The following is a 57,671-nucleotide window of genomic DNA, read 5'->3' on the forward strand; positions in this document are numbered from 1 at the left end:
CGGCCGGACAGCGATTCCGCCGCTGCATGGTGCGCTGCTCAAGAACGAACAGGACATGCACCTGTTCGAACGCCTGGTGTTCATGGCGCGCCACAATCGCTGAGCGGTCCCCCATCGGCGGACCAGCCGCTGCCGACCCGGTACCCGCGGAACGAACCACCATGCTGATCGACTTCTTCCTGCACTTGAAGACACGCAAGCTGCCAGTCTCGACGCGCGAGTTCCTCGCCATGCTCGAGGGCTTGCACGCGCGGGTCTGCGGCCCCTCGCTCGAGGACTTCTACTTCTACGCCCGCACCTGTCTGGTCAAGGACGAGTCCCTGTACGACCGCTTCGACCAGGCTTTCGGCGAATACTTCAAGGGGGCCAGCCAGGCGCCGGGTCTGGAAGCGGAGCTGCCCGAGGAATGGCTGCGCGCCATGGCGAAGAAGCACCTCTCGCCCGAGGAACGCGAAAAGCTGGAAAAGCTCGGCTGGGACAAGCTGATGGAAACGTTCCGCAAGCGCCTCGAAGAGCAGAAGGGGCGCCACCAGGGCGGCAACAAGTGGATCGGCACCGGCGGCAGCTCGCCTTTCGGCAACAGCGGCACCCACCCCGAAGGCATTCGCGTCGGCGGCGAGTCTGCCGGCAACCGCACGGCGGTGAAGGTGTGGGACAAGCGCGAGTTCCGCAACCTCGACGATTCGGTGGAACTGGGTACGCGGAACATCAAGGTCGCACTGCGGCGACTACGCCGCTTCGCCCGCGAGGGTGCCACCGAGGAACTGGACCTGGACGGCACCATCGCCGCAACCGCGCGCAATGCCGGCTGGCTCGACCTGATGATGCGCCCAGAGCGTCACAATGCGGTGAAGGTGCTGCTGTTCCTGGATGTGGGCGGCTCGATGGACGACCACATCAAGGTGTGCGAAGAGCTGTTTTCCGCCTGCCGGCTGGAGTTCAAGCATCTCGAGTACTTCTATTTCCACAACTGCGTGTATGAGGGCGTGTGGCGCGACAACCATCGGCGCCATTCCGAACGCACCGCACTGCTCGACGTGATCCACAAGTACGGGTCGGACTACAAGCTGATCTTCGTTGGCGACGCGACCATGAGCCCGTATGAGATCCTGCATCCGCACGGCTCGGTCGAGCACATGAACAGCGAGGCCGGCGCCACCTGGCTGCGCCGCCTGCTCGACGCCTACCCGGCCGCGGCCTGGCTGAACCCCGAGCCCGAGCGTCTGTGGCCCTACCGCAAGTCCATCGAGCTCATCCAGCAGATCATGGGCGCGCGCATGTATCCGCTCACGCTGGATGGCATCGGGCGTGCAATGCAGAACCTGTCGAAGAAGCACTGACCACGCGCAATACAGGCAAAAAGAGAGCGACCCATCGGGTCGCTCCAACTGCTGTCCGCATCAGTGCAAGAACACCAAGGGAACACGTTCGCCCGGCCCGCCCACGGGGCCGGCCGAGTGTCATTCAGTAAAGGGCAGCGGCTGCATGCCGAAGCCGTCGTCGAGGTTCTTGATCTGGCGGAGAAGCTTGTCCAGTTCGCTCTGCAGGCTGACCAGCCCTTCCTCGTCCATCAGGCGCAAGGCTTCGGGTAGTACGCCCCGTGCGGGAGAAGGCGCTCTGGTGAGCAAGGCGTTGCCTTCCTCGGTCAGATAGAGCCGCACCACGCGCTGATCCGCGCTCGTGCGCTGCTTGCGCAGCAGACCCGCGGTTTCCAGCCGATCGACCATGTTCGAGGTCGTCGATTGGTGCAGCGCCATACGATTCGCCAACTCACCCACGCGCAAGCCATCGGACTCGCGGAGTTCCTGCAAAGCCCAAAGCTGTGCACCTGTAACGCCACTCTGCCGCTCTATCCACTGCGAGTGCCGCTGCGCCGTGCGGATCAGGATCCTGAAACGTTGCAGCACGGACAACGGGGTTGCCGGCAGCGCCGGCTTCTTCACTTTCTGTTGCGATTCCGCCATTTGAATCTCGTGGAAACTATATTTGTTCAAAGCTTCATTGTCAAAAAAACATCACAGCGTGCAGCGGCAGCTATGGTAGCGGTATCGTTCACCTTGCGCATGTGCAACATTGCAAAAAAACAAACGTTTCCGCGCCCGGCACACCCCGAACCCCGGAAGCGCTGAACCGCCGCCAGGCACCCGATGACGATCGAACCCACACCCGAAACAAGCAGTCGTACAACCCCGCGCAAGCCTGGCCGCTGGGCGCCCGCCCGCCTGCTGCGCGGCGGAAGACGCTACTTCCTTCCCTGGCTCTCACTGCGGCGCTGGCGGGTCCGCCTGTTGCTCGTCGGCGCAGCACTGTTCGCCGGGCTGATCGCGATCGCGTTCGCGATTGGGGCCGAACTCGCAATCGCCACGCACGCATCGATCATCGGCGAGCACCCGTGGCTCACGCTGCTGATCGCCCCCGGCGGCTTCGCCGCGCTCGCCTGGATCTCCTTCCGCCTGTTCCCCGGGACCGAGGGCAGCGGCATCCCGCAGGCAATCGCCGCATCGGCATCCGACGACGGACGGGTGCGGCGCAAGCTGCTTTCGCTGCGCATCGCGATCGCCAAGGTCTTCCTGACCTTGGGCGGCCTGCTCAGCGGCGCATCCATCGGCCGCGAGGGGCCTTCGGTGCAGATCGGCGCCTCGGTGATGCTTCTGCTGTCGAGCCGGAAGCGGCGGCGGCGCATCGCGTCGAGCCGCGACCTGATCGTCGCCGGCAGCGGCGCCGGCATCGCGGCTGCATTCAACACCCCGCTCGGCGGCATCATGTTCGCGATCGAGGAGATGTGCCGCTACCACGCTTTCCGCGCCAACAGCACCACTCTTACCGCAGTCATCTTCGCCGGTCTGATGTCGCTCGCAGTGCTCGGCAACTACACCTACTTCGGCCGCACACTGGCGGCCATCGGCTGGCCGGACGGCATCTGGCCCGTGCTGGCCTGCGGCGTTGCAGGCGGGCTGCTGGGCGGCATCTTCACGCGCGTGCTGATCGCAAGCGCGCGCGGGCTGCCCGGACGTCTGGGGCTCATCGCGCGCACCCGCCCGGTGGCCTTCGCCGGCATGTGCGGCCTGCTGACGGCCTTGATCGGCCTGGCAAGTGGCGGACTGACCTACGGTACCGGCTACGCCGAATCCAAGGCCGCCCTCGAAGGCAGCGCGGCCCTGCCGGTCGCCTTCACGCTGATGAAGATGGCGGTGATCTGGCTGGTCTTCGTTTCCCGCATTCCGGGCGGCATATTCGCGCCTGCACTCGCAGTGGGCGCCGGCCTGGGGTCAGACGTCGCGCTGCTGCTGCCCGGCGAGCCCGACCCGGCGATCCTGGTGCTGGGTATGGTGGCCTTCCTCGCTGCGATGACGCAGGCCCCGATTACATCCTTCGTGATCGTCATGGAGATGACCGCGAACCACCAGATGCTGCTGCCGCTGATGGCGACCGCAGTGGTCGCACACAGCGTTTCACGTTCGGTCGCGCCCGTGCCGCTGTATCACGCGCTCTCGCACGCATGGCTGCGCAAGGCGCACCGGCAGGTGGAAGCCGCCGCTGCAGGACAAGCCGCGCAGAGCAGCGCCGCGGCAGCCACCGGGCGGGATGGCGCAGCCGCAGCGGCCAAGTCGACGCCGGAGCCGGTTTCCATCGAGTCAGGCACGGCGCCCGAGCCGAGCACTGTGACAGAAACTGCACTGCCTGCCGAGGAGACGCCTGTCCCCGACGCGCCGAACGCGGTGGCAGCGACACCCGATGCCCCCCTTGCGCCCGATGCGCCAGCGCCCGGCGGCCGGCCCGACGCCACCACCTGAATGCACAAGGGTGGCCACCTTCCGGCGCGCCGCCCCTTTTTTTCCCCTCGCGCTGGAGAGGCCGACTCAGTTGCCGCTCATCGCCATCATCAGCTGGTTGATGCGCTTCACAAACGTCGCCGGGTCATCGAGCGTACCGCCCTCGGCCAGCAGCGCCTGATCGAACAGCACCGCCGCCCAGTCGTCGAAGTGCTTGTCCTCGTACTTCAGGCGCAGCACCGCCGGATGGTTGGGATTGACCTCGAGGATAGGCTTCGAATCCGGTGCGCTCTGGCCCGCGGCCTTGAGGATGCGCGCCAGATTCATGCCCAGGTCGTGCTCGTCGGCCACCAGGCAGGCAGGCGAATCGGTCAGGCGCAGGGTCACTTTCACATCCTTGACGCGTTCGCCCAGGCTCGCCTTCATCTTGTCGAGCAGTTCCTTGTACTCGTCGGCAGCCTTCTCAGCTTCCTTCTTCTCGGCCTCGTCCTCAAGCGCACCCAGGTCCAGGCCGCCCTTGGCGACAGAGACCAGCGGCTTGCCGTCGAACTCGGTGAGGTTGCCGGTCACCCACTCATCGACACGGTCGGACAGCAGCAGCACCTCGATGCCCTTCTTGCGGAAGACCTCGAGATGCGGGCTGTTCTTCGCTGCGTTGAAGGTCTCGGCGGTGACAAAGTAGATCTTGTCCTGGCCTTCCTTCATGCGGCCGATATAGTCGGCGAGTGAGACGACCTCATCCGGCGTGTCGAGTTGGGTCGAGGCGAAGCGCAGCAGGCCAGCGATCTTCTCCTTGTTGGCGAAGTCCTCGCCCACTCCTTCCTTGAGCACCTTGCCGAATGCCTTCCAGAACGCAGTGTATTTCTCCTTGTCCGCGGCCTCGTCGCTGTTGGCCAGGCTCTCGAGCAGGGTCAGCACCTTCTTCGTGCAGCCGGCGCGGATGGTGTCGATGTCCTTGGACTCCTGCAGGATCTCGCGCGACACGTTGAGCGGCAGGTCGGCCGAATCGACCACGCCGCGCACGAAGCGCAGGTAGGTCGGCATCAGTTTCTCGGCGTCGTCCATGATGAACACGCGCTTCACATACAGCTTGATGCCGTGCTTGGCGCTGCGGTCCCACAGGTCGAAGGGCGCGTTCTTCGGGATGTAGAGCAGGTTGGTGTATTCGTGGCGGCCTTCGACGCGCGAGTGGGTCCACGCCAGCGGGTCCTCGAAGTCGTGCGCAACGTGCTTGTAAAAGCCCGTGTACTCGTCGTCCTTGATGTCGTTCTTGGCGCGTGTCCACAGCGCGTTGGCCTGGTTGACCGTCTCGTCCTCGTCGGTCAACACCTGCGCCTTCTGCTCCTCGCTCCATTCCTCCTTCTTCATCACGATCGGCTGCACGATGTGATCGGAGTACTTGCGGATCAGGCTTTTCAGCTTCCACGATGACAGCAGGTCTTCCTGGCCTTCGCGCAGATGCAGGGTGATCTCGGTGCCGCGGCTGGCCTTGTCGACCTGCGCCACAGTGTAGGCGCCAGCTTCGTCGCCGGCCATCGAGCACTCCCACTTCACGCCCTCGCCGGCAGCCTGACCGGCGCGGCGGGTGAGCACGGTGACGCGATCGGCGACGAGGAAGGCGGAGTAGAAGCCGACGCCGAACTGGCCGATGAGGTTGGCATCCTTCTTCTGGTCGCCCGTGAGCTGGCCGAAGAACTCGCGCGTACCGGACTTGGCGATGGTGCCCAGGTGGGCGATGGCCTCGTCGCGGCTCATGCCGATGCCGTTGTCGGCGATGGTGATGGTCTTGGCGTCGGCGTCAAAGCCGATGCGGATCTTCAGCTCAGCGTCGTCTTCATAGAGCGCGCCGTTGTCGAGCGCCTCGAAGCGCAGCTTGTCGCAGGCGTCGGAGGCGTTGGACACGAGCTCGCGCAGGAAGATCTCGCGGTTGGAGTACAGCGAGTGAATCATCAGGTGAAGCAGTTGCTTCACCTCGGCCTGGAAGTTCAGGGTCTGGGACGATGCATTGTTCGGGTTCTGCACTTCGGACATGTGACTGCGGCTCCGTCTGTTTGATCAGGACGGAGCCGCAGATGGGGGCGTGTGCCCGCGCTTTCAAGTACCGGCCCGCGCATGCGAGCCAGTCCTCAACAGCGGAAGCGACCGACGAGCTGGTTGAGGTCGCCGGCAAGCTGCTCCATGCGTTCGGCGAGCTGCGCCATCTCGACCATCTCGGTGGAGGTGTTCTCCGCCATCGAGGTGATCTTCTCGACCTGCTGGGCGATCTCCGTCGCCGCGGAGCTCTGCTCCCGGGTGGCAAACGCCACGCCGCGGATCTTCTCCAGCGCCTCGCCGGCGCCCGAGCGGATCTGGTGCAGCGACTCGGTGGTCTCATCGACCAGCGCAACCCCGCCTTCCACCTGCGCCGAAACCTCGGCCATCGCTGCCACCGTGCCACGGGTCTCCGTCTGGATGCCTTCGATCACCTTCTCGATCTGCACCGTGGCAGAGGCCGTGCGCTCAGCCAGACCGCGCACCTCATCCGCGACCACCGCAAAGCCACGTCCCTGCTCACCGGCCCGTGCGGCCTCGATCGCAGCATTGAGCGCGAGCAGGTTGGTCTGCCCCGCGATCTCCTTGATCACGTTCGCGATCGAACCCACCTCATCGGCACGTGCAACCAGGTGCTGGATCTTTTCGGCCGCAGCGCCCACCTTGGCAGCGATCGAGCGCATCTCCGTCACGACGCGTTCCGCCCGCCCCGCGCCCTCCTGTGCAAGCTCGGACGTGGCCGCGGAGTTCTCCTCGGCATGGCGGGCACCATCGGAGATGTGCTCCACGCTCACCGTCATCTGCTCGACGGCCGCCGCGATGGAGGCGGTTGCATCGGTCTGCGCGGCCGATGCCCTGGAAACCACCCGCGAGGCCTGAGAGATATCCTGCGCAGTTCGGGTCAGCTGCCCTGAGCTCTGGCCGATCTCGCCGACCATGGAGCGCAGCTGACCGAGCATGTTCGATAGCGTGCCGAGCAGGCTTTCGCCCCCCGCCCGGTTCCGGACCTCGACATCCAGATGCCCATCCGCCGCGCGGCGCATGATCTCGTTCGCATAGACCGGCTCTCCACCGAGCGCGGAGACCACGCCGCGGACCACCCACCAGGAGATCAAGCCCAGAATCACGACCACGGCGAGCACGAATGCGCCGAGCCTCATCGCCGCATCGCGCATCGAGGCGTCGATGTCGTCCACATACACGCCGGTTCCCACGATCCAGTCCCACTCGGCGAACATCTTCACGTAGGACAACTTCGGCTGCGGCATGTCGGACCCCGGACGTGGCCACAGGTAATCGACGAAGCCCGCGCCATCGGCGTGTGCGACGCGCACGAACTCGCGGAACAGGTATTTGCCCTGTGGATCGCGATTCTCCGACAGATTCCTGCCCTCGAGCTCGGGGCGGATCGGGTGCATCACGATCACCGGCCCGCTGTCATTCACCCAGAAATACTCGTTACCCTGATAGCGCAACGCGCGCAGTGCGGCCTTGGCCGCTTCCTGTGCGCTCGCGCGGCTCATCGCCCCGTTGCGCTCCAGGGCGTGGAAGTGCGCGATCAGGCCATGCGCCACCTCCACCTGGTTCTTGATGTTGCGCTCGTAGCCCTCGGCCATCTGCCGGTACTCATCGCGCACGGCCACCGCGGTGAGCAGCGCCAGGCCGGCCATCGCGACCACGACCATGAGCGAAATACGCTGCACGATCGACATTGATTTAAGGCTCATGATTCTTGTCCCTGTCTTGTAACGACGCCGACCCAAACCCCAGACCGCGGCGACCTCCCCTGTGCCCGGTATCGGTGAAAATCGTCCTGACTTGAGCCATTTACTTCACGGCCGTCGCGAAAACCTCCATAAAAGGCGCAGGTGGTCATCCCGCTCGCATTTCAGACGTAGGCGATGTCCACGATCTCGAGTTCACGCGGCCCGGCCGGACTCTGAAAGCGCACGACCTCCCCCGCCCTGGACTTCAGCACCGCACGCGCGAGCGGAGAGATCCAGCTGATACGCCCCTGCGAGGCGTCGGCCTCATCGACCCCCACGATCTGCAGGGTCTGTTCCTCTCCGGTTTCGAGGTCGCAGAAGCGCACCGTGGCACCGAAGAACACCTGCTCCAGGCCTTGCTGGCGCTCGGGATCGACCACCTCGGCGTTTTCGATGCGTTTGATCAGGAAGCGGATGCGGCGGTCGATCTCGCGCAGCCGCTTCTTGCCGTAGATGTAATCCCCGTTCTCCGAGCGGTCCCCGTTGCCCGCGGCCCAGGCCACGGTCTCGACCAGCTTGGGGCGCTCGAAACGCACGAGCTGATCGAGTTCGGCACGCAGCGCGTCATAGCCGCGGCGAGTCATGTAGTTCTTGCTGCCGGCGGGCAGGCGCAAGCCCGGTGCGAGCGCCTCTTCGTCCTCGTCCCCGTCGGGCTCCTTCACAAAGGCCTTGTTCATCTTCAGCCCGCTTCGATCACCAAAGTGCGGATGGTACGGACTGGATCGCACTAGCGCCAACCCACCTGCCGCCCGCCGCCCCGCAGCAACCATCCCCGACGCATTGTCAGCCCAGGCCGGGCCGCATACCATTGGGAAAAAATACGGTGCGGGTGCGCCCTTCAGCATGCCGCGCGAAACATCGGGGGAGCGCATTCATGACAAACCAGCAATTCGACGAGGTCACCAGCCTTCGCACGCGACTCGAGGAGCTTCGCCTCGAGCACCGCGACCTCGACGACGCAATCGCCCGCTTCGCGCAGCAGCCGCCCGAAGACGAGCTCATGCTGCGGCGCTTCAAGAAACGCAAGCTCGCACTGAAAGACCGCATCGCTGCGATCGAGCACATGCTCGACCCCGACGAATACGCTTGATGCATGCTTCCCCCTGCCGGGTTCCGATGGCACGATCGTCGCGCATTGAGACAGGTGCTTGGACGCCAGGGCAAGCCCCCATCAAACATCGTCCGTGACGATTCGCACACAAACTCAGCGCTCAAAATGGGTACCATTCTCAACGCGTAAGCTGCTCCCGGGCTGTCGGTGCCGGCGAGCAGTTCCATGTCTCCGAGACCAGGGCAATGGCCATTCCGCCCGCAGTCCAGCAAATCAGCTCACCCGATCCGTACCGCGGGCAAGCAGGTTTCGTCCACACGGTGCTGCTGGTGCTCATCGCCTGTGTGGCCACCCTTACCGGCAGTGCGCACGCAAGCCAGACGGTGCGCGTGGGTCTCTACCAGAACAGTCCCAAGATTGGCATCACCGCCGAGGGGCGCGGCGAAGGGATCTTCATCGACATCCTCGAGGCCATCGCAGCGCGTGAAGGCTGGCAGATCGAGTACCTACCCGGATCATGGGGAGAAGGCCTGGCCCGGCTCGAAGCGGGTGAGATCGACCTGATGCCGGACGTCGCGCGCGACGCCGAGCGCGAGATGCGATTCCTGTTTCATGATGAGCCGGTGCTGTCGAGCTGGAATCAGATCTATACCCTGCCGGGCGCAGGCGTACGCGCGCTGCCGGACCTTGCGCAGAAACGCATCGCCGTGCTGGAAGGGTCGGTGCAACAGGATCAACTGCAGCAGTTGCTGGCCACGTTCAGCCTGAGCGCAACGCTGCGTGCCTATCCCAGCTATGCAGAGGCCTTCGCCGCGGTCGCCGCGGGGGAATCGGATGCGGCGGTAACGAACCGCTTCTTCGGCATTCGTCATGCCGCGCAGTTCGGTCTGGTCGACACGGCAATCATCTTCAGTCCCTCCCGCCTGTTCTACGCGATGAAGAGGGGCGCTGACCCCTCCCTGCTGGCCACAATCGACCGTCATCTGCTTGCGATGAAAGCCGACCCCAACTCGGTATTCTTCCAGTCCCACGCCCGCTGGACCGTGCAGGCGGAGAGCCCGAAGACTGCCCTTCCGGCCTGGGTTGTCAAAGTAGCCATGCTGGTGATCGGGCTGCTCATCGCAAGCGCCCTGTGGGTGTGGATGCTGCGGCGGCAAGTCCGCGTGAAGACGCGCGAGATCACGCAACGCAACGAGGAGATCACGCGCCTTGCCCACGGGCTCGAGCAGCGCGTCGCCGAGCGCACCGCCGAGCTCGCCGACACCAACCGCGAACTGCTCACCGCCAAGCACGCCGCCGAGTCCGCCGACCGCCTGAAATCGGCCTTCCTCGCCACCATGAGCCACGAGCTGCGCACACCGCTCAACTCCATCATCGGCTTCACCGGCATCCTGCTGCAGGGGCTCGCCGGCCCCCTGAGCAACGAACAGGCCCACCAGCTCGGAATGGTCCGGGACAGCGCCCGCCACCTGCTGGCGCTGATCAACGACGTCCTCGACATCTCGAAGATCGAGGCGGGCGAATTGCGTATCGCCCACGCGCCCTTCGATCTTGCCGCTTCGGCCGAGAAGGTGGCCGGCATCGTTCGTCCTCTTGCGGAACGCAAGGGCCTCACGCTCGAACTCGACAAGCCGCCCGTCCCCTGCGTCATGACCGGAGACGCGCGACGCGTCGAACAGATCCTGCTCAATCTGCTGACCAACGCGATCAAGTTCACCGAGCACGGTCGCGCCACCCTCCAGCTCGAGTATCCGGCGCCTTCGGCCGGGGACGAGCACATCGTGGCCGGCGCTGGTCCCACCGTAGCGAAACTGACCGTACGCGACACGGGGATGGGAATCCGCGCCGAGGATATGCCACTGCTCTTCCAGCCCTTCCGTCAGATCGACAGCGCGCTCTCGCGCCAGCACGAGGGCACGGGCCTGGGGCTGGCAATCTGCAAGCGGCTGGCAACGCTCATGGGCGGAGACATCACCGTCGAAAGCGAATGGGGCCACGGCAGCCGATTCACCCTCACGTTACCGCTCGACACGGCCGCGGTATCACACGGGAGAGAGTCATGAACCGGAGCATCCTGCTGATCGAGGACAACCCTCACAACCGCTACCTCGCCTGCTTCCTCCTCCGCGCTCGCGGATGGGAGGTGATCGAGGCCGAGGACGGCCCCGACGGCCTGCGTGTCGCTGCCGACGTCGCGCCGGCCGTGATCCTGCTCGACATCCAGTTGCCCGGGATGGATGGCTACGAAGTCGCGCGCAGGCTGCGCGCAAACCCCAGCCTCGCAGAAGTTCCGATCATCGCGGTGACTTCCTACGCCATGCCCGGCGACCGCGAGCAATGCCTCGCCGCAGGCTGCACGGGCTACATCGAGAAACCCATCGACCCCGAACACTTCGCCGAAGAGGTGGAGCGTTACCACGTGGAGACCGACGCATGAGGAAGATCCTGATCGTCGACGACCGCACCGACAACCGGTACCTGTTGCGCGCACTGCTTCAGGGGCACGGCTTCACAGTGGAAGAGGCCGACAACGGCATTGCAGCGCTGGCCTCGGCCCGGACACACCGACCCGATCTGGTCATCAGTGATCTGCTGATGCCGGCCATGGACGGCTATACTCTGCTCCGCGAGTGGAAAGCGGACCCCAGCCTCGCACCAATCCCCTTCGTCGTCTACACCGCAACCTACACCGAACCGCGCGATGAGCGGCTCGCACTCGACCTGGGCGCCGACGCCTTCATCGTCAAGCCTGCAGAACCCGACGTCTTCATGCACGCGGTGGAGAACGTCCTCGCTGCCACGGCAGCCGACAAACAGCCTGCAGCCAAGCCGCGTACCGATGAAAGCGTCGTGCTCAAGGAATACAACCAGGTTCTGATCGGCAAGCTCGAACAGCGCAGCGCACAGCTCGAGGCCCGGGTGGCCGAGCTGCAGCAGGCCGAGTGCCGTCTCGAACGCCTGAACCGCCTGTATGCGGCGCTCAGCGCGACCAACCACACCATCGTCCACGCTGCCGATGCTGCCGACCTGCTGCAGGCGACCTGCCGGATCGCCGTCGAACGGGGCGGACTGGCGGCAGCATGGATCGGCCTCCTCTCCCCCGGCAGCGAAGAACTCCGCGTGGCCGCGAACCATGGCGCACCCCTGCCCTGGCTCGAGCACCTCGCGCCACTGACCACGCAGCCGCCCCCGCGCACTCCTGCGGAGATCGCAACCGCCTCCGGACGCACCTATCTCTGCAACCGCCTTCAGGCTGACGCTGCACTGGTGCACCTGCATGAAGCGTTTGCGCAGGCAGGGGTCGAGGCCGCGGTCGCCGTCCCGTTGCAGCTGGACGGGTCGGTGAACGGCTGCTTCACCCTGTTCGCCCGAGAAGCCGGGTTCTTCGACGACGCCATGACCGAACTCGTCACCGAGATGGCATCGGACATTGCCTTCGCGCTGGAGAACTTCGAACGCGATGCACGCCGCCAACGCGCAGAAGAAACCGCCCATCTGCTTGGCAGGGCAGTCGAGGCCTCGGCCAACGGCATCATGATCACTGACCCGCGCCAGCCGGACAACCCGCTCATTCATGTGAACCGCGCCTTCGAGCGCATCACCGGGTACAGTGCATCCGAAGCGCTCGGGCGTAACCCCCGCTTCCTCGCGGCCAGCGACACCGGACAACGCGGCCTTACAGAGCTCCGCATGGCGATCAAGTCGGGGCGCGAGGTCGAGGTCGTGCTGCGCAACTACCGCAAGGACGGCAGCCTGTTCTGGAACGAGCTCAGCGTTGCCCCGGTGTACGATGCGGCCGGCCGGGCGACGCACTGCGTTGGCGTCATCAACGACATCACCGAGCGCATTGCCTACGAGGAAGCGCTCGAGCGCCAGAACAACGAAGACCCCGTGACCGGCCTCGCCAGCCGCAACCTGCTGCGCGACCGCAGCAACCAGGCGATCGCCTTCGCGCGCCAGGACGGGCGGGCGCTGGCCCTGCTGCTGATCGACCTCGACAATTTCAAGCGCATCAACGACGGTCTCGGTCATGACGCAGGCGACCAGATGCTGAAGGAGATCGCCCGCCGCATCCGTGGCTGCGTGGACGCCCACGACACCGTCGCCCGCCTGGGCGGCGACGAATTCGTCGTCATGCTCGCCGACCTCGCCAGCCCCCAGACGGCAGCCCTGGTGGCAGCACGGATCCTGCGTGCGGTGCGCACGCCGATCGTCGCGCACGGCCGCGAGGTCGAGATCTCGGCCAGCATCGGTGCCAGCGTCTTCCCGCAGGATGATGACGACTTCGACGCGCTGCTTCGCGACGCCGATGCGGCGATGTATCGCGCCAAGGACGCCGGACGCAACACCTTCCGCTTCTACACCTCGGACATGAACGCGGAAGCGGTCACCAAACTCGAGATGGAGGCTCGACTCCGGCGCGCGATCGCGCAGAACGAGCTCGTGCTGCATTTCCAGCCGCTGTACGAGGCGCAATCGGGCAGCTTGTTCGCGGCCGAAGCGCTGGTTCGCATGCGTGCTGCGGACGGTGGGTTGATCCCCCCCGGAAACTTCATCCCGCTCGCGGAGGAGACCGGACTCATCCTCGCAGTCGGCCGCTGGGTCATGCTCGCCGCCTGCCGTGAGGCGCGCCGCTGGATCGACATGGGACGGGAGATGCAGGTCGCGGTCAACCTCTCTGCCCGCCAGTTCAACGACACCGGACTCACCGAGCACATCCACGACTGTCTCGCCGAAACAGGCCTCCCCGGACGCCTGCTGAAGCTGGAGATCACAGAGAGCATGGTCATGTGCAATGCCGCCCAAGCCGCACAGATCCTCTCGGGCCTCAAGGCGCTCGGGGTGGGCATCTCGGTGGACGACTTCGGCACCGGCCACTCCTCGCTGGCCTACCTGCGCCGCTTCCCGCTCGATCAGCTGAAGATCGACCGCAGCTTCGTGCACGACGCCGCGCAGGACGGGGACAGTGCCGCGATCGTCCGTGGCATCATCGCCCTGGCACGCAGCCTGCGGTTGCAGACCGTCGCGGAGGGCGTCGAAACGGCAGAACAGGCCCGATTCCTGAAGGACGCTGGATGCGACCTCCTGCAGGGCTATTACTTCAACCGCCCGCTCGAATCCGAAGCGCTGGCCCGCCTGCTCGCCACCTGAATTCCCCCGGAGACTCCAAGCATGCACACCCTCACCGTGCGCGACCACCCGGTCGCCTACGACGCGTTCGGGCCGAACGCAGCCCACCCGCTCCTCCTCCTCCACGGCGCGGGCCACGATCGCGGCATCTGGCAGGACGTCGCCGAGCGCCTGGCCCAGGCGGGCAGACGCGTGATCACCCCCGACCTGCCTGCCCACGGCGACTCCGGGGGCGATGCGTGCCCGAGCATCGACGCCATGGCAGACTGGGTGCTCGCCTTTGCCGATGCTCTCGGACTGAATGTTTTCGACCTGGGCGGGCACAGCATGGGCTCGCTGGTCGCACTCGCAGCGGCCGACGCCGCCCCGGGCCGGGTCGGCCACCTGATTTTGATCGGTAGCCTGGCGCCAATGCCGGTCGCGCCCTTCGTGCTCGATGCGGCACGCAATGACCCGCCGCAAGCCCACGCGCTGATCAACAAGTTCTCCTTCGCCCCCGCCGAACGGATCGGCGACGCCCGGCGCCAAGCGCTGGAAACCGCAAACCTGGCGCGCCTGCAGCGCAACGGTGCGGCCGTGCTCGCCTCCGACCTCGGGGCGTGCGACGCCTGGCAGGACGGCCTTGCTGCGGCGCGACGGCGCGTCGGCCGCAGCCTGCTGGTGTGCGGAGAAGTCGATCGCATGACGCCGGCGAAGGCAGTCGCGCCCCTCCTCGAGGCCCTGCAAGCGACCGGCGACGCGCACCTGGTGGTGCTGCCGGGATGCGGGCACGGCATGCTCGAAGAGGATCCCGCCGCCGTGGTTCAGGCCCTGCTGGCGGGCTGATCGTCCAGCGTCAGCATCACCGGCTGGTGGTCCGAAGCCGCCGTCCCGGCCACCACCGCGAGCGCACGCACGCGAGCAGCGAGGTCCGTGGTGACGAAGAAGAAGTCGCAACAGTAGGCACGATCGGGCCATTCCGCGCCATGCAGGCCCACCGTGGGCGCATGGAGCGTCCGGCCATGGACGAGCGGCCAGGCATCCAGCCAGCTTGCACGCGTGCCGCCCCATTCCGGGCTCGCCAGCGGCGCCTGAAGTGCCCGATGCTCCACCGAACCCGGCTCGCAGTTGAAGTCCCCGCACAGCACGGCGGCCGCCGGCCGGGGCGGTGCCGCGAACGAGGGATTCGATTCCTTCACCGCGGGCGGGCGCGCGGCCAGGTCAGCGGCTTCGGCCTGCAGGGCGCGCAAGGCTTCGACCTGCGCACGCCGTTGCGTGGTCGAGTAATACTCGAGGTGCGTGGTCAGCACGCGTAGTGGCCCCCAGGGCGCCTGCACCACCGCCTCCACGCAAACCCGCTGCATGGCCGGGTACTCCGGATCAGCCGGTGAGGGCAGCAGATGCCGGAAGATCTGTCCCACGGGCAGGCGTGACAGCAGCAGATTGCCGAAGCGTGCACGCCCCCCCTCGCCATCCGGCAGATCGATCCCCGCCCCGTACACCGGCTCGTACTCGGGAAAGGCCGCGGCAAGCAGCGCCGGCGCATCCTCGCGCGCACCGCCCGCCAGCCCCGGAAAATTGCTCGCCACCTCCTGCAGGCAGATCACGTCGAAGGCGCCCGCCGCGCGGATCGCCGCTGCGGTGCGCGCGAGGTCCACCCGCCCATCGGCCCCCCTGCCCCACTGTATGTTCCAGCTCAACAGCCTCATCGCCACCGCTCACTCCCCCACGCTTTCATGCCGCGTTAAAGATACCCTTCAACAGGCCGATAAGAATATCGACGTACATTCATGCTCGCCCCCCCCTCCCGACGCAGACCCTTCCACGGCACCCCGAATGTTCAATAGCAAACTGAAGAAGACCGTCGACGAGCAGGCTGCTCGGATCGTGCACCAGCAGGCGCTCATCGACGCAATCGACCGCTCGACTGCGCGCATCGAGTTCTCGCCCGGTGGAATCGTGACCGCAGTCAACGACCCCTTCCTCGCCGCGATGAAGTATCGCCGCGAGCAGGTCATCGGCCAGCACCACCGCCTGTTCTGCAGCCAGGCCGTGGCGTCCGCACCGGAGTATGCCGAGCACTGGCGAAGGCTGCGCAACGGCGAGCCGGTGTCCGGCCGCTTCCTGCGCCAGGACGCCGCAGGCAACCCGGTCTGGCTGGAAGCCACCTACAACCCTGTGCTCGGGCCGCAGCGCGAGGTCGTGAGCGTCGTCAAGCTCGCCACCGACGTCACCACCCGGGTGCAGGAAGGCGCCGAACGACGCGCCATCCTCGACGCCATCGAGCGCTCGATGGCCATGATCGAGTTCGACCTGGAAGGCAACATCCTCGGCGCCAACGAGAACTTCCTGCGCGTGATGGGCTACGCGCGCAAGGAGGTCGTCGGCCGCCATCACCGCATCTTCTGCACCGCCGAGCACGTGGACTCGCCCGACTACGCCCGCTTCTGGGAACGTTTGCGCCAGGGGCACTACGCCGCCGGCCGCTTCCAGCGCATCGCCCACGGCGGCCGGAACGTATGGCTCGAGGCGAACTACAACCCGGTGGTCGGCGCCGACGGCAAACCCTGCAAGGTCATCAAGCTCGCTTCCGACATCACCGCCCGCATCGAAGCGCTGGAGGAGGAAGTGAACAAGGCCACCGAGGCGCTGCGAATCGCTCGCGAGAGTGCCCACCTCGCCGACAGCGGCGCAAACGTCATCACCCGCGCCACCGCACAGATGAGCACCATCGCCACCAGCGCCGAGGGGGCAGCGCGGACCATCGGCGAGCTCGGAGAGGAGACCGCCCAGATCACCTCCATCGTCAACACCATCCGCGAGATCGCCGACCAGACCAACCTGCTCGCGCTGAACGCCGCAATCGAGGCTGCCCGCGCCGGCGAGCACGGGCGGGGCTTCGCCGTGGTCGCCGACGAAGTGCGCAAGCTCGCCGAGCGCACCTCGAGCGCGACCACCGAGATCACCGGCATGATCACCATGGTGCAGGATGGAACCCGGCAGGCGATCAGCCGTGTCAACGAGATGCACGCGAGCGCCACCTCGAGCGCCGGCCTGGCCGGCGAGGCCGGCGACGTCATCGCCGGCATCCGCAAGGGCGCGATGGAGGTGGTGAGCGCGGTCGAGGGGTTCTCCGAGCTGTTGCAGCGCTAAGCCCAGGCCCGGAGGCCCGCGCCCAAAACACCAAGACGGGCGCACACCTCCCGGCGCAGCAGCATCCGAGCCCTTGCGCCCGAGCTTGACGCGCACGCCATAAAGGGCGAATTTTGTGCGGATGCCGCCACTGATCCGTTTCTTCCTCGCCGCGCTGGCGCTTGCTGCAAGCGCACTTTCCAGCGCCACCTCCCCGGGCAAACCGGTGCGCGTCGGCGTCCTGGCCTTCCTGGGGGCGGACGCGGCAGTGGAAGAATGGACGCCGGTCCTGCGCCGGCTGCAAGCGACCTTGCCGGGCTTCACGCCCGAGTTGCACCAGCTCGACCACGCGGGACTGCGCGAAGCCGCGCAGCGGGGCGAGCTCGACTTCGTCATCACGAACCCGGGCCACTACGTCGAACTAGAGGCCTCGCTCGGGGCAAGCCGCATCCTCACCCTGGACGTCGGCGGCGAGCGCCCGCCGCAGCGCGCGCTCGGCTCGGCGGTGATCGTGCCCCAAGCCAGCACGCTGCAAGGCCTGGAGGATCTGCGCGGGCGCCGGCTCGCAATCGTCGGACGCGGCGGCTTCGGTGGATATCAGCTGGTATGGGGCGAGCTCGATGCGCTCGGCATCGAACCCGAAGTGGATCTGGCCGCACTGCATGAAGTCGGCTTCCCGATGGGCGGCGTGGTCGACGCGATCGACGCCGGCCTGGCGGATGCAGGCGTACTGCGAAGCTGCCTGCTGGAGCAGCACCCCGACTGGGCAGCGCGCTTCCGCGTGCTCTCACCGCGCGACGAAGCGGGCTTCCCGTGTGCGACCTCGACGCCGCTCTACCCAGACTGGCCGCTCGCCGCGCTGCGCCATACCCCGCCCGAGCTGTCGCGCACGGTCGCCATTGCGCTGCTGGGCATGCGCGCCGAGCGAGACGGCCTCGCCTGGTCGGTACCGGCCGATTACCAGTCGGTACACGCGCTCTTTCGCCGCCTCGAGATCGGCCCCTACGCCTACCTTCGCGCGCCCACGCTGATGGTGCTGGCCGAACGCTACTGGCCCTGGGTGGGCGGTTTCGCGCTGCTGATCCTGGGCTGGATTCTGTACACGGTGCGGGTCGAATATCTCGTCCAGACACGTACCGCCGCACTGCGCGATGCACTCGCTGCACGCGAGGCGATGGAAGCGCGCATGCGCGGCGCACAGGAGCAGGCCGAACACCTGTCGCGCCTCTCGGTGTTGGGCGAGCTCTCGGGCACGCTCGCGCACGAACTCAACCAGCCGCTGGCCGCGATCGCCAACTACGCCAACAGCCTGGTGCGCCGCGCCGACAACCAGCGCCTGACCGAAGCCGCGGTGCGCGAGGCCGCGGGCGAGATCGCCGGCCAGGCCGAGCGCGCCGCCGGCATCCTCGGCCGCATCCGCACCTTCGCACGCAAGCGCACCGCAAGCCGCGAGGAGGTGGCCCCGCGCGAGCTGGTCGACGAGGCCGTCACCCTTTTCCGTGGCATGCTCGCGCACGCGCCGCCGGTCGCGGTCGACGACGCCCTGCCACCCGGCCTGCACATCGAGGTGGATCGCCTGCAGATCCAGCAGGTGCTGCTCAACCTGCTCAAGAACGCCTGGGACGCCAGCCGCGGGCTGCCGGCCGAGCGCCAGCGCATCGACATCCGGCTCGAGACGGCTGCGGGCAGCCTGCACATCCGGGTGCGCGACTACGGCAGCGGGCTGGACGAGACTGCGCGCGCGCAGCTGTTCGAATCCTTCTTCACCACCAAGGCCGACGGTCTGGGACTGGGCCTGTCGATCTGCCGCAGCATCGCCGAGGCGCACGGCGGGCGGCTCGCGGTGGCGACCAGCGACACCGCGACAGACACCGCGCCCGACGCCCCCCCGCACGACCCTGCCAACGCATCCGCGGACACGGCCCTGGGCGCCGTCGGCGCGACCTTCATCCTCAGCCTTCCGCTCTCCCCGTCCGCGCATGGAGCGGCGTCCATCGAGGCCCCCAGCGCATAAGATCCGACCATGACCGTACCCGAAGACCTCCTGATCCACGTCATCGACGACGACGACGCTTTTCGCCGCTCGCTGGTGTTCCTGCTCGAGTCCATGGGCTGGACCGTAGCCAGCCATGCGTCGGCAGAGGACTTTCTCGCCGCAACACCCGAACCCGGCGCCACCGCCTGCCTGGTGCTCGACATCCGCATGCCGATGATGAGCGGGCTGGAACTGCAGCAGCAGCTGCGCCAGCGCGGCTGGCAGGCACCGATCGTGTTCATCACCGGCCATGGCGACGTCGAGCTGGCGGTGCAGGCGATGAAGAACGGCGCCTGCGACTTCCTGGAGAAACCGTTCAAGGATCAGGCGCTGATCGACGCCGTCGGGCGCGCGGTCAAGCTCGGCTGCGAGGCGCGCGAGCAGATGGCACGCGCAGAGGAGGCGAAGTCCCTGCTCGAACGCCTTTCACCGCGTGAAATGGAAGTGGCGCGATTGGTCGCGCTGGGCTTGCCCAACAAGCTGGTCGGACGTGAACTCGACATCAGCGAAAAGACAGTGCATGTGCACCGTCATCACGTCATGGAGAAGACCGGGGTCGGCAGCGCCGCCGAGCTCGCGCGCCTGATGCTGCGCGCGAACCCGGCGGCGCTGGACTGAAGGCGCTCACACCCGCTCGAGCCGCGCCGGCAGGCCCTGGCGCACTGCGGTCCCGGACACCGAATCGACCCAGATGACCTTGTCGCCACGGGTCGGGTCGGTGAGTCCGAGGTCGTTGAGGTTGATGCCGGCGCGCAAGTCCGGGCGATCGGGCTGCATCTGATCGCCGAGGCGGTGCGCACGCGCGCCCAGCTCGCGGTGGCCGTAGCCGTGCTCGATCGCCATCACGCCCTGCATCACGCCCTCATGCACGATCACGGTGCACTCGGCCGCGCCGCCCGGGGTGCGGATGCGCGCAGTGTCGCCGGTGGCAAGACCGAGCTTTCCGGCGTCGGCCGGATGCACGATCACCGGGTTGTCCGGATGCAGGCCGGTGATGCGGGTGGCGATGCTGTAGGAGTTCTGCAGCGCAGACTTGTAGCTCACCACCTGCAGCGGCCAGTCGGCTTCGGTGTGGATCTCGCGCATCGGCGTGCCGTCGAAGAAGGACGGCGGCATCCAGGTCGCGCAGCCGCTGCTGCGCTGGCCGGTCATGGTGTTGCGCGCGGTGCCGATGAGCTCGTTCCACACCCACAGCGGCTTGTTGAAGCGGTTGGTCTGCCACTCGGGGTGCGCGGCATCCTGCGCCTCGCCAGCGCCCTGGTAGCGCCCGCCGCGGGTGAAGATCATCGCCGCCTTGCGCCACTCCTCGGGCTTCAGCGTAGCCTCCATCAGCGGACGGATGCGCTCGACCCCGGTGAGTGCCATGTCCTCGTCGGTGGCGTCACCCACCGGCGCCTTGCCAGCGAAGGCGATGTTGGCCGCGCCACGCAGATACCAGTCTTCGGCGCGATCGAGCGGGTAGCGCTTGCCGTCCATGTCGGCGATCGCGTCGGCGCCGAAGCCGGGCAGGCCCATGGCCTTGGCGAGCGCGATGTAGAAGGTCTCCATGCCGATGCGCTGGCCATCGGCGGTGGTCGCGGCCTTGGGCTCGACCACCGGCCAGCGCGCGGTCGTGGCCTTGGTAGGGATGCCCGCCCACGGCGCCGGGAAGCCCCAGCTCTCGTACATGATCGAGTCGGGCACGATGTAGTCGGCGAAGGCGTTGCTCTCGTTGATCAGCGGGTCGACCGCGATGATGAGCGGCAGCTTCTTCGGATCCTTGAGGCCGTCCTCGATCAGCGGGCGGATGCCGGGGATGCCGTAGAGCGGGTTGCAGCTCCACAGCACCAGCGCCTTGAGCGTGTAGGGGTAGCCGCGCAGCGCGCCGGTGAACCACTCGGTGCCGAGGCCCGGCGCGTTGGGGAACCAGGCGTCGGTGGCCGGATAGGGCTTGCCCTCGGCCTGGCGGCGCTTGAACTCGCTCGAGCGCTCGTAGGGCACGTTGCGCCCGATCGGCGTGCCAGCGGGCTTGACCTGGCCGGGGAAGCCGGCGAGGTCGTAGCGCGGGCCGGCGCCGTTGTCCTTGAAACCACCGCCATTGACGATGAAGCCCCCCTTCCAGTTGAGGTTGCCGATCAGCGCGTTGAGCGTGACCACCGCATAGGCGTTATTGAAGCCGTTGCCGGCCATCATGCCGCCATGCGCCACCGCGCTCGCCTTGCGGCCGTGGCGGGTGAACTCCTCGGCCAGCCCGGCGATGACTGCTTCCGGAATACCGCAGGCAGCGGAATACTCCGCCAGCGCGAAGCGGCGCGCAGATTCGCGCAGCAGCTCGAAGGGCGTCTTCACCGTCACCGGCTTGCCGCCGAGCTCGATCACCCGCGTGGCTTCGAGCACGGCCGGCACCATTGCGGTCTCAGCCGCGACCAGTTCGCCGCTGGCGGTGGCGATCACATACGGGTCGGTGTCCTTGTACCTGTCCTCGGCGGCGACTTCCATGCCGATGTCCGAGCCGCGCACGAAGCGGCCCTGGCGCGGATGCCCTTCCTCGGCGATCACCAGCCAGCCGGCGTTGGTGAAGGACGGCTCGCCGGCGGTTTGCGCGGCCTTGAGGTTGGGCCACGCGAGGTAGGCGGCATTGACCTTATCGTTGTCGAACATCCAGCGCATCATGCCCATCACCAGCGCGCCGTCGGAACCCGGGCGGATCGGCACCCAGCGCCCATGATCAGCGGCGGCAAGGTTGTTCGAATTGTTCAGCACCGGATCGACCACCACGTAGTCCAGCCGCCCCGCGGCGCGGCCCTTGGCGAGCTTGGAACCGAAGATCTTGAACGGGTTGCCGGCGTTGCCCGGCGCGGTACCGATGAAAAGCACGAACTCGGCGTTCGACAGATCGGGCTTGGCGTGCGGCATCTTCTTGAGATCGCCGAACAGCGCGCCCGAGCCGGAGCGGTAGGCGCCGCCACAGTACGAGCCGTGGCCGACGTGATTGAGCGTGCCGAAGGACTGGTTCCAGAAGCGGCGGCTGAAGTTTTCGCGGCCGTCATTGACGCTGGTGAGCACGCCCACCTGATTCACCCGCTTGCCGAGCTCGGGCGCCTCGGGGTCGATCGGGGTCTCGAGGTCGCGCAGCGCGGCCAGGCCCTCGACGTGGCCCTCGCCGAACAGGTCGCCGCCCTCGACCACCTCCTTCACCAATTGCTCGAAGGAGATCGGCTGCCACTGGCCTGCGTTGCGCGGACCGACGCGCTTCAGCGGCGTCAGCACACGGAAGGGCGAGTTCATCTGGTCCATCGCCGCATTGCCGCGCCCGCAGGCGGTCGAGCGCCCGGCCAGGCCCTGGTCCTGGAAGCGCGACAGGGCGATCAGGCTCTCCTTCACCGACACCTTCATCGGCAGGTGGGGCTCGGTCGACAGCGGGCTGTAGGGGTTGCCGACCACGCGGATGACCTGGCCGCTGGTCTTGTCCACCCGCACGCGCACGCCACACTGCGTGGTGCAGCCGAGGCAGGCGGTGTAGCTGACCTGCTGATTGGGGTTGGGGGTGAATTCGCCGGTCACCGGATCGACGCTGTATTCCGGTTCGGCCGAGCGGCCGTGGATGTGGCGGCCTTCGGCGATCTTCTTGTCCTCGGGGCCGGTGAAGTTGGACACCATGCGGCCCAGGGTCTGCGAGAAGCCGGCGGCAAAGGCGGCCAGGCCACCGGCGGCGATGATTTCACGACGTTCGATTTTCATGATGCTTCTCCTTGGTCGCGGGCGCTCAGGCGCCGGCCTTGTCGGGGGAACCGGCCGCGAGGCGATCGAGCGGCAGCAAGGTGGTGATGAGGACGAAGAGGAAGACCCACAGCCCGGCGGTGCCGACGATGCCCATCAGGCCCTCGGGGCCGAGCGGGAGCGAATAGCTGTAGTAGCCGGCGCCGGTCTTGGGCACTTCCTGGCCGCCGATGAAGATGGACCAGCGCATCATCCACGCCGAATGCAGGGCGAGCAGGCCGATCAGCAGTCCCGAGCCCGGCCACTTCCACGCCAGCACCAGGGTGAGCACGGTGGCAGCCACTGCCCACGCCGCGGAGAGCTGCCAGTTGGCCGAGGGGCCGACTTCGGCCAGGGCCTGGGCATGGACCGGCGAGATCCCGCTCAGGCCCAGCGCCAGCCACAGCGCCCCCACCGCCAGCGCCGCCACCTGGCTCGCGGCCAGCACGCCGGCCATGCGACGGTTCGCGGTCGCGTCACGCGGGCCGAAACGGTTGAACAGCAGGGCCAGGCCCACGGCACCGGCAAAGGCGGTGACGGCGAACTGCAGCGGCAGCAGCGGCGTATTCCACAGCGGACGGGCCTGCACCACCGCGACCTCGGCGCCGGTATAGAGCGCGACCAGCACGGCGCCGAGGCCGGCGAGCAGGGCCGCGGCCTTCAACGCGCCACGGCTTTCGTGGCCGCCGTAGGCGAGCACGCCCGCCAGCCCGGCCAGCTTGCCGCCGCTCGCGGCGTGGCGCGCCAGCTCCGGGCGCAAGGCCAGCCAGGCGTACACCATCAGGCCACCAAGATACACCGGGATGAAAAACGCCCCCCAGGACATCCACGAGGTCGGGGTGAAGTACGCATAGAAGTGCCAGAAGCGGCCCGGCTGGTGCAGGTCGGCGAGCAGCGCCACCGGCGCGGCCAGGCCGCACACCAGCGCGCCGAGCAGCGCCAGGCGCGAGATGCCCGCCCAGCCCGGACGGCGGAAGACGATGCCCGGCAGCGACAGCAGAAAAGCGCCATAGGACAGGCCGATGAGGAAGAAGTACTGCACCGCCCACGGCAGCCACGCGACTTCGCGCGCAACGTTGATGGTTTCGACGATGTTCGGGTTCATGTTCGATCTCCTCGCGTGCAGGTCAGCCGTGGGCCGTGGAATGCAGGTTGCGGGGCTTCCACAGCGTGCCCTGGCCCTCGACCTTGCCGGTGAAGCGCTCGTCCAGGCCGATGTAGAACACCCGCGGCGCGGTCTCGAGCTCGGGCTTGAGGACCTTGAGCTGCGGCTGCGCTTCCTTGAGCCGGCGGGCGAGCTCGCCCTCGGCGTCGTTGACGTCGCCGAAGATGCGCGCGCCGCCGACGCAGGTTTCGACACAGGCGGGCAGCAGGCCGGCATCCACGCGGTGGGCGCAGAAGGTGCACTTGTCGGCCTTGTTGGTCTCGTGGTTGATGAAGCGCGCGTCGTAGGGGCAGGCCTGCACGCAGTAGGCGCAGCCCACGCAGCGGTCGCCATCGACCGCGACGATGCCGTCCTCGCGCTTGTAGGTGGCGCTCACCGGGCACACCGGGATGCACGGCGGGTTGTCGCAGTGGTTGCACAGGCGCGGCAGCACGTAGGTGCCGGCGGGCTGGGCGCTGTCGGTGAGCTTGACGCTGTAGGTCGACACCACGGTGCGGAAGCTGCCCTCGGGCACCGCGTTTTCCTGGATGCAGGACACCGTGCAGGCCTGGCAGCCGATGCACTTGCGCACGTCGATCAACATCGCCCACTGCTGCTTGCCGGTGGCGGCGATCGCTGGCGCCGGCGCCATCGCCGCGGCGGCCGTGACGACGGGCACGCCGCGCAGGAAGTTGCGGCGCGAGACCGAGACCGGTGCCGGGCCGGCACAGGCAGCGGGATTGGGGGACGGGAAAGCCTTGTTCATTGAAGTACTCCACGAGCCATTGGCGTGGGTGCCACTCTAGGCTTTCGATACCCCTACAGAAATTGGGGAGATGAGGCAGGGGGCTAGATGGTTTTACCTATTGTGCCGACCGCCGCCCGCAATGCCGGCGTAGCCGCGGGAGGGGCATAATCGGCCAGGTTTTCCCTCGAGAGCGCGCAACGATGCCTACCCACCCCGGGCACGGTCCCGACCAAGAGTCCGAAGAGCACCCCGCCCACCATCAGCATGGCGGCGTTCATGACGGTCACAGCCATGGACCGCAAGGCCACCACCACCACGACCACTCGGCAAGCCGCTTCCTGCCACTGGCACTCGCACTCACGCTGGGCTTTGCAGCGGTCGAGGCCGTCGCGGGATGGTGGTCGGGCTCGCTCGCGCTGTTGGGCGACGCGGGGCACATGCTCACCGACGCGATGTCGCTCGGGCTGGCCGCGCTCGCCGCGCGCGTCGCCCTGCGCGCGCCGAGCGTGCGCCATTCCTACGGCCTGCGCCGGGTGGAGGCGCTCGCTGCGCTGGTCAACGCGTTCTTCATGCTCGCTGTGGTTGGCGGCCTGGTATGGCATGCGGTCGAGCGCCTGCTGACACCGCGCGCGGTGGCGGGCGAGGCAGTGATCCTGGTGGCGATCGGCGGGCTGGTGCTGAACCTCGTCGTGGCCTGGCTGCTCACCCGCGGCGAAGGCGACTTGAACACCCGCGGCGCGCTGCTCCATGTCGTAGGCGATCTGCTCGGCTCCGTCGCCGCGCTCGCTTCGGGCATCGTGATCCTCTACACCGGCTGGACCCCGATCGACCCGCTACTGACCATGCTGATCTGCGGTCTGATCCTGTTTTCCACGCTGTCCCTGCTGCGCCAGGTGCTCAACACGCTGCTCGAAGGCGTTCCCGAGCGGCTGTCGCTGCCCGAGGTCGGGCAGGCGATGGCAGCCGTGCCGCGGGTGCGCTCGGTGCACGACCTGCACATCTGGAGCCTGGACTCGCACCGCACCGCGCTCTCCGCGCACGTCGTGCTCGACGCCGCCGTACATTGGCCCGAGGCACTTGCGGCCCTGCAGACCTTGCTGCGCGAGCGCTTCAGCATCGAACACGTCACGCTCCAACCCGAACTACCCCCTGCATACCCCTTGCTTTTCGTGCCGCGCGCTGCCTCCGAAACCCGCATGAATACTGGGTTTTCGAGCAAATAGCCCCTCTTCAAGAGCTACTAGATCTAGTGCGTGCAAAACATTGAAAACACAAGTAAAACGTATAACTCATTGTTTATGAACGTTTTTATTTTTTTGCACTACTCACGCTTACGCGCTATTCTTTCGTCCGTTTCCACGCCTACCAAGGACGAAGAAGAAGACCATGAGCGAGACCACCAGCACCTCCACACCGCAAGGCGCCAAGCCCACCGCAGCCAACCTGCCGATGCAGGAGATCTCGGGCGAGGTCCTCGTCGAGAAATACGCCAAGGGTGACGAACAGACCGTCGCCGAAGTGCGCCGCCGCGTCGCGCGCGCGCTCGCCACGATCGAGTCCGAGGACAAGCGCGTCCACTGGGAGGCAAAGTTCCTCGAAGCGCAGGAAAAGGGTTTCGTGCCCGCCGGCCGCATCAACAGCGCCGCGGGCACCACGCTGGCCGCCACGCTGATCAACTGCTTCGTGCAGCCGGTGGGCGACTCGGTGACCGAGGCCGTCGATGGCCGCCCCGGCATCTACACCGCGCTGGCCCAGGCCGCCGAGACCATGCGCCGCGGTGGCGGCGTCGGCTACGATTTCTCGTCGATCCGCCCGAAGGGCGCGCTGGTGAAGGGCACGGCGTCGAACGCCTCCGGCCCGGTGTCCTACATGCGCGTGTTCGACCGCTCGTGCGAGACGGTGGAATCCGCCGGTGCCCGCCGCGGCGCGCAGATGGGCGTGCTGCGCTGCGACCATCCGGACATCGAGGAATTCATCCACGCCAAGGACGAAGGCGACCTCACCAACTTCAACATCTCGGTTGGCGTGACCGACCCCTTCATGCAGGCGGTCGAGGCCGATGGCTTCGTCGAGCTCGCGCACAAGGCCGAGCCCACCGAAGAACTGAAGCAGGCCGGCGCCTACCAGCGCGACGACGGCATGTGGGTGTACCGCAAGGTGCGCGCGCGCGATCTGTGGGACCAGATCATGCGCTCGACCTACGACCACGCCGAGCCGGGCATCCTGTTCCTCGACCGCATGAACGCGGACAACAACCTGTACTACTGCGAGACCATCGAGGCCACCAACCCCTGCGCCGAACAGCCGCTACCGCCCTACGGTTGCTGCTGCCTGGGCTCGATCAACCTGACGCCCTTCGTCAAGAACCCGTTCAGCGACAAGGCCGAGTTCGACTACGCCGGCTTCGGCAAGGTGGTCGACGTCTCCATCCGCATGCTCGACAACGTGCTCGAAGCCACCCACTGGCCGCTCGCGCAGCAGCACGCCGAGGCGCAGTCCAAGCGCCGCGTGGGTCTGGGCTTCACCGGGCTGGGTGACGCGCTGATCATGCTTGGCCTGCGCTATGACACGACCGAGGCCCGCGAGGAAGCACGCAAGATCTCCGAGTTCATGCGCAACCGCGCCTACCTGGCCTCGTCCGATCTGGCCAAGGAGCGCGGCGCCTTCCCGCTGTTCAACGCCGACCTGTACCTGTCGGGCGGCAACTTCGCCTCGCGCCTGCCCGCCGACGTGAAGGACAAGATCCGCAAGCAGGGCATCCGCAACTCGCACCTGCTGTCGATCGCGCCCACCGGCACCATCAGCCTGGCCTTCGCCGACAACGCCTCGAACGGCATCGAGCCGCCGTTCTCCTACACCTACACCCGCCGCAAGCGCATGGCCGACGGCACCTTCAAGGAGTATGCGGTCGAGGACTACGCCTGGCGCCTGTACAAGCACCTCGGCGGCAACGTCGACAAGCTGCCGGAATCCTTCGTCACCGCGCTGGAGATCTCCGCGCAGGCGCACAAGGACATGGTCGCCGCGGTCGCGCCCTACATCGATACGTCCATCTCCAAGACGGTGAACGTGCCCGAGGACTACCCCTACGCCGAGTTCGAGGACCTCTACCTCACCGCGTGGAAGGCCGGCTTGAAGGGTCTCGCCACCTATCGCCCCAACAACGTGCTCGGTTCGGTGCTGTCGGTCACCCCGACCGCCGAGCAGAAGCAGCCGCACGACGTCGAGATCGCCGACGCCAACAAGCGCCTGTCGATCAAGAACCTGCCCGCCCCGGTGCTCTCCAGCCTGCGCTGGCCCGGCCGTCCCGACCTGCCCGACGGCAACCTGGCCTGGACCTACATGCTCAACACCCCGACCGGCGGCTTCGCGCTGTTCGTCGGCCAGGTGGGCAACAACGGCGGCAGCTTCCCGTTCGAAGTGTGGGTGAACGGTGCCGACCAGCCGCGCGGCCTGGGTGCGGTGGCCAAGACCCTGTCGATGGACATGCGCGCCAACGACCGCGGCTGGCTCAAGCTCAAGCTCGACACGCTGGCCCGCACCGTCGGCGAGCGTTCGTTCGAGATGCCCTTCCCGCCGCACGGCGAGAAGAAGCTGGTGCCCGGCGTGGTGTCGGCCTTCGCCCAGGCGGTGAACTACCGCTGCGAAAAGCTCGGCGTATTCGACAAGGAAGACGAGAGCAACGGCGTGCTCGACACCCTGTTCAGCCTCGAGGAGCCCAAGACCGGCACCGACGGCACCCTGTCGTGGACGGTGGACATCTACAACCCGGCCACGGGTGAAGACTTCGTCCTCGGCCTGAAGGAGATCACCCTGCCGGACGGCGTCACCCGCCCGTACTCGGTGTGGCTGTCGGGCAACTACCCGCGCGCCCTGGACGGCCTGACCCGCATCCTGTCGCTCGACATGCGTGTCATGGACCCGGCCTGGATCGGCATGAAGCTGCGCAAACTGCTCGACTACCCCGAGCCGCTGGGCGACTTCATGGCCTTCGTGCCCGGTACCCGCCGCCAGCAGAACTGGCCCAGCACGGTCGCCTACCTGGCACAGCTCATCATCCACCGCTACGCCATGCTCGGCGTGCTCGACGAGCGCGGCTACCCGACGCGCGAGATGGGCATCCTCGAGTCGCCGCGCGACGAAAGCGAGCCCAAGCTGATGCAGGGCGCGCTGTGCAGCGAGTGCGGCAACCACACGGTGATCCGCAAGGACGGCTGCGACTTCTGCACCGCCTGCGGCGCGGTCGGCACCTGCGGTTGAGCACGCGTGCGGCAGAGGCGGACACCGGGGCTTCATAGCCTATAATCGCGGCTGTCCGAACGAGATCGTGCAGGTGCGGGCCACTCAAGCGGCCCGCACCTGTCTGAGCCCCCATGCCCACCTGCCCACGCTGCGACGGCACCGATTGTCGCGAATCTCCCTGGCAATCCGAAGACGAGAAGCGCGCCCACAAGGGCGAGCGCGCCTGGCGCTGCATGTCCTGCGTGCACCGCTTCCACGCGCCGGCACGCCGCAGCCTGCTGGTGGAGAATGCGCTCGTCGCCACCATTGGCGGCTCGACGCTGCTGCTCGTGATCGCGGTCGTGGTGATCATGATCGTCTGGAAGAGCTGACCGGACCGCCGGCATGAGCACCTCCGTCTGCTGCCCGTCCTGCACCGCGGCTGCGTGCCGCAAATCCCGCTGGCGCTCGCACGAGGAGCGCGCCGCCCATCCGGGCATGCACCCATTCCGCTGCCCGGCCTGCGGTGACCGCTTCCTCGCGCCCGTGCACCCGCAGGGGAGCGGACGACGCTGGCCGATGTGGGCTGCTGTGGGCGCTGCCGCCGCGGTCGCAGCCATCCTCGCGGCCACCGTGATCATCGCATTCGACGAGGACGCCCCGCCCGCGGTCGACACAGCAACGACCTCGACCTCCACCCGCGCCGCGGCCGAGGACGGCGACGTCGAGGCGCAGTTCCGCCTCGGCCGCGCCCTGCTCGCCGAGGCCGGCAGTGACGCCAGAAAGGGCGAGGAAGCCGGCAACTGGCTCAAGCGTGCGGCAGGTGCCGGTCACACCGGCGCGATGGTGCTGCTCGGCAAGCGCTACCGCAGCGGCATCGGCACGCCGCAGAACTTCGAGCTCGCCGCGCGTTGGCTCGGCGAGGCGGCGCGCGCAGGCGATCCCGAGGGCATGGTCGAGTTCGGCCGCCTGTACCGCAGCGGCATCGGCGTGGAACCCGATGCGGTCGAAGCCTATGTCTGGTTCAATCGCGCCGCTGCCGCCATGAACATGGAGGGCGTGCACGAACGCGACAGCGTCGCCCTGAAGCTGAACCCGGAAGACCTGCGCCGCGCCCAGGCGCTGTCGATCGACGAAGCCGAACTCGCCCCCGCCATGGCCGAGCCCGGCACTGCAGCGCCCGCAGAACCCGTCGCACCGGCGGCAGGCGACTGAGCGCGCTCACAACATCCCCCCGCCACCAACCCGTGCCCAACCAGCCCACCCCATCTCCCCTGCCGCACCTCCCTTCCGATGCACCGCGACTGCAGTTGCGCGGCATCGGCAAGGTCTATCCGGGGGTGGTGGCCAACGAGGGGGTCGACCTCGCGGTGCAACCAGGTGAGATCCGCGCGGTGCTGGGTGAGAACGGTGCGGGCAAGTCGACACTGATGAAGATCATCTACGGCGTCACCCGCCCGAGCGCAGGCCACCTGTTCTGGGAGGGGACGGAGGTGCATGTCGAGAACCCGGCGCATGCGCGCAGCCTGGGTATCGGCATGGTATTCCAGCATTTCTCGCTGTTCGAGACCCTGACCGTGGTCGAGAATGTGGCGCTGGCCCTGCCCGGCAACCCGGCGCTGGACGAACTGGCGCAGCGCATCACGGAGGTTTCCGAGCGCTATGGCCTGCCGGTGGATCCGCGCCGTCGTGTGCACGCACTCTCGGTGGGCGAGCGCCAGCGCGTCGAAATCATCCGCTGCCTGTTGCAGAACCCACGCCTGCTGATCATGGACGAGCCCACCTCGGTGCTCACCCCACAGGCGGTGCGCAAGCTTTTTGCAACCTTGCGCCAGCTCTCGGCCGAGGGTTGCTCCATCCTCTACATCAGCCACAAGCTCGACGAGATTCAGGAACTCTGCCACACGGCCACCGTGCTGCGCGGCGGCAAGGTCACCGGCGAGTGCATCCCGGCGCAGGAAACGCCGCAGTCGATGGCGCGCATGATGATCGGCAAGGATCTCCCGCACTGCGTGCATGGCGCGGCACGCACCGACGGCGAACTGCGCCTGCGCCTGGCCGGCCTGTCACATGCCAGCGAGGACCCGTTCGGCACCGACCTCGAGGACATCCACCTCGACGTGCGCGCCGGCGAGATCGTCGGCATCGCCGGCGTGTCGGGCAACGGCCAGCAGGAGCTGCTGCGCGCGATCTCGGGCGAGGAGGTGCTGGCGGAGAAGTTTCCCGTGCAGATCTGCGGCGTCGAAGCCGGCCGTCTGAAGCCCGCCGAGCGGCGCAGGCTGGGCCTGTGCTTCGTGCCGGAGGAGCGCCTGGGCCGCGGCGCCGTGCCCGGCATGTCGCTCGCCGACAATGCACTGCTCACCGCCGCACGAGGGCAAGGCATGCTGGCCGGCGGCTTCGTGCGCTTCGCGCGCGCGCGCGACTTCGCCCGGCAATGCATCGCGGCCTTCAACGTGAAGTGCGGCGGCCCCGACGCGGCGGCCAAGTCACTGTCGGGCGGAAACCTGCAGAAGTTCATCGTCGGGCGCGAGATCCTGCAGGCGCCCAGGCTGCTCGTGTGCGCCCAGCCTACCTGGGGCGTGGACGTGGGAGCCGCCACCTTCATCCGCCAGTCGCTGATAGACCTGCGCGACCGCGGCTGTGCGGTGCTGGTCATCTCCGAGGAGCTCGACGAGTTGTTCGAGATCTGCGACCGCATCGCCGTCATCGCCCAGGGCCGGCTGTCACCCACCCGCCCCGCAGCCACCACCACGCTCGAAGACATCGGCGTGTGGATGAGCGGCATGTGGCCCGCCGCCGACCTCGAACACCAACCCCCCGCCGGCATGCCGACGGAGCCCGCCGATGCTTGAACTCGAAGCCCGCGCCGAACCTTCACGCCTGATGTCCTGGGCCTCACCGCTGCTCGCGGTGGCACTGACCCTCGCCGGCGGCATGGTGATCTTCACCGCGCTCGGCAAGGACCCGGCCGAAGGCTTCCGCATCTTTTTCCTCAATCCCGTGAAGGATCTGTACGGCGTCTCCGAGCTGCTGCTCAAGGCCACGCCGCTGATGCTGTGCGCGATCGGCCTGGCGATCGGCTTTCGCGCCAATGTCTGGAACATCGGTGCCGAAGGCCAGTTCATGCTCGGCGCGGTGGCCGCGACCGGGGTGGCACTGTCTTTCGATGGCACCGAAAGCGCCCTGCTGCTGCCGGCGATGGTACTGGCGGGCGCGCTCGGCGGCGCGGCCTGGGCCGCGATTCCGGCGCTGCTGCGCACACGCTTCAACGCCAACGAGATCCTGGTGTCGCTGATGCTGGTGTATGTGGCACAACTCTTCGTATCCTGGCTGGTGTTCGGGCCGTGGAAGGACCCCGACGGTTTCAACTTCCCGCAGACCCGCATGTTCGGCGACGCGGCGCTGATGCCGATGATGCTCGAGGGCACCCGCCTGCACTTCGGCTTCGTGCTCGCGCTGGCGGTGCTGGTGGCCGGCTACGCCTTCATGAACCGCAGCTTCGCCGGTTTTCGCATGCGCGTGGCCGGCGAGGCGCCCGATGCGGCGCGCTACGCGGGCTTCTCGGCACAGCGCATGGTGTGGATCGGCCTGCTGCTGGGCGGGGCGGCAGCGGGGCTCGCGGGCATGGGCGAGGTTGCCGGGCCGATGGGCCAGCTTACCGACAAGGTGGGCAGCGGCTACGGCTTCGCAGCGATCATCGTCGCCTTCGTCGGCCGGCTCAACGCCTTCGGCATCCTGCTCGCCAGCCTGCTGATGGCCCTGCTCTACATCGGCGGCGAGCAGGCGCAGCAGTACCTCAACCTGCCGAGCGCGATCTCGATGGTGTTCCAGGGCATGCTGCTGTTCTTCCTGCTGGGCTCGGACGTTTTCATCCACTACCGCCTGCGGCTACGCCGCCGCGCGCCCCAGAGCGACTGAGGAGGCAACGGAAATGGATGCGAGCCTGTTCACATCGATCCTGTTCGCCACCGTGGTGGCGGGAACCCCGCTGATCATCGTCGCGCTGGGCCTGCTCGTGAATGAGAAGGCCGGTGTGCTGAACCTGGGCGCCGAGGGCATGATGGCCATGGGCGCGGTCGCCGCCTTCGCCGTCACCCACCACAGCACCAGCCCCTGGCTGGGCGTGCTGGCCGGCATGGGCGCAGGCATTGCGATGGCGCTGCTGTTCGGCGTGCTGACGCTGACCTTGATGGCCAACCAGGTCGCCTCGGGCCTCGCGCTGGCAATCTTCGGCGTGGGCCTCGCGGCTTTCGTCGGCAAACCCTATGAAGCGGTCGCGCTGCAGGCGGTGCCGCCGATCCGCATTCCCTTCATCGCCGACATCCCGCTCATCGGCGAGGCGCTCTACAACCAGCAGGCGCTGGTGTATTTCTCCTGGGCCCTGTTCTGGACGCTGCTGTGGTTCCTGCACCGCAGCCGCGCCGGGCTGGTGCTGCGCGCGGTGGGCGAATCACCCGCCTCGGCGCACGCGATCGGCTATCCGGTGATCCGCATCCGCTATCTGGCGGTACTGTTCGGCGGCGCCATGGCCGGTATCGGCGGCGCCTTCCTGTCGGTGTTCTACACGCCGATGTGGGCCGAGGGCATGGTCGCCGGGCGCGGCTGGATCGCGCTGGCGCTGGTGGTGTTCGCCACCTGGCGGCCGCTGCGAGTGGTGATCGGTGCCTACCTGTTCGGCGGCGTCATGATCACGCAGCTCTTCATCCAGGGCTCCGGGCTGCAGATCGACTTTCCGTCGCAGCTGCTGTCCTCCCTGCCCTACTGGGCGACCATCGTCGTGCTGGTGGCGATCTCGCGCAACGCCGGCACGATCCGGCTCAACTCTCCGGTGTCGCTGGGCAAGCCCTACCGCCCGGAAAGCTGACGCTGCCGAAAGCGTGAAATTTTCGGGTTGCCCCCTTCTCCGGGTGGCGTAGCATCGCGCCCGAACCTGACCGAAGAGGCTCGGCGCCTCCCCCATAATGCTCCTCGACCTGATCCGGACTACTGCCCTCCTTCTCGCCCTGTGCATGCTGCTCGGCGTCAACCAGCGTTTCTCGGCGTCGGGCAGTCTACAGGCCCAGCTCGGCGCGGGACTGATCTTCGGGCTGATCTGCGTCGCCGGCATGATGATGCCGGTGACCCTCGCACCGGGCGTGATCGTCGACCCGCGCTCGGTGGTGCTCAGCCTCGCCAGCCTGTTCGGCGGACCGTTGACCGGCGCGCTCGCGGGCCTCATCGCCGCGGGTTATCGCATCGCGCTCGGCGGGGGCGGCGCGGCGATCGGTGTTACGGTGATCGTGATCGCCGTGGCCAGCGGGCTGTTCTACCGCGGTACGCTGCGCAGCCTGGGGGCCAGCAAGGCGCCGCTCGGCCTGTTCGCGTTCGGGGTCGTCCTGCACTTCATCACCCTGCTGATGATCTCCCAGGTTCCCGGACAGAGCATGGCGAGCGTGTTCGAAGCGCTGGGCCTGCCCTATCTGCTCGTGATGGGCGCCGGCACCGCCCTGGTGGGCATGCTGCTGCTCGACATCGAACGGCGCCGCGCCACGCAGCTCGCACTGCAGAAGAGCGAGGCCCGCCTGCGCGCAATCACTGCGGCGCTGCCCGATCTGCTGTTCCTGATCGACGAGGACGGGCGCTTTCTCGAGGTCATCACGAGCAGGCACGAACTGCTCCACACGCCGGCGGCGAGCGTGATCGGAAGACGCTTCGATGAGGTGCTGCCCGAGGCGGAAGGCGCTGCGGGTCTCGCGGCGATCACACGCGCACTGGATACCGGAGAGCGCCAGACCCTGGAGTACACCCTGTCCACCGCAGCCGGCGCACGCGATTTTCGCGCCTCCATCCAGGCGCTCGACCACGCCCTGGACGGACAGCGTGCGGTGGTCGCGCTGGTGCAGGACGTCACCCAGGCGCGCGCCAGCGAAGCGGAGATTCGCAATCTCGCCTTCTACGATCCCCTCACCAGCCTGCCCAACCGCCGGCTGCTGACGGAAAGGCTGGAGCACGCGCTCGGCGATGGCAGTCGCGGCGGCGCACATGGCGCGCTGATGTTCATCGACCTGGACGACTTCAAGAACATCAACGACGTTTACGGCCACCAGGCAGGGGATCTGCTCCTGCGCGAAACCGCTACGCGGCTGCGTGCCATCGTGCGCGAAACGGATACCGTGGCGCGCTTCGGCGGCGACGAGTTCGTGATCCTGCTCGAGCACCTTCCACAAGGCAAAAGGGAGGCCGTCGCCGCAGCGGATCAGGTCGCTGCGAAGATCCTCACCCGGCTCGGCGCCCCATACCGCATCGGCGGCCGACAGCAGACCACCACCGCGAGCATCGGCCTGGTGATGTTCGGCGACCGCCCCTACACGGCGGAAGAGCTGATGCAGCGCGCCGACCTGTCGATGTACGAATCCAAGCGCAGCGGCAAGAACACCGTGCGCAGCTTCGATCCAGCCATGCAGAGCAGCCTCAGCGAGCGCATGCGCGCTCAGGCTGCTCTGCGTGCCTCCCTGGAGAACCGCGAGTTCTTCCTGCACTACCAGCCTCAGTTCGACCGCGAAGGCCGCATCACCGGCGCGGAGGCCCTGTTGCGCTGGACGCATCCGCGAGAGGGTGCCGTGCCGCCGTTCCAGTTCATCAAGCTTGCCGAGCAGATGGGGATGATGCCCGAGCTCGGCCGGCAGGCCATGGAGATGGCCTGCCGCACCCTCGCAGGATGGGCTGCGGACCCCCGGCTCCAGTCCTGCTCACTGGCGGTCAACGTCAGCCCCGCCCAGCTCTATCAGTCCGGCTTCGTGGACGAGGTAAGCGCCCTGCTTGTCCAGACCGGCGCCCCGGCCGAACGGCTCAAGCTCGAGATCACCGAATCGCTGCTGCTTAGCGACATCGAGCAGGCAATCACCGCCATGAAGCAGTTGCGCGCAATGGGCATCCGCTTCTCCATCGACGACTTCGGCACGGGGTATTCGTCGCTGAGCTACCTGCAGCAGCTGCCGCTCGACGAGTTGAAGATCGACCGCGTATTCGTGCGCGACCTGCCGGACAATGCAAGCAGCCTGGCGATCGTGCGCACCATCATGGCGCTTGCGGACGCGCTGAGCCTGCGCGTGATCGCAGAGGGCGTCGAGACCCATGCGCAACACACCTGCCTGCTGGACAACGGTTGCGATGGATTCCAGGGCTATCTGTTTGCCCGCCCCGAAGAAGGCCACGCCTTCACCGCACGACTCGGGAAATTTGCCTGATCCACTGCCAATCGGCGTGGTTTGGCACTAGCCTTGCGATGCCATGGATAGGAACCGGGGAACGCGGTGCCCGACCGCCCCGTAAGAGGACTTGAATGGAAGCACGTTCACACCAGGCGGCCACACGCCCGAACAGCCCCGATACGCTGCCGGCGACGCCCCCGACGCGTTATCGCAGCATCTTCGCGAATAGCCACGCGGTGATGCTGATCCTCGACCCGGGCAGCGGACGCATCATTGACGCGAACCCCGCCGCGGAGGCCTTTTATGGCTGGCCGCACGACGTGCTCACCCGCATGCACATCACCGACATCAACACCCTCTCTCCCGCCGAAGTGGCCCGTGAGCTCAAGGCGGCACAGGCCTTGCAGCGCAATCATTTCGAGTTCCGCCACAGGAGAGCCGACGGCTCCATCCGTGACGTCGAGGTGCACAGTGGTCCCGCCGAGGACGGGGACCGCGCCCTGATCTTCTCGATCGTGCATGACATCACCGAACGCAAGCAGGCCGAAGCCGCGTCTCGTCGCTGGGAGCGTTTTTTCCGCATGTCGAACCTCGGCATCGCAATGCATGGTGTTGCCGACAACACCATCATCGACGCCAACGAGACCTACGCGAGGCAGCACGGTTACACCGTCGACGAAGTGCGCGGCATGGAGATCACCCGACTCTATGCGCCCGAGGCGCATCAGCAGCTTGCTGAATGCCTGGCCGAGGCGGACCGCACGGGAAGCATCAGCTTCGAAGCAGAGCATTTGCGCAAGGACGGCAGCCGGATGCCGATGGTGATCGGCGTCACGACAGCATATGAAGACGAGGGTGGCCCTGTGGCACGCTTCGCGTTTGCGCTCGACATCAGCGCGCGCAAGGCGGCCGAGGAGAAATTGCGCAAGCTGTCTCGTGCAGTGGAGGAGAGCCCGGAGAGCATCGTCATCACCAACACCGCCGCCGAGATCGAATACGTCAATGAGGCGTTCGTCCGCAACACTGGCTACTCGCGTACGGAGGCGATCGGGCAGAACCCCCGTGTGCTGCAGTCCGGACGCACGACCCCCGAGACCTACCGCCAGCTCTGGGACACCCTCACCGAGGGCAAGCCCTGGCGAGGCGAGCTCTTCAACCGTCGCAAGGACGGCAGCGAGTACCTCGAACTCGTCACGATCACCCCGATCCACGACGAGAGCGGGGCGACGACGCACTACGTGGCGGTCAAACAGGACATCACCGAGCAGCGGCGCATGGAGCTTGAGCTGCAGCGCTATCATGAACGCCTCGAAGGCCTGGTGGCGACCCGCACCATCGAACTTCAGCAAGCACTCGATGCGGCCAACGTTGCCAGCCGCGCCAAGAGCGAGTTCCTCACCACGATGAGCCACGAGATCCGCACGCCGATGAACGGCGTGATCGGCCTCCTCGACGTGCTCGAACGCTCGCCGCTCACGACCGAGCAGACACATCTGGTCAGGATCATGCGCGAGTCGGCCTCGACCCTGCTGCAGTTGATCGACGACATCCTCGACTTTTCCAAGATCGAATCAGGCAACCTCGAGCTCGACATCGGTCCAGTCTCACTGCAAGAACTCCTCGATCGCGTCGTCGACATCATGCAGCCGGTCGCCGAGCGCAAGCGCGTCAGGCTCACCGCGCACATCGGCGACGACACGCCCGCGATCGTGCATTCCGACGGACTCCGTCTGCGGCAAATCCTGCTCAATCTGCTCAGCAATGCGGTGAAGTTCTCCGCGGGACGGGCACAGCCCGGCGAGGTTGCGCTGGACATCGATCAGACCACCGACGGCATGCTCCGCTTTTCGGTCAAGGACAACGGCATCGGCATTTCTCCCCAGGCCCTCGAGAAGATCTTCCAGCCTTTCTCGCAGGCGGAATCCTCCACCACACGCCGCTTCGGCGGCACGGGGCTTGGGCTATCGATTTCGACCCGGCTGATCGAGCTGCTCGAGGGCCGCATCGAAGTACAGAGCCTTCCAGGCCAGGGGGCCACCTTCATCGTCACGCTTCCGGTGAACGCGATCAACGGAAAGACCGCGCACACGGTAGCGGTCACGCCGCCCGCCAGCGCCCCCCCTTCATTGTCCGCCCCACCCAGCCACGCGCGCCCGCGCGTCGCACGTGGAAGAATCCTCGTCGCGGAGGACAACGACATCAACCGCCGCGTCATCGAGCGCCAGCTCGCCCTGCTCGGCCTGCAATGCGATCTGGCCGAGGACGGCTACCAGGCCCTGGCGCGCTGGCGCAGTGGAGCCTACGCCATGCTGCTGAGCGATCTGCACATGCCGGGGATGGACGGCTACGAGCTGACGGCACGCATCCGTGGCGAGGAAAGCACCGCACCGCGCATGCCGATCATCGCCATCACCGCCAACGCGCGCCGGGGCGAGGCGCAGCGCTGCATCGACGCGGGCATGGACGACTTCATCGTCAAACCGGTCGAAGTCGCGGTGCTGCGGCAGGTGCTCGGGCGCTGGATGCAGCTGGAAGACCACGCCACAGCGGGCGCGCAATCGGTGGCCAATGCGACGCCCGCATCCCCCCCCGTCTTCGACCCCCAGGTGCTTCCCGGCCTGATCGGCGACGACCCGGCGCTGGTCGCAGAGTTTCTCGGCGACTACCGTCGATCGCTGCACGAAACCCTGGTTCAGATCCGGGCGGCATGCAAGGACGGCCAGTGGCGCAGAGCGGGTGAGCTCGCGCACCGGCTGAAGTCCTCGTCGCGGTCGGTAGGCGCCATGCAACTCGGCGAACACTGCGCCGCCCTGGAGCTGGCCGGCCGAAACGAGGACGGCCCTGGCATCCCTGCGCTCGTCCAGGACGTCGAGGCGTCGGGAGACGCCGTCCTCGCCGCACTGGCCTCGTTGGATGACACACGCGCCCCCGCAGAGACTGCCGGTGCCGGCGCCCGCCGGCACCCCTGAAACGTCGGACCTCCATCGACAGAGAATGCTTCGATGCCCGCAGAAACGCTCAAGATACTGATCGTCACCGACATCACCGCCGACGCGATGCAACTCGTACGCCTGCTCGAGGATCATTTCGAGCATCTCGAGACGTCCTCGATCGAAAGTCGCTTCATCACCGACTTCGAGCGTGTCCGGCCCGACGTGCTGGTGCTTGCATTCCCCAGCCTGGAGCGGGCCGAACGCTACTCGCTGGGGCTCTACCGCCACTGCGAGATCGCGCACACCCTGCCCCACCGCAGCATCGTGCTGTGCGACAAGGATCATGTGCATCGCGCTTTCGAGTTGTGCAGGAAAGAATACTTCGACGACTACGTCATGTACTGGCCGATGGTGTACGACACGCCACGCCTTGCCATGTCGATCCTGATCGCCGGGCGCTCGCTCAGTGTCCAGCGCGCAGCGCCCGCGGCACGCGAGGTCGCTGCGCATGCGCGTTCGGTCGGGCAACTCGAGGCCGTGCTCGACGACAGCCTCGCCGTCGGACGCCAGCACGCCGAGGCGCTGGGCGATGCATTGAGATACGCAGACGCTGGCACCCAGACCCTGCTCACACCGAATGCACACATGCCGGCAACATCGGCCAAGCCCCCACACGCTCCGAACACCCCTGCATCGGGTACGCCCTTACCCGCATCGGGTTCACCCTTGCCCGCCGCGACCTTGACGGCCCCCCCCCCAGCCCCTTGCCGGCCTCGACCTTCGACCTTCCCCTCGGCGAGCCCGAGTTGCTGGACCTCGACCTCGACGGCGTCCCCAGCGGCCTGAGTCAGCCCCCCCCAGGCAGCACGCGAAAGCGGGACGACGTGATTCGGGAAGTTCAGGTGCGCATCGATGACGCCCAGAAGAAGGTCGTTCCGCTGACGGAATGGATCGGCAGCCTGAAGAAGGATGTCCAGCCTCAGCTCGACGCGGCGCGACAGCTCGGCGAACTGGCCAAACAGACGCCGCCGCTGGTCCTGGTCGTGGACGACGATCAGTTCCAGTGCAAGTTGCTGGAGCGCATGCTCGGCAACGCCGACTATGGCGCAGTGGTCGCGCACTCAGGCGCCGAAGCGCTCGCACTGCTCAGGCGCCAGCAGCCCGACATGATCCTGATGGATGTCGCCCTCCCCGACCTCAACGGCGTCGAGATCACCCGCCGCCTGAAATCCTCTCCAAGGACGGCGGCGACACCGATCGTGATGATCACCGGACACAGCGAACGGCAGGTTCTCCAGGCAAGTCTCAAGGCCGGTGCGGTCGACTTCCTCGTCAAGCCCTTCGACCGTGAAGTGCTGCTGAACAAGATCGCGCGCCACCTCGTGCGCTGATGGCCTCGTTGCGCACCACCTGGACAGTCGTGCGAAACGTCACACCCAAAGATCAAACTCATCAAATTCAACTTTAAAACCATCATCAATCGAAGTTGCTTGAATATAATCCGGCGCTTCAGCTCATGGAGTTCACCTCTTGCGGAGCACCAACATGATCACCCCGGTAGAGATCTTCCCGTGGGACGCCAACTTCGAAACCGGCATCGAGCGCATCGACACGCAGCATCAGCAGCTTGTCGGACTGCTGAACCGTCTCGTAAGTCACCTGGCGTTTCAGTCCGACGCCCCCACGCTCGACACTGTCTTCGGACAGTTGCGCGACTACGTCGAACTGCACTTCACCACCGAGGAGGCCATCTGGCAAAACCACCTCGGTGAAGACCGCAGCGTGGCCGAGCATCACCGCGCGCACGGGAATTTCGTGGACGAGGTTTTGCGCCTCAAGGCCGAAGAAAGCAGCAAACCCCTCGAGACGGTCATCGAGAACATCGTCAACTTCCTCACCCGCTGGCTCGCACTGCACATCCTCGAATCCGACCGCCGCATGGCGCTCGTGGTGCAGGGCGTGGAACGCGGCCTGCCGATCGACGCAGCCCGACATGACTTCGTCGGCTGCCAGTCGGGCTGCGTCGATCGGCAGGAGCCGCTACCCGCCCCGCAGGCACAGCGTCTCACGCACATCGAAGACGCGAGCAACCATCTGCTGTCCGTGATCAACGGCATTCTCGACCTGTCGCGGATCGAGGCCGGCAAGTTCATGCTTGACGAAGGCCCCGTCAGCCCGAAGGAGGTCGTGCGCCGCGCAGTCGGCATGCTTGCGCAACAAGCCGAGAACCGGGGCCTGTATCTGCGCACCGCAGATGCGTTGCCCGACATGCCACTCCTGGGTGACGCCACCCGGCTACGCCAGGCCCTGATCAACTATCTGATGAACGCGGTGAAATTCACCGCCCAGGGCGGCATCACGGTGCGCTGCACGCTCGCGGAGGACAGCGGCGACACGGCGCTCATACGCTTCGAAGTGGAAGACACGGGCCCGGGCATTCCTGCGGACCAGCTCGCACGCCTGTTCGAACCTTACGAACAGGGCGGCATCCTGGGGGCATGCCGCGAAGGGGGGACCGGCTTGGGGCTTACGATCACCTCGCGCCTCGCGGAGATGATGGGGGGCGAGGCCGGCGCACGGAGCGAGCTTGGCCATGGCAGTTGCTTCTGGTTCACCGCAAGGCTGCGCAAGTCCACAGCGGCAAGCACCGCACTGCCGGCGATCGACGCCGAAACGGCGCGTCGAACCCTCGCAGACGAACATCACGGCGCGCGCGTGCTGCTTGCCGCAGACGACGAGATCAACCGCGCGATCATCCGCGTCCTCGTATCGCGCGCCCAACTGGACGTGACCTGCGTAGCCAACGGGGACGAGGCCCGGAGCATGGCCGAGCACATCAAACCAGACGTGATCCTGATGGACATGCAGATGCCCGGAATCGACGGCATCGAGGCTACCCGCTTGATCCGTGCGCAGGACTGGGGCCTGGAAGTGCCGATCATCGCCCTGACCGCCAACGCTTTCTCGGAAGACCGCGCACGCTGCCTGGAGGCAGGCATGGACGATTTCGTCACGAAGCCGGTCTCGCCTGCGCACTTGTACGAGACACTACGCCACTGGCTTGGCAAGGGGCGAACGCGCACTAGGCAGGGCTGATCCGCCCAACCGTCACCCAGCCGCCGCGCAGCCAGCTGCGTCCACGGTGACGCACGCAGCCGACCCCCGCTCAAGTTTCATGAAGCATGGCCGATATTCGATGACCAAGCCCACAAGGGCAAGCACCGATTCTCGCCGCCGGAGCGCAGCCATGCTCGACACACTCAAGCTCAAGACCAAGATCTCCCTCCTCATCGCCGCAACCTTCGTCGGCCTGGCCATCGGCATCGTCGTCGACGCGATGAACCTGAAGGACGAATTGCTTGAGGCGCGCAAATTGCAGGTGCGTTCCATCGTCGAGAGCGCCGTGCAGAGCGCAGTCGCGCAGCACGCCCGCATCGGCGAGCTCGGCGAGGCACAGGCCAAGGAACGCGCCTTGCAGGCGATCCACGGCATGCGCTACGGCGGCAGCGACGGCAAGTCGGAATACCTCTACATCTACGACAAGGCGGGCACAACGGTCATGCACCCCTTCCGCCCCGAGTGGATCGGCCGCAATGTGGTCGAGGAAGTGCGGGACGGCAAGGGCCGCTACACGCTCAAGGACATCCTCGCGATCGCTGGCAGCACCGGGGCAGGCTTCGTAGACACCTCCTTCCCTCGCCCGGGGACGAGCGAGGCGGTGGACAAGCTGCAGTACGTCGCCACCTTCGCACCGTGGAACTGGGTCATCGGCACCGGGGTGTACGTTGACGACGTCGAGAGGCAGTTCAGGGAGAGCCTGGTGAAAAACCTCTCCCTCAACCTCGCGGTCATGCTCGTGGTGGTGGTGCTCGGTATCCAGATCGGCCGCTCCGTGCTGCGCCAGATCGGCGGCGAACCCGCCGAGGCCATGCGTCTGATGGACCTTGCCGCCTCGGGCGATCTCACGGTCGCGATCCCGAACGCCCGCGCCGGCAGCCTGCTCGGCAACCTCTCTCGCATGCTCACTGCCATCCGCCAGATGGTGGGCGAGATCTCGACCAAGTCCGCCATCGTTCGCCAGACCGCGGAGGGCATCTCGACCTCCTCCAGCCAGGTCGCCGAAGCCTCGCACCGCCAGGCCGACTCCACCTCGTCGATGGCCGCTGCGATCGAGGAGCTGACCGTCTCCATCAACCACATCTCCGAGCTGGCACGCGACACCGAGCAATACTCCTCCTCCGCCGCGCAGCTGGCACAGGGCGGCGAGGCCCGGGTCGCCGAGGCTGCACGCGAGATGGCGCTGATCTCCGAGCAGACTTCAGCCGCCGCCGGCATGATCCGTTCGCTCGAATCACGGGCGAACGAAATCTCCAAGATCACAGAGGTGATCAAGGAAATCGCAGCGCAGACCAATCTGCTTGCGCTGAACGCGGCCATCGAGGCCGCCCGTGCCGGCGAGCAGGGTCGTGGCTTCGCCGTGGTTGCGGACGAAGTGCGCAAGCTCGCCGAGCGCACCTCCGCCGCCACGGAGGAGATCAGCGAAATGACGGGTGCCATCCAGGGGGATACCTGCAGCGCGGTGGCGACGATGGACCGGGCGCTGCCACAGGTTGAGCGTGGCGTGGAACTCGCCCACCAGGCCGAGCAGTCGCTACGCGAGATCCGCGAAGGTGCCAACACCACGCTCGAGCGCATCCGCGACGTCGCGCTCGCCACGCAGGAGCAAAGTGCGGCCAGCACTGCCATCGCACAACAGGTCGAGAGCATCGCCCAGATGGTCGAGGAGACGAGCGCATCGACCGAGGCGACGGCCGCCTCGGCGAATGAACTCGATCTGATCGCGAAAGAGCTTGGCGGATTGGTGTCGCGCTTCCGCCACTGAGAACTTCATCCCGCAGGCCGTCCCCCTCCCCCGGTGCAGGCTGGGTGCGAGGGCGGCCTGCGCACAATGAGGGCGCGGGGGCCTCAAGCCCGCACCCCTGGCGCCTGCGTGCCGGAGGGGTCTGAAGTCCTGCACGCGCGCAGGAGTGAGGCGCCACAAGGAGAGGGTTCCAGATCTTGCCGGGACGTGCCACTCAGCACGGCACACCCAATGAGACTTGGGCCAGATCTTGATACGCAGCAAGAACGCGCACGCCCTGTTGCGGCTATGATCGTCGCCAGTCCTCACTTTTTTGCGCTCACCGCCGGCGGCACCTTATCCCACGAATGATGAAGAACTTGTTGATCGTCGATGACGATCGGGTGATCCTGAACCTCCTCGCGGACGGTTTGCGGGATGTTGGCTACCGCGTTGCTACGGCAGTCAGCGCGCACGATGCGCTTGCCTTGGTGCAAGCCGAGGACTTCGATCTGGCAATACTCGACCTGCGCATGCCCGACGTGAGTGGAATGGATCTCGCCCGGACCCTGCGGGCCAATGGCGGGCCACCCTTCGTATTTCTGTCTGCCTTCGGCGATGGCACCGCGGCACAGGAAGCCGCCATCGCCGGCGCAATGGGTTATCTGGTGAAGCCGGTGGATATCCCCCAGATCCCCCCCATGATCGAAGCCTCGCTCGCGCGCGCCCAGGAAATCATGGGGCTGCGCAAGGCGGCAACAAACCTCGAGAAGGCGTTGTCGGTCGAGCAGAAGACGCGCGTCGCGGTCGGAATATTGATGGTCAAGAAAGGGCTGGACCGCCAGGAGGCCTTCGAATACCTGCGCGCCCGCGCCCGCGCTCAGCGGCGCAAGCTCGGTGACCTGTCCGAGGAGATGATCGGTGCGATCGAAAACGTCAACAGCAGCTTCCGCGACGCATGAGGCGCGCCTCGGCCACGCCCCATCCGCACCTGCACATGAATGTGCGAAGAACCTTGCCTTTCCGCATGACCACCGGTTTTCGCCTGAGCCTCGGATTCGGCGTGCTGTTATTTCTGCTGGCAAGCACTGCGGGCGTCAGCCTGCATTGCTTGAACGGCTTCCACGCCACCATCCAGCGCATGGTCACGACCGATCGGGAGCACACGCTTCTCTCCGGGCGCGCGCTCGCATTGATGAACGCCCAGATACAGGACACCTTGCGCTGGACTCGCGGCCCGGAAGGCACGGAGTTGCGCGCGCGCCTGGAAACCCGGGCAGGCGAGCTCGTGAATGCCCTGGATACGCTCGAACGGCGCCTCGGCGACACGGAAGCCAACCTCCTGCTCTCCGACATCAGGCTGCATCGCAGACTCTCCGTCACCTCACTCTCGCAGGTCGCCGAACTGCTGGAGGCGGGCGAACACGAGCAGGCATACCGGAAGGCGACCGAGGAGACCATCCCTGCCCTGGAGGAGGCCATCGAAGGCATCCGGCGCTTCAACGTCTGGCAAGGGGAATCACTCGCTGCAACGGGCGAAGCGTCGCTGCATCAACTGGAGGCAACGCGCCGGAACCTGACCCTCCTTCTTTTTTCGGCAGCCAGTTTTTCGCTGCTGCTCGCAGTGTGGATCGCGCGCGCCGTGCTCCGCCCTCTGGGCGGAGAACCCGAGGACGTGCGCCATGTCGCCGAGCGGATTGCGACAGGCGATATCAACTGCGAGATCCCCCTGAAACCGGACGACCACGAGAGCCTGCTGGCGGCCATGAAGGCGATTCAGCGCAAGCTGAGCGTGCTCATCGAGCAGCACAGCGCGGCGGACCGGGCCTTGCGTGAAAACGAGGTCCGCTTTCGCGAGATGATCGAGAACCTTCGGGACTGGGTGTGGGAAGCCGATGCGAACGGAAGGCTGACCTACGCCAGCCCCCAGGTTCAGTCCATGCTTGGCTATTCCCCGGAGGAGTTGATCGGACGAACGCACATCGACCTGATGCCGCGGGAAGAAGCCGATCGCCTGCGTGCCCAGTCTCCCGACGAGCGGAGACTGCTCGAACCTGCGGTCGTCCTCGAGGTGGTCAGCCTGCACAAGGACGGCCACCGCGTCATGCTGGAACGCAGCGGAAAGCCGTTCTTCGACGCCCGGGGACGACTGGCCGGCTATCGTGGCATTGACCGCGAGATCACGGGCCGCAAGGAGATCGAAGCGCAGCGCCTCGCCGAGCAGGTCCGTTTGCGCGAAGCGCTCGTGCGTGAGGTGCATCACCGTATCAAGAACAACCTGCAGACGGTGATCGGCCTGCTCCGGCGCGAAGCCAGCGCCCAGCCTCAAGCGGCCTCGGCCATCGAGGTGGCCATCGCGCAGGTTCAGGCCGTCGCAATTGTGCACGGACTCTACGGCCGCGCCGTTCGCCACAGCGTATTGTTGTGCGAGTTGCTGCCAGAGGTCGTCAATGGAGTCCAGAATCTGATGGCCATCTCGATCGAGCTTTCGGCCCCTCCCGCGGGCGAGGGCGGACTGATGCTTCGTGAAAGCGAGACCGTTGCGGTCGCACTGATCCTCAACGAGCTGATCACCAATGCCGCAAAGCATGCCGCTGAGGATCAACCGGGCCCCAGGCTGCAGGTCAGGCTCACGCGCGAGGGTCCGTGCGGCCATGTTCAGATCGTGAACACGGGGCAGCTGCCCGCCGGCTTCGACTTCGAGGCCCGCCGGGGGCTGGGTACGGGCCTGGGGCTGGTGCGGGCGCTGCAGCCCGTTCCGGGCATGTCAATCCGCTTTCAGGCGGCCGGCGAAAAGGTCCGGGTCAGCGTGACCATCGAACCGCCGGTGGTCGGTGCGCTGCAGGGCGATCCTGCAGATTTGCGCCCGGACGCTTCATGAACGCTCGCCCTGCCCGGTCAGCATCCTGATTTTTTTGTAATCCCCCCCTAAATTGGCCTGCCGTTGGTCCGATATACTCGGGAAGGTATCTGGACCAATATCCGTCCATCAGTTAAGTTTATCCTTGGGCGCGCAGCCCAGCGCACCGCTGCCGCCCCGCAGCCACTGCCGCCACCTGGCCTGCAATGGCGCCTCACCCGGGCCCGACCCCCGCCCTTTGCGATTCACACCGATCGTCCCGCATCGCGATGAAGCGGGCGACCGATCTGCACTCTGCGGGGCTCTCATGGCAAAAAGACTGACCACTGCGGCAAGGCTTTCACTGGGTTTCGGCATCCTGCTCGTCTTTCTCGTCGGTATCGGCCTCCTGGGGCTGAACCGGCTCGGCACCGTGGAGCGAATGCTGGACCGCATCGTCCAGGTCGATTGGCAGAAGACCGTACTGGCGAACGACGTGATCGACCTCGTCAACGCCCAGACTCGGGACTCTTTCCTGCTGTTTCACGTTCCCGAAAGCACCCATCCGACCATACGGGCCCGCATCGCGAAGCGCATCGACGCGATCTCGGCCCACCTCGACCGCATCGACGGCCTGCTCTACCTCCCGGAAGGACGCGAGATGCTCACCCAGATCCGGGACAAGCGCCGGTCGTACGTAAGCTCTTTCCAGCAGGTTTCCTCGCTGCTGGAGGCGGGCCGAAGGGAAGACGCGTCCGAGCACATGGCGACCCATACGACACCTGCGCTCGATGAACTGCTCGCATCGATCGATGCGCTCATCCGCCTGCAAGGCAGGATCCTCGAGAGCACGGGCGAAGAAGCTGCGGCAAGCTATCTGCGTTCCCAAACGCAGATCTTCGTATTCCTCGCGCTGGCCCTCATATCCTCCATCCTCATCTCCGTCTGGATCGTCCGGGCCGTGACCCGCCCGCTCGGTGGCGAACCCGAGGCCGCGAAGGACGCGGTCGAACGTATCGCCCGAGGCGATCTATCCGCACTGATCCCGGTAAGGGAGGGCGACACGCACAGCCTGCTCGCAGCGCTGCACCAGATGCAGTCAAGCCTCCGCGAGATGATCGGCACCCTCACCGCGAACGCCGACAGCGTTGCCAGCGCGGCAGAGCAATTGGCCGTCGCCTCCAAACAGCTTGCAGAGAGTTCGGCACGCCAGAGCGATGCAGCCACCAGCATGGCGAGCGCCATCGACGAGATGACCACGAGCATCCAGCAGGTTTCCGACAATGCGACCGATGCGCGCCAGATCACGGTGGACGCGGGAGAACGCTCGGATAGCGGCAACCAGGTGATCGGCAGCACCGTCCGGGAAATGCAGGCCATCGCAAGCACGGTCGCCGAAGCGGCCACGACCATCCGGCAGGTCGGTGACGGCTCACAGCAGATCTCCACGGTCGTGCAGGTGATCAAGGAGGTGGCCGATCAGACCAACCTGCTTGCGCTGAACGCCTCGATCGAGGCCGCCCGTGCCGGAGAGCAGGGGCGCGGATTTGCAGTGGTTGCGGACGAGGTCCGCAAGCTTGCCGAACGGACGGCAAAGGCGACGATGGACATCAGCGCGATGATCGACACCATGCTGTCAAGCTCCGATACGGCCATGCGCACGACCGCAGCAGCGGTGACTCAGGTCGAGGACGGGGTCAAGCTTGCCCGGGCTGCGGGCGACGCCATGCGCGCAATCAGCGACGGGACCCAACAGGCTGTGCGCTCGGTCAACGGCATCTACACTGCGCTCAGCGAGCAGAGCCAGGCAAGCGCCGAGATCGCAACCAACGTCGAGCAGATCGCGCAGATGTCGGAGGAGAACAGTGCTGCAACCCAGCAGGCCTACGAAACCGCGCGGCAACTCCGCGAGCTTGCGGCTGAAACGCGAACTGCAGTCAGAGTGTTCAGCCTGTGAAGGCGGGCGCGTCTTCAACCCGCAGGGCGGCGTAGGAAGATGTGAGACAGATCACGAAGGAACATGATTGCTGGCGCGGCGGGGTTGTAAGCGACTCCCACCTTGCTAGAATCCAGACTCGTTCAAAACTAGTCAGGATGACGATGCTCTACCCCGGAACCATGCATCCGGACATCCGGTAAAGCCGGCAAGCCGAATCGGATCTGCGGCCTTCAGGGCTGTCACCGCACGGGCCCCAACCCTGCCCGAATTCTGATCGTCCGCGCGCCTTCTCCAGGTGGAGAGGCATGCTGGCCCTGAGAGTCGAACTGGAGAATCCGCCTTGGGTTGGAACATGAAACAGAGCAGGCCTCGCATCGCACACCCCTCGGGCAGCGCTCGACCATGAGCATCCGACGACTCGCCTACCTGCTATTGGCAGCATTCGCCCTGCTTTCAATGTCTGCAGGGGTCTGGCAGTTGGCCGACAGCCGCAAGAAGGTGCTTGCGGTGGAGTGGGTTCAGAATGCGAACCGGCTATCGGACCTGGCACAGCGCGCAAGCGCGCAACTGGCCATGGAGCGGGGCGCCACGGCAACCCTGCTCGCCAGCGCCGATACGGCGCCCCTCGCGATGCGGGACGAGATCCTGCGGATTCGCAGCGCCGTTGATTTGACCTATCGCCGGATTGCCGCGCACGCGGCGACGATGACGCATCGAGCACCGGATCACCCGCTGCTCAATCAGTTGGAACGGCTGGATCGGGGACAGCGGGAAATCGAGCTTTTCCGCGCTCGGCTCGATGAGCAACTGCAAGGCATCCCTCACGGCCTTGCCGCCGAAACCTGGATCGCGCTGATGAGCGAGCAGATCGAGCAGTTGCGCAGTCTGGGCTCGATCGCGACGCTTCCGCTGCCGAGCAATGACTATACCCAGGCCTCTGCCCCCATCATCAAGGATCAGCTCTTCACCCTGAGCGAGCACCTCGGGCGCGAGCGCGCCCTGGTCGGCGTGGCGATCGCGCGCGGCGCCGCCCTTGGAGAACGGGAACTGGAAGCCCTGGAGGAATACCGGACCATCGCCCTCCACGCCAGGCACCGCATCGAAGCAATCGTCGAGCAGATGCCGCAGACAGCCGAGATCGTGCTCGCACACGAGACCTATCGGACCGAGTTGCTCGACCGCTACGAAGCCCTGCGTGCCCAGATTCTCGCAAGCAGCTCGGGCGGTCAGGCATACCCCATCGACGCGGAGCAGTGGTATCGCGGAGCGACAAGCGGCATCGACGCCGTCCTGGGCCTGACAGCCGCCATCAGCGCGCATTTCGAGCGCGAGTTCGGCAGGCTGCGTACACAGGCCGAAAGCACCTGGGCATTGCTGTGTCTGATCGCTTTTGCCATGCTGGTGCTGCTGGTCGTCACCTTGCAGGTATTGCGCCGCAAGGTGTTGCAGCCGCTGCGCACGCTGGATGACGCAGCCGCCACGATCTCCGTAGGCGACCTGTCACACCCCCTGCCGCCCATGCCCGACGATGAGCTCGGCCGTCTGGGCCAGACCTTCGAAAACATGCGCGAAGCCCTGCTGGCCGATATCACCCGCAGGGAACAGGACGCCCGGCAGCTGAGCCGGTTCAAGTCGCTCATCGAGAGAAGTGCGAGCGCGATGGTGGTGACGAGCCCGGGCGGAATCGTCGAGTACGTCAACGCCAGCTTCGAGACAATGACCGGCTACAGCCCGACCGAATCCATCGGGCGTATGGCCGGCTTCTGGGGCTCCGAAACCGGGGCATCAACCAACCGCCCCAGCCTCTGGGAAACCCTGCGTCAGGGCAGAGCGTGGGAGGGCGAGTTCCTGAACCGGCGCAAGACCGGCGAGCTCTACTGGGCGTCGGCAAACATCGCGCCCGTTGTGAACGACGACGGCCACATCACGCATTTCATCGGCATCCAGAACGACATCAGCGAACAACGACGGCTGCAGGAACGGCTCAATTTCCTCCTGCACTACGATGAGCTGACCGTCCTGCCCAACCGGAACCTGCTCGAGCTTCGCTTCTCCGCGGCCCGCGAGGAAGCGCTGAACCAGGGCGGACAGCTTGCCGTCATCACCTTCGGCCTGAGTCGCTTCGAGCGCATCAACGACAGCATGGGGCGCGACGTGGGGGACCGGATCCTGCGCGAATTCGCTTCGCGCCTGGGTCAGCATGCACGTCGCGGCGACATGGTCTCCCGTCATGGAGGCATCGAATTCTCGATGCTGGCGACGGGGCTCCACAACAGCGAGGATCTCCACAAGCGGCTGGCGCCGATCCTGGAGTCGCTGAATCTGCCGTTCCTGATCGATGGAGAGAGCATGCGGCTGGTGGTACGCGCCGGCCTGAGCGTGCTCCCCGAGCATGGCGAGTCCCTCGAGGTGCTGCTGCGCAAGGCGACGATCGCCCTGCACCACGGCGAACGCTTCGGGCTCGATCGCTGCATCTACGCCGAAGAGCTCGACGAGGATGCGCGTGAGCGGCTTGCGCTCGAAAACGCCCTGCGGCGCGCCCTCGAGCAGAATGAGCTCGAGCTGTATTACCAGCCGAAGGTCGACATGGCCACCGGCAGGCTCGTCGGTATGGAAGCGCTCGCACGTTGGCAGAGCCGGGACACCGGCGAGTGGATTTCACCCGCGCGGTTCATCCCGGTGGCAGAAGAGAGCGGACTCATTCAGCACCTCGGCGCCTGGGCACTGCGCCAGGCCTGCCTGCAGAACTGCACCTGGCAGGCAGCAGGGCTGCCACCGCTGGTCGTTGCGGTCAACCTTTCACCCGCGCAATTGCGCCAGCCCGACCTCCCGGAGGTGGTTTCCAGCGTGCTCGCGGAAACCGGGCTCGACCCCGCGCTGCTCGAGCTCGAGCTGACCGAGAGCGCGCTGATGGACTGCCCGGAACAATCAAACGCAGCCCTGACCCGACTGAAGTCGCTCGGGCTGCAGCTGTCGATCGACGACTTCGGCACCGGATACTCCAGCCTGGCGTATCTGGGCAGGTTCCCGGTCGACCAGTTGAAGATCGATGCGAGTTTCGTTCAGAACGCCACGACCGACGCCACGGCCGCAGCGATCTCCACCTCCGTGATCGCCCTCGCGCATCAGATGGGACTGAAGGTGATTGCGGAAGGCGTGGAGACGGAAGATCAGCTCATGTTCCTCCATCGGCATGGATGCGATGCGATCCAGGGCTACTACTACAGCCGCCCGGTTTCCGCCGCCGCCTTCGCAGTACTCGTCGCCAGCGACAAACGCCTGGCCTTCCCAGATACCCGTCCCGCAGAGCGCACCCTGCTGGCCGTGGACGACGAACCGGCAGTGCTGGCGATGATCTCGCTCGCGCTCGAGAACGAGCCCATGCGCGTGCTCACGGCACGCAGCGCTCGCGAGGCGCTGGAGTTGCTGGCCAGCAACGAAATCCACGTCATCCTGGCCGACGACCGAATGCCGGAGATGAGCGGCACCGAACTCCTCGAGCGCGTGAAGAGCATGTACCCGGACACCGTTCGTATCGTGTTGTCCGGACACGCAGACCCGGGGAAGATACTCAACATCTTCAATAGCGGTTCGGTGTACAAATTCTTCACCAAGCCGTGGGATGCCGCCAGCCTTCGCGAACAGATTCTGGACGCTTTCGCGTATCGCGACGCCCAATCCAGACGCTCGGACAGCGCCTCGGCCCTCGACCACAGCACGAACATCGCCCACCGGACAGCCCGGAGAAAGTGAGCTGCGCGCGCGCCGGGCCTCAGACCCGCGCGCTCGGCCGCTCCGCGACACGGTCACGCCAGTCCTGCAGATTAGCCAGGCCCTCGGCACCGGGCCGGAACTTCATCAGCCCACGCGCGAACTCGATGGCGCAGAACGCGGTGATGTCGGCAATGGTGAAACGTTCCCCGGCCACGAAAGGGCGCGTGGCCAGTTCAGCGTCCAGCCAGCGGGCCACCTCACGCATCTTTTCCCCCTGCGATTCTCCGAACGCCGGAAACTGCGGCTGCTCCAGCGGCGCCAGCCCGGGATGGGTGTGGCGGATGCAGTTGGCAATCGTGCCGAACAGGTACAACTCCATGCGGCGGTCGGTCATTTCGATGAAGGCACGCTCCTCGAAGGTCTCGCCCATCAGGTTCGGCTCGGGGTACAGGCCCTCGAGGTAGCTGCAGATCGCCCGCGTCTCGCCCAGGTAGCGGCCGTCGTCCAGTTCGAGCACCGGCACCTTGGCGAGCGGGCTCTTGGCACGGTAGTTGGAGCTGCGGTGCTCGTCGCGAGCGATCTCGACCACCACCTCCTGAATGCTACGAATACCCTTCTCGGCAATGAACATCTGAACACGGCGCGGATTGGGCGCTCGCGGCGAAACGTAGAGCTTCATCTTCCTTCCTTGAGAACGGCTGGCATCGGTCAGCCCGGCATAGCGGGATGATCGGTCCAAGAAGCTACGCCGGCAAGCACGCCGCAAGCGCTTCAATGCCAACCCACGTAGCGGGCGTGAAGTCCGCCACGATCGCATCCCGAAAGCTGCGGGCCACGGCAGCAGGCACACTAGAATCGGACAATCTGTAGCGCACGGCGGACCATGAGCACTCCCGACTCGAACCTGTTCCACGCCGCGGTCATGCAGTCCTGGAACGCGATCGTGATTACCAGCGCGGACCTCGCGGCAGGCTGTCCGGTGCTGATTGCGAATCCGGCATTCTGCAAGATGACCGGCTACACCCTGGACGAGCTCAAGGGCTGCTCGCTGAAGGTGCTGCAAGGCCCGGAAACCGACCCTGCAGTGATCGAGGAACTGCGCGCCTGCCTGACGGAGGGACGCTTCTTCGAGGGCACCGCGATCAACTATCGCAAGGACGGCACGACCTACGTCGTGCACTGGAATATCACCCCGATCCGCGACACAGACGGCGTCATCACCCATTTCGTCTCGGTGCAGGAAGACATCTCCGCCTACGTACGCGCCAGCCGCGAAAACCGCCTGCTCGCCCGCGCGCTGGATGCTTCTGGCGACCCGATCATGGTGACCGACGCGCAGGAGCGGATCCTCTTCGCCAACGCCGCATTCTCGAAGACCACCGGCTATCCAGCCGAGGATTTGATCGGCAGCACCCCCTCCCTGCTTCGCTCCGGCCGGCACGATCCGGAGTTCTATACGGCTCTCCGCAGGGCGCTTGCGAGCGGGCGGGACTTCCGCGCCACCTTCATCAACCGTCGGCGCGACGGATCGCTCTACCACGCCGACCAGAGCATCTCGCCCATTGTCGACGAGGACGGCCAGACCACCCACTACGTGTGCGTCAGCCGGGACGTCACCGACCAGGTGGACCGGGAGGAGGCCCTGCTGGAGGCCGCCACACGGGATGCGCTGACCGGCCTGTACAACCGTCGCTACGGAGACCAGCGGCTCGACGACGCCCTGGAACGGGCGGAGGCGCTCGGCCACCCGCTGTCCCTGATCCTCGCCGACATCGACCACTTCAAGCAGATCAACGACCGCTACGGACACCCCGCCGGAGATCGCGCCCTGGAGGAGGTCGGGCGCATTTTGCGCCAGTCGGTCCGCGGCCGCGACGCGGTCATCCGCTGGGGTGGCGAGGAGTTCATGATCGTGCTCGAGGACTGCCCCCTCCAGCCGGCCACAGAGCTTGCAGAACGCATCCGGCTGAAGGTGAGCGAATATCGCGACGCCACGTTTGGCGGGCTGACGCTTTCACTCGGACTCGCCACCTTTGCCGCCGACGAACCGAGGAAGCGGCTGGTCGCCCGCGCCGATGCCGCGCTCTATGACGCCAAGCATGCGGGACGCAACCGGCTTTCGGTCGCCGCGCCGCCCGGCGCCGCTCCGGGCTGAAGAGCAATCGGGCACCAGGCGCCCCTAGGCCCGGTATAACACGGGGCCATCCGCACCGGAGCGTGAAATAACCCTTCTTCGATCAGGTATAAATCCGGCACAATTACGGCAAGGACTGGAGGAAACGTGCCGGGCCGCAACACCCCCGGCGGATCGCCCTCCGAACTTCAGCATGCACACCGTCATTCTCGATCGCAGCGCGCCCCAAGCGGCCACACCCCTGCTCAGCCCCGCCCAGATGCTCGGGCTGGCTGCGGTCATCGGCCTGCTGCATCTCACCGCGGCCTACAGCTTCCTGCTGTTCCACACCCTGGTCGAGACCCTGCGCATCGTCGTGCTCGGGGGCATCTTCGTGCTGGCCTGGCACTCCCGCCGCTGGAGTGCAAACAATTTCCTGCTCATCATCGGCACCGGCACGATCTTCGTGGCCGGACTGGAACTGCTGCACACCCTGTCTTACAAGGGATTGAACCTGTTCCCGAGGCACGACGCCAACCTGCCCACGCAGCTCTGGATCGCCTTCCGCTACCTGGAAGCCACCTCCTTCCTGTTCGCCGCACTGTCGATCGGGCGCAGCCACTCGCCGCACCGCCTGGTGCTCGGCTACGGGTTCATCACCGTTGCGATCACCGCTGCGGTCTTTGGCGGCTACTTTCCCGACTGCTACATCGAAGGCAGCGGGCTGACTCCGTTCAAGATCTACAGCGAGTTCGCGCTCATCGGACTCTTCGGCCTGAGCCTGGCGATCCTGTTCGCGCGACGCGATCACTTCACGCCCCAAGTGCTGCAGCTGATTGCGGCCGCGGTCGTCTTCGGCGCGCTGACCGAGGTCGCCTTCACGCAGTACGTGGGCGTCTTCGACTACGCCAACGAGGTCGGGCACTACCTGCTGCTGGTGTCGACCTACTTCCTGTACCGGGCAATGCTGGTCACCGGCATCGTCGCTCCGTTCGATCTGCTGTTCCGCAGCCTCAAACAGAACGAAAGCCAGCTCGAGGCCAGGGTCGCCGAGCGTACGCGCGCGCTGCGTGAAAGCGAATCGCTCAACACCGCCTTCCTGGACAACTCGCCCGCGGTGATCTACCTGATCGACCGCACGGGCCGCTATACCCTCGCAAATGCAGCCTTCGAGCGTCTTGCAGGGCGGCCGAAGTGCGACATCCTCGGCAGGACGCCCTTCGACCTGTGGCCCGCCGAGACGGCCACAGAACTCGACCGTAACAACCGGCGGACGCTCGAAGGAGGAGCGCCGATGCTGCTATCCGAGCGTCTCGGCAGCGGCATCGACACCCGCTTCTTCGAGACCAGCCACTTCCCGCTGCTGGACCCGAGCGGCGCAGTCGTCGGCGCGGGTGGCATCGCCTCCGACGTCACCGAGCACCGCCTGGCCGAAGAGCGCTACGGCATCATGATCCGCACCTCGATGGACGCCTTCGTGCTCATCGACGCCACGGCGCGCATCCTGGAGGTCAACGACGCCTGCTGCACGCTCACCGGCTACACACGTGAAGAGTTGCTCGGCCTGTCGATCCAGGACATCGAGGCCGCAATGGATACGCAGGCGGTGCACCGCACCATCGAGCATGTCGAGCGCGAAGGTGCGGCCCGCTTCGACAGCGTGCTGCGGCGCAAGGATGGCGAGCAACGCGACATCGAGGTCAGCATCCAGTGCCTGAACCACATCGTTGAAGCACGCCTGTTCTGCTTCATCCGCGACATCACCGAGCGCAACCGCACGATGGCGCGCATCGATTACCTCGCACACCACGATGCGCTCACCGGGCTGCCAAACAAGCTCCTGTTCCAGGAGAAGTTCGCCTCCCTGGCCGCACGAACGCTCGCCGCACAGCGCCGGTTTGCGCTCGCCTATGTGGACCTCGATAACTTCAAGAACATCAACGACACCCTCGGGCACGTCGTCGGGGACAGCCTGTTGCGTGAGGTCGCGCAGCGCCTGAACACCCTGCTCGGAGAAGGCGACCGTCTATGCCGCATCAGCGGCGACGAGTTCCTGCTCCTGTTCGACAATGTCGCCGACCAGGCCAGCGTCGCCGCGCGCGCCGAGGAAATCCTGAGCCAGATGGCAGCGCCGGTGTATGTCGACGGACATCAACTGAGCAGCACCGTCTCGGTCGGTCTGGCACTGTTCCCCGAAGATGGCACCGACTTCGACACCCTGTACAAGAAAGCAGACACCGCGATGTTCCAGGCCAAGGCGGCCGGGCGCAACGTGTTCCGCTTCTTCGACGAGGCGATGCACGCCGAGGCGATCGAACGCATCGCCCTGCTCGCCGAACTGCGCGGCGCAATCGAGCGCAACGAGCTGCGCCTGCACTACCAGCCCCAGATCGACCTCGAGACCGGTGCGCTGATCGGCGCCGAGGCGCTGTTGCGCTGGGAACGCGCCGACCAGCAGATGACGCCGCCCGGACTGTTCATCCCGCTTGCCGAAGACAGCGGGCTGATCGTACCGATCGGCGCGTGGGTGCTCCATGAAGCCTGCCGCGAGGCCGTGCGCTGGCAGCAGCAGGGCCTGCCCCCGATGGTGGTTGCGGTCAACCTTTCGGCCGTGCAGTTCCACCGCACGGACCTGCTCGAAACGGTCCGCAATGCGCTGGCCCAGTCCGGACTGCCCGCAGCCTGCCTCGAACTCGAACTCACCGAATCCCTGCTCATCGGCGACACCGACGCAGCGCTCGAGACCGTCCGCCAGCTCAAGGCACTCGGTGTCCGGCTGTCCATCGACGACTTCGGTACCGGCTACTCCAGCCTCGCCTATCTCAAGCGCTTCGCGGTCGACAAGCTCAAGATCGACCAGTCCTTCGTGCGCAGCATGGACAAGGAGCCCAGTAACGCCACGCTCGTGCGCACCATCGTGCAGATGGCGCACAACCTCGGCCTGAAGACGATCGCCGAAGGCGTGGAGCACGAGGGCCTGATCGCGCAGTTGCGCAACCTGCAATGCGACGAAGCGCAAGGCTATCACTTCGCGCGGCCGATGCCGCCGGACGCATTCGCGTCCTGGGCCACCGCGTTCGCGGCCCGGATCGCGGCCCGCCGCGAGCCCGAGAACGCATGAGCGAAACCCGCCTCACCGCGGTGCGCGGCGAGATCGTCCATTTCCTGGCCGATCCGGCACACGATACGGCCGCGCTCGTTCATTTCAATGACGGGCTGTTGATCCTCACTGGCGGTCGCATCGCCGAGTGCGGCCCGGCCCAGGACCTGCTCCCGCATCTGCCCAGCGGCACGCCGGTGGCCGACTACCGCGGCAAGCTGATCCTGCCCGGCTTCATCGACACGCACGTCCACT

Annotated in this window: 40 protein-coding genes (2 of these 40 cut by a window edge); 31 read left to right on the forward strand and 9 right to left on the reverse strand. The window is 66.4% G+C overall.

Going from position 1 to position 57,671, the window contains the following annotated elements; genetic code table 11:
* Positions 1–103: the final stretch of an AAA family ATPase gene (locus ACNKW1_RS04525; RefSeq protein ID WP_418363409.1), read on the forward strand. 749 nt of this gene lie to the left of the window's left edge; only the last 103 of its 852 coding nucleotides appear in the window; its start codon lies beyond the left edge, outside the window; it ends in the stop codon at positions 101–103.
* A gap of 58 nt (positions 104–161) precedes the next feature.
* Positions 162–1,340, forward strand: coding sequence for a vWA domain-containing protein (locus ACNKW1_RS04530; protein ID WP_418363410.1), 1,179 nt, complete (start codon positions 162–164; stop codon positions 1,338–1,340).
* Between the two features lie 120 nt (positions 1,341–1,460).
* On the opposite strand, the gene ACNKW1_RS04535 is transcribed toward ACNKW1_RS04530, so the two are convergent.
* Positions 1,461–1,964 (reverse strand): MarR family winged helix-turn-helix transcriptional regulator, encoded by a 504-nt coding sequence (locus ACNKW1_RS04535; RefSeq protein WP_418363411.1) that lies wholly within the window; start codon positions 1,962–1,964, stop codon positions 1,461–1,463.
* Positions 1,965–2,147: 183 nt separating this feature from the next.
* Here ACNKW1_RS04535 and ACNKW1_RS04540 point away from each other — a divergent pair, with 183 nt between their 5' ends.
* The gene (locus tag ACNKW1_RS04540) at positions 2,148–3,794 is read left to right on the forward strand and encodes a chloride channel protein (RefSeq protein WP_418363412.1); all 1,647 of its coding nucleotides are present in this window, start codon (positions 2,148–2,150) and stop codon (positions 3,792–3,794) included.
* A 66-nt stretch (positions 3,795–3,860) separates the two neighbouring features.
* Here the strand turns inward: ACNKW1_RS04540 and htpG are convergent, their stop codons facing one another.
* The 3 genes from htpG to greB form a co-directional block, all read right to left on the reverse strand.
* Positions 3,861–5,804 carry a molecular chaperone HtpG gene (htpG, locus tag ACNKW1_RS04545; protein WP_418363413.1) on the reverse strand — a complete coding sequence of 648 codons (1,944 nt, stop codon included), beginning with the start codon at positions 5,802–5,804 and terminating at the stop codon, positions 3,861–3,863.
* Between the two features lie 95 nt (positions 5,805–5,899).
* Entirely contained in the window at positions 5,900–7,531 is a 1,632-nt protein-coding gene (locus ACNKW1_RS04550; protein WP_418363414.1) for a methyl-accepting chemotaxis protein, read from the reverse strand.
* 161 nt (positions 7,532–7,692) lie between these two features.
* On the reverse strand, positions 7,693–8,247 hold the full coding sequence (gene greB / locus ACNKW1_RS04555) for a transcription elongation factor GreB (RefSeq protein WP_418363415.1): 555 nt from the start codon (positions 8,245–8,247) through the stop codon (positions 7,693–7,695).
* Positions 8,248–8,444: 197 nt separating this feature from the next.
* Between greB and ACNKW1_RS04560 the strand changes: the two genes are divergently transcribed.
* The 5 genes from ACNKW1_RS04560 (at position 8,445) to ACNKW1_RS04580 (ending at position 14,576) form a co-directional block, all read left to right on the forward strand.
* A complete protein-coding gene (locus ACNKW1_RS04560) occupies positions 8,445–8,660 on the forward strand; it encodes a YdcH family protein (protein ID WP_418363416.1) in 216 nt (71 codons plus the stop codon).
* 206 nt (positions 8,661–8,866) lie between these two features.
* Complete coding sequence (locus tag ACNKW1_RS04565) at positions 8,867–10,684, forward strand: ATP-binding protein (RefSeq protein ID WP_418363417.1); 1,818 nt, start codon at positions 8,867–8,869, stop codon at positions 10,682–10,684.
* On the forward strand, positions 10,681–11,058 hold the full coding sequence (locus tag ACNKW1_RS04570) for a response regulator (RefSeq protein WP_418363418.1): 378 nt from the start codon (positions 10,681–10,683) through the stop codon (positions 11,056–11,058). The genes ACNKW1_RS04565 and ACNKW1_RS04570 overlap by 4 nt, the downstream gene beginning before the upstream one ends.
* A complete protein-coding gene (locus ACNKW1_RS04575) occupies positions 11,055–13,772 on the forward strand; it encodes an EAL domain-containing protein (protein WP_418363419.1) in 2,718 nt (905 codons plus the stop codon). Before ACNKW1_RS04570 ends, ACNKW1_RS04575 begins: the two co-directional genes overlap by 4 nt.
* Before the next feature lie 21 nt (positions 13,773–13,793).
* Positions 13,794–14,576, forward strand: a complete 783-nt coding sequence (locus tag ACNKW1_RS04580) for an alpha/beta fold hydrolase (protein ID WP_418363420.1) — start codon at positions 13,794–13,796, stop codon at positions 14,574–14,576.
* Here ACNKW1_RS04580 and ACNKW1_RS04585 read toward each other — a convergent pair.
* Positions 14,555–15,439, reverse strand: a complete 885-nt coding sequence (locus ACNKW1_RS04585; protein ID WP_418363421.1) for an endonuclease/exonuclease/phosphatase family protein — start codon at positions 15,437–15,439, stop codon at positions 14,555–14,557. The two genes, ACNKW1_RS04580 and ACNKW1_RS04585, sit on opposite strands and share 22 nt — an antisense overlap.
* Before the next feature lie 127 nt (positions 15,440–15,566).
* On the opposite strand from ACNKW1_RS04585, the gene ACNKW1_RS04590 reads away from it, so the two are divergent.
* From ACNKW1_RS04590 to ACNKW1_RS04600, 3 genes are all read left to right on the forward strand, one after another.
* Positions 15,567–16,883, forward strand: a complete 1,317-nt coding sequence (locus ACNKW1_RS04590) for a methyl-accepting chemotaxis protein (protein WP_418363422.1) — start codon at positions 15,567–15,569, stop codon at positions 16,881–16,883.
* Positions 16,884–17,004: 121 nt separating this feature from the next.
* Positions 17,005–18,876, forward strand: a complete 1,872-nt coding sequence (locus ACNKW1_RS04595) for a sensor histidine kinase (protein ID WP_418363423.1) — start codon at positions 17,005–17,007, stop codon at positions 18,874–18,876.
* Between the two features lie 9 nt (positions 18,877–18,885).
* Positions 18,886–19,515 carry a response regulator transcription factor gene (locus tag ACNKW1_RS04600; protein ID WP_418363424.1) on the forward strand — a complete coding sequence of 210 codons (630 nt, stop codon included), beginning with the start codon at positions 18,886–18,888 and terminating at the stop codon, positions 19,513–19,515.
* Positions 19,516–19,521: 6 nt separating this feature from the next.
* Here ACNKW1_RS04600 and ACNKW1_RS04605 read toward each other — a convergent pair whose 3' ends face one another.
* From ACNKW1_RS04605 to dsrO, 3 genes are read right to left on the reverse strand one after another with little or no spacing between them, the layout of a single operon-like run.
* Positions 19,522–22,617, reverse strand: coding sequence for a molybdopterin dinucleotide binding domain-containing protein (locus tag ACNKW1_RS04605; protein ID WP_418363425.1), 3,096 nt, complete (start codon positions 22,615–22,617; stop codon positions 19,522–19,524).
* A gap of 25 nt (positions 22,618–22,642) precedes the next feature.
* Positions 22,643–23,740 carry an NrfD/PsrC family molybdoenzyme membrane anchor subunit gene (nrfD, locus tag ACNKW1_RS04610; RefSeq protein WP_418363426.1) on the reverse strand — a complete coding sequence of 366 codons (1,098 nt, stop codon included), beginning with the start codon at positions 23,738–23,740 and terminating at the stop codon, positions 22,643–22,645.
* 22 nt (positions 23,741–23,762) lie between these two features.
* A complete protein-coding gene (dsrO, locus tag ACNKW1_RS04615; protein WP_418363427.1) occupies positions 23,763–24,545 on the reverse strand; it encodes a sulfate reduction electron transfer complex DsrMKJOP subunit DsrO in 783 nt (260 codons plus the stop codon).
* Positions 24,546–24,727: 182 nt separating this feature from the next.
* Here dsrO and ACNKW1_RS04620 point away from each other — a divergent pair, with 182 nt between their 5' ends.
* From ACNKW1_RS04620 to ACNKW1_RS04700, 17 genes are all read left to right on the forward strand, one after another.
* Positions 24,728–25,750, forward strand: coding sequence for a cation diffusion facilitator family transporter (locus tag ACNKW1_RS04620; RefSeq protein ID WP_418363428.1), 1,023 nt, complete (start codon positions 24,728–24,730; stop codon positions 25,748–25,750).
* A 163-nt stretch (positions 25,751–25,913) separates the two neighbouring features.
* Positions 25,914–28,787 (forward strand): adenosylcobalamin-dependent ribonucleoside-diphosphate reductase, encoded by a 2,874-nt coding sequence (locus ACNKW1_RS04625; RefSeq protein ID WP_418363429.1) that lies wholly within the window; start codon positions 25,914–25,916, stop codon positions 28,785–28,787.
* 113 nt (positions 28,788–28,900) lie between these two features.
* Positions 28,901–29,140 (forward strand): hypothetical protein, encoded by a 240-nt coding sequence (locus ACNKW1_RS04630; protein ID WP_320368277.1) that lies wholly within the window; start codon positions 28,901–28,903, stop codon positions 29,138–29,140.
* A gap of 13 nt (positions 29,141–29,153) precedes the next feature.
* Positions 29,154–29,963: a tetratricopeptide repeat protein gene (locus ACNKW1_RS04635; protein WP_320368276.1), complete on the forward strand. Its 810-nt coding sequence runs from the start codon at positions 29,154–29,156 to the stop codon at positions 29,961–29,963.
* 32 nt (positions 29,964–29,995) lie between these two features.
* The gene (locus ACNKW1_RS04640; RefSeq protein WP_418363430.1) at positions 29,996–31,600 is read left to right on the forward strand and encodes an ABC transporter ATP-binding protein; all 1,605 of its coding nucleotides are present in this window, start codon (positions 29,996–29,998) and stop codon (positions 31,598–31,600) included.
* On the forward strand, positions 31,593–32,666 hold the full coding sequence (locus tag ACNKW1_RS04645) for an ABC transporter permease (protein ID WP_418363431.1): 1,074 nt from the start codon (positions 31,593–31,595) through the stop codon (positions 32,664–32,666). Before ACNKW1_RS04640 ends, ACNKW1_RS04645 begins: the two co-directional genes overlap by 8 nt.
* A 13-nt stretch (positions 32,667–32,679) precedes the next feature.
* Positions 32,680–33,612, forward strand: a complete 933-nt coding sequence (locus ACNKW1_RS04650; RefSeq protein WP_418363432.1) for an ABC transporter permease — start codon at positions 32,680–32,682, stop codon at positions 33,610–33,612.
* A gap of 97 nt (positions 33,613–33,709) precedes the next feature.
* Complete coding sequence (locus tag ACNKW1_RS04655; RefSeq protein WP_418363433.1) at positions 33,710–35,974, forward strand: putative bifunctional diguanylate cyclase/phosphodiesterase; 2,265 nt, start codon at positions 33,710–33,712, stop codon at positions 35,972–35,974.
* Between the two features lie 95 nt (positions 35,975–36,069).
* Positions 36,070–38,907: a PAS domain S-box protein gene (locus ACNKW1_RS04660; protein ID WP_418363434.1), complete on the forward strand. Its 2,838-nt coding sequence runs from the start codon at positions 36,070–36,072 to the stop codon at positions 38,905–38,907.
* A 33-nt stretch (positions 38,908–38,940) separates the two neighbouring features.
* Entirely contained in the window at positions 38,941–39,717 is a 777-nt protein-coding gene (locus ACNKW1_RS04665) for a hypothetical protein (protein ID WP_418363435.1), read from the forward strand.
* A 56-nt stretch (positions 39,718–39,773) separates the two neighbouring features.
* Entirely contained in the window at positions 39,774–40,262 is a 489-nt protein-coding gene (locus tag ACNKW1_RS04670) for a response regulator (RefSeq protein WP_418363436.1), read from the forward strand.
* A gap of 154 nt (positions 40,263–40,416) precedes the next feature.
* Positions 40,417–41,967 carry a bacteriohemerythrin gene (locus ACNKW1_RS04675; protein ID WP_418363437.1) on the forward strand — a complete coding sequence of 517 codons (1,551 nt, stop codon included), beginning with the start codon at positions 40,417–40,419 and terminating at the stop codon, positions 41,965–41,967.
* A 151-nt stretch (positions 41,968–42,118) separates the two neighbouring features.
* A complete protein-coding gene (locus tag ACNKW1_RS04680; RefSeq protein ID WP_418363438.1) occupies positions 42,119–43,753 on the forward strand; it encodes a methyl-accepting chemotaxis protein in 1,635 nt (544 codons plus the stop codon).
* A 326-nt stretch (positions 43,754–44,079) separates the two neighbouring features.
* Entirely contained in the window at positions 44,080–44,673 is a 594-nt protein-coding gene (locus ACNKW1_RS04685) for an ANTAR domain-containing response regulator (RefSeq protein ID WP_418363439.1), read from the forward strand.
* Between the two features lie 35 nt (positions 44,674–44,708).
* Positions 44,709–46,592: a sensor histidine kinase gene (locus tag ACNKW1_RS04690; protein ID WP_418363440.1), complete on the forward strand. Its 1,884-nt coding sequence runs from the start codon at positions 44,709–44,711 to the stop codon at positions 46,590–46,592.
* 286 nt (positions 46,593–46,878) lie between these two features.
* The gene (locus ACNKW1_RS04695) at positions 46,879–48,507 is read left to right on the forward strand and encodes a methyl-accepting chemotaxis protein (RefSeq protein WP_418363441.1); all 1,629 of its coding nucleotides are present in this window, start codon (positions 46,879–46,881) and stop codon (positions 48,505–48,507) included.
* A 384-nt stretch (positions 48,508–48,891) separates the two neighbouring features.
* Entirely contained in the window at positions 48,892–52,242 is a 3,351-nt protein-coding gene (locus tag ACNKW1_RS04700; protein WP_418363442.1) for an EAL domain-containing protein, read from the forward strand.
* Between the two features lie 19 nt (positions 52,243–52,261).
* Here ACNKW1_RS04700 and ACNKW1_RS04705 read toward each other — a convergent pair whose 3' ends face one another.
* Positions 52,262–52,882, reverse strand: a complete 621-nt coding sequence (locus tag ACNKW1_RS04705; protein ID WP_418363443.1) for a glutathione S-transferase family protein — start codon at positions 52,880–52,882, stop codon at positions 52,262–52,264.
* Positions 52,883–53,086: 204 nt separating this feature from the next.
* Between ACNKW1_RS04705 and ACNKW1_RS04710 the strand changes: the two genes are divergently transcribed.
* From ACNKW1_RS04710 to guaD, 3 genes are all read left to right on the forward strand, one after another.
* Positions 53,087–54,358 carry a diguanylate cyclase gene (locus ACNKW1_RS04710; protein ID WP_418363444.1) on the forward strand — a complete coding sequence of 424 codons (1,272 nt, stop codon included), beginning with the start codon at positions 53,087–53,089 and terminating at the stop codon, positions 54,356–54,358.
* 172 nt (positions 54,359–54,530) lie between these two features.
* On the forward strand, positions 54,531–57,437 hold the full coding sequence (locus ACNKW1_RS04715) for an EAL domain-containing protein (protein ID WP_418363445.1): 2,907 nt from the start codon (positions 54,531–54,533) through the stop codon (positions 57,435–57,437).
* On the forward strand, positions 57,434–57,671 hold the 5' portion of the coding sequence (guaD, locus tag ACNKW1_RS04720) for a guanine deaminase (RefSeq protein ID WP_418363446.1). It continues 1,079 nt past the right edge of the window; 238 of the gene's 1,317 nt are visible here — the first part of the coding sequence; it begins with the start codon at positions 57,434–57,436; its stop codon lies off the right edge, out of view. Before ACNKW1_RS04715 ends, guaD begins: the two co-directional genes overlap by 4 nt.

Source organism: Thauera sp. WH-2 (assembly GCF_048321015.1).
In the GTDB taxonomy this organism is placed as follows: Bacteria; Pseudomonadota; Gammaproteobacteria; order Burkholderiales; family Rhodocyclaceae; genus Thauera.

What these genes read in the sequence shown, in the direction of transcription:
- ACNKW1_RS04530 (WP_418363410.1), top strand. Translation starts at nt 162, where the DNA reads ATGCTGATCGACTTCTTCCTGCACTTGAAGACACGCAAGCTGCCAGTC.
- ACNKW1_RS04535 (WP_418363411.1), bottom strand. Translation starts at nt 1,964, where the DNA reads ATGGCGGAATCGCAACAGAAAGTGAAGAAGCCGGCGCTGCCGGCAACC.
- ACNKW1_RS04540 (WP_418363412.1), top strand. Translation starts at nt 2,148, where the DNA reads ATGACGATCGAACCCACACCCGAAACAAGCAGTCGTACAACCCCGCGC.
- htpG (WP_418363413.1), bottom strand. Translation starts at nt 5,804, where the DNA reads ATGTCCGAAGTGCAGAACCCGAACAATGCATCGTCCCAGACCCTGAAC.
- ACNKW1_RS04550 (WP_418363414.1), bottom strand. Translation starts at nt 7,531, where the DNA reads ATGAGCCTTAAATCAATGTCGATCGTGCAGCGTATTTCGCTCATGGTC.
- greB (WP_418363415.1), bottom strand. Translation starts at nt 8,247, where the DNA reads ATGAACAAGGCCTTTGTGAAGGAGCCCGACGGGGACGAGGACGAAGAG.
- ACNKW1_RS04560 (WP_418363416.1), top strand. Translation starts at nt 8,445, where the DNA reads ATGACAAACCAGCAATTCGACGAGGTCACCAGCCTTCGCACGCGACTC.
- ACNKW1_RS04565 (WP_418363417.1), top strand. Translation starts at nt 8,867, where the DNA reads ATGGCCATTCCGCCCGCAGTCCAGCAAATCAGCTCACCCGATCCGTAC.
- ACNKW1_RS04570 (WP_418363418.1), top strand. Translation starts at nt 10,681, where the DNA reads ATGAACCGGAGCATCCTGCTGATCGAGGACAACCCTCACAACCGCTAC.
- ACNKW1_RS04575 (WP_418363419.1), top strand. Translation starts at nt 11,055, where the DNA reads ATGAGGAAGATCCTGATCGTCGACGACCGCACCGACAACCGGTACCTG.
- ACNKW1_RS04580 (WP_418363420.1), top strand. Translation starts at nt 13,794, where the DNA reads ATGCACACCCTCACCGTGCGCGACCACCCGGTCGCCTACGACGCGTTC.
- ACNKW1_RS04585 (WP_418363421.1), bottom strand. Translation starts at nt 15,439, where the DNA reads ATGAGGCTGTTGAGCTGGAACATACAGTGGGGCAGGGGGGCCGATGGG.
- ACNKW1_RS04590 (WP_418363422.1), top strand. Translation starts at nt 15,567, where the DNA reads ATGTTCAATAGCAAACTGAAGAAGACCGTCGACGAGCAGGCTGCTCGG.
- ACNKW1_RS04595 (WP_418363423.1), top strand. Translation starts at nt 17,005, where the DNA reads ATGCCGCCACTGATCCGTTTCTTCCTCGCCGCGCTGGCGCTTGCTGCA.
- ACNKW1_RS04600 (WP_418363424.1), top strand. Translation starts at nt 18,886, where the DNA reads ATGACCGTACCCGAAGACCTCCTGATCCACGTCATCGACGACGACGAC.
- ACNKW1_RS04605 (WP_418363425.1), bottom strand. Translation starts at nt 22,617, where the DNA reads ATGAAAATCGAACGTCGTGAAATCATCGCCGCCGGTGGCCTGGCCGCC.
- nrfD (WP_418363426.1), bottom strand. Translation starts at nt 23,740, where the DNA reads ATGAACCCGAACATCGTCGAAACCATCAACGTTGCGCGCGAAGTCGCG.
- dsrO (WP_418363427.1), bottom strand. Translation starts at nt 24,545, where the DNA reads ATGAACAAGGCTTTCCCGTCCCCCAATCCCGCTGCCTGTGCCGGCCCG.
- ACNKW1_RS04620 (WP_418363428.1), top strand. Translation starts at nt 24,728, where the DNA reads ATGCCTACCCACCCCGGGCACGGTCCCGACCAAGAGTCCGAAGAGCAC.
- ACNKW1_RS04625 (WP_418363429.1), top strand. Translation starts at nt 25,914, where the DNA reads ATGAGCGAGACCACCAGCACCTCCACACCGCAAGGCGCCAAGCCCACC.
- ACNKW1_RS04630 (WP_320368277.1), top strand. Translation starts at nt 28,901, where the DNA reads ATGCCCACCTGCCCACGCTGCGACGGCACCGATTGTCGCGAATCTCCC.
- ACNKW1_RS04635 (WP_320368276.1), top strand. Translation starts at nt 29,154, where the DNA reads ATGAGCACCTCCGTCTGCTGCCCGTCCTGCACCGCGGCTGCGTGCCGC.
- ACNKW1_RS04645 (WP_418363431.1), top strand. Translation starts at nt 31,593, where the DNA reads ATGCTTGAACTCGAAGCCCGCGCCGAACCTTCACGCCTGATGTCCTGG.
- ACNKW1_RS04650 (WP_418363432.1), top strand. Translation starts at nt 32,680, where the DNA reads ATGGATGCGAGCCTGTTCACATCGATCCTGTTCGCCACCGTGGTGGCG.
- ACNKW1_RS04655 (WP_418363433.1), top strand. Translation starts at nt 33,710, where the DNA reads ATGCTCCTCGACCTGATCCGGACTACTGCCCTCCTTCTCGCCCTGTGC.
- ACNKW1_RS04660 (WP_418363434.1), top strand. Translation starts at nt 36,070, where the DNA reads ATGGAAGCACGTTCACACCAGGCGGCCACACGCCCGAACAGCCCCGAT.
- ACNKW1_RS04665 (WP_418363435.1), top strand. Translation starts at nt 38,941, where the DNA reads ATGCCCGCAGAAACGCTCAAGATACTGATCGTCACCGACATCACCGCC.
- ACNKW1_RS04675 (WP_418363437.1), top strand. Translation starts at nt 40,417, where the DNA reads ATGATCACCCCGGTAGAGATCTTCCCGTGGGACGCCAACTTCGAAACC.
- ACNKW1_RS04680 (WP_418363438.1), top strand. Translation starts at nt 42,119, where the DNA reads ATGCTCGACACACTCAAGCTCAAGACCAAGATCTCCCTCCTCATCGCC.
- ACNKW1_RS04685 (WP_418363439.1), top strand. Translation starts at nt 44,080, where the DNA reads ATGATGAAGAACTTGTTGATCGTCGATGACGATCGGGTGATCCTGAAC.
- ACNKW1_RS04690 (WP_418363440.1), top strand. Translation starts at nt 44,709, where the DNA reads ATGAATGTGCGAAGAACCTTGCCTTTCCGCATGACCACCGGTTTTCGC.
- ACNKW1_RS04695 (WP_418363441.1), top strand. Translation starts at nt 46,879, where the DNA reads ATGGCAAAAAGACTGACCACTGCGGCAAGGCTTTCACTGGGTTTCGGC.
- ACNKW1_RS04700 (WP_418363442.1), top strand. Translation starts at nt 48,892, where the DNA reads ATGAGCATCCGACGACTCGCCTACCTGCTATTGGCAGCATTCGCCCTG.
- ACNKW1_RS04705 (WP_418363443.1), bottom strand. Translation starts at nt 52,882, where the DNA reads ATGAAGCTCTACGTTTCGCCGCGAGCGCCCAATCCGCGCCGTGTTCAG.
- ACNKW1_RS04710 (WP_418363444.1), top strand. Translation starts at nt 53,087, where the DNA reads ATGAGCACTCCCGACTCGAACCTGTTCCACGCCGCGGTCATGCAGTCC.
- ACNKW1_RS04715 (WP_418363445.1), top strand. Translation starts at nt 54,531, where the DNA reads ATGCACACCGTCATTCTCGATCGCAGCGCGCCCCAAGCGGCCACACCC.